A 57671-nucleotide genomic window follows, 5' to 3' on the forward strand; every position below is an offset into this window, starting at 1 on the left:
AAAGGCCGGCTGCCCGCCCCCGGAGGCCGCGGACGACCCGCACCCGGTGCGGCAGGGGGTCACCCGGTGGCGGCAGGACCGGACCGCGATGGAATCCGGCGCGAGCTGGTCGGGTATCGACGGGATCATGCTCGAGGATCTCGCCGTGCAGGAGAGCATGGGGCCGATCTACGACCGCAGCCGGGAACACCTCGGTGCGACCGACCGGGCGGTCGCCCACGTGCGGCGGGTGCTGCTGCGGGCGGCGGACACCGTCGGCCGGGGCGAAGCACCGATCGGGGTGGGTCGCGACGTCGCCCACGAACGGCTCCGCGCCGGCGACCGCCTCATCGACATCGAGCAGCCCTGGCAGAGCGTCGGCGACTTCTCCGCGCCCCCTGCCGGTTGACCCGACCGGCGCATGGCCCACCCGAACCGCCGTGCGGCGCCCGATCCCACCCTTCGAAGGAGGACGATGGGACGCGATTGGACCCCCTACCCGGAATCCACGGCCGCGGACTACCGCCGAGCAGGCCACTGGCAGGGCCGCACGTTGGGGGAGCGGTTCCGCGAGTGCGCGCGACGGTATCCCGACGCCCTGGCCGTCGTCGCCGGTGCCGCCAGGCTGACCTACGCCGAGCTCGACAACCGGTGCGATCGCCTCGCGAACGGACTGGTCGCGCTCGGCGTGACGGCCCGCGACCGGGTCGTCGTCCAGCTCCCGAACGGCGTGGAGTTCGTCGAGGTGCTGTTCGCGTTGATGCGGGTCGGCGCGACGCCCGTGCTCGTCATGCCCGCCTACCGGCGACAGGAACTCCGGGCGCTGATGCAGATCGCCGAGCCGGCGGCCTACGTCGTTCCGGACCACTACGGCGGCTTCGACTTCCGGACCCAGGCGAGGGAGCTGTGCGTGGACGTCGGGACGGTGCGGCACGTGGTGGTCGCCGGGGAACCGGCGGAGTTCACCCCGGTGCGGGAGCTCTACCACGGGCCCGAACCACGCCCGGACGTCGACGCCGACGACCTCGCGCTGTGTGTGATGTCCGGCGGCACGACGGGCGGCCCGAAGCTGGTGCCACGCACCCATGAGAACTACGCCTACCTGCCGAACGCGTGCGCCGCGGCGGGCCTGGACCGTGACGACATCTACCTCGCGGCCCTGCCACTGGCACACAACTTCCCGCTCGCCTGTCCGGGCCTACTGGGCACCCTCACCTCCGGGGGGACGGCTGTCATGTCGCCGACGTCGAGCCCGGACGACGCGTTCCCGCTGATCGAGCGTGCGCGGGTCACCTGGACCACGCTCGTACCCTCCGTCGTGGAGTTCTGGACCGAGGCCACCCGGTGGCACCGGAGCGACCTGTCGAGTCTTCGGCTCGTTCAGGTCGGCGGCTCGGTATTCCGACCGGAGAGCGCGCGGCGCGCCACGCAGCGCCTCGACTGCGGTCTCCAGCAGGTGTACGGCATGGCCGAGGGCCTGCTGACGATGACCGCGCTCGACGACCCGGACGATCTGGTGCTCACCACCCAGGGACGGCCACCGTGCCCGGCCGACGAGGTCCGGCTCGTGGATCCCGACGGGGTCGATGTCGAGGCTGGCGGGGTGGGAGAGCTGTGGACGCGGGGACCGTACACCGTGCGGGGCTACTTTCGCGCGCCGGAGAGCAGCGCCGGGTCGTTCACGCCGGACGGCCTGTACCGCACCGGCGACCTGGCCCGGCGGCTCCCCTCCGGGCACCTGGTGATCGAGGGGCGGCTGAAGGACGTGATCAACCGAGGCGGAGACAAGATCCCGTGTGCGGAGCTGGAAGGCCACCTGGTCGCGCACCCCGCGATCAGCGCCGCCGCCGCGGTGCCCGTCCCCGATTCCGAGCTGGGCGAGCGGGTCTGCGTGTTCCTCGTCTGCGAGCGGCCGCGGTCCCTACGGGAGATCCGGGCCTTCCTCCAGGCGCGCGGGGTGGCGAGCTTCAAGTTTCCGGACCGGATCGAGTACGTGGATCGCCTCCCCCTGACGAAGATCGGGAAGATCGACCGGAAGGCGCTGATGGCGCGGATCGCCGGCCCGGCGGCAGGTTCCTGACCGTGCCTCAGCACAGCCCGAAGTAGCCGGCGAGTTGCCGCGGCAGCTGGGCATCGGGGGCCTTGAGGAAAAAGTGGCCACCGGACAGGGCGACGGGTGGATGGAACCGGGCCGCGTACCGGCGCCACCCGTCGAGTCGATCGGGGGAGACCTCGTGGTCACGATCGCCGTAGCAGACGAGCAGTTCGGCCACCACCGTCGCGGTGGCCGTGTAGGTCTCCAGCAACCGATAGTCCTCCCGGACGGCCGGCAGAAACATCGACCGCACCTCATGGAGCTGCCACAGCGGCGCGGAGCCCGGATCCTGGCGGACCATGTCGGCGACGAGGTCCGCGTCGTCCGCGAGGTGCAGGGTGGTGGTCGGGCGGTCGTCGGGTGGGTTCTGTCCGGAGACCGCCACCCGCACGTCGGTGGTTCCGGCGCGGGTGAGCGCGGCCGCGACCTCGTACGCGACATAGGCGCCCATCGAGTGGCCGACCAGTACCGGCGACGCGATTCCGGCGTGGCCGATCGCGTCGGCGGCGCTACGGGCCAGGCCGACAAGGTCGTCGCCGTAGGGGTTGTCGCCGTACGAGACGTCGACGCGGGTGTCCCGCCCGGGGTAGGTGACGCCGACGAGGGTGGTCGCCGGCAGAGCCGTCCCCCAGTGCTGGAAGAAGCGCGGGCTGCCGCCCGCGTGCGGGAAGACGACCACGGTGGGCGAGCCGGGCACTCCTCGGTGCAGGGCGGTGAGCATGACACCCATTATCGCCATGCTCCAGGTGGGCCCGGGGTGGCCCCGGATGGCGCGTTGTCGCGGCTGATCGCTGGTGCGCTCCGGGGCGAGATTGTCGTGTCCACATCGGACAGCCGAAGATTTCGCGAACCGATGGGTGGCGGACGCCGACAGTCTTTGCAATGATTATCATTACCATCTGGGCTTCTGGTGGCGCGACGACGCCCGCCGGAGGCCCGTCGGACGCGCTGTTGTCCCGACAGATTGGACGTGGTGTGGGCGCTGACTTTCGGCCGAACGGTACGCACGACTGGCACTCGGCAACCTATGTCTCCGAATGGATCGAGGGCGACGCGACCCGCGACGTCGACCGGCGGCCGATGCTGCGTCGCCTGGCCGGGCTGATCCCGGCGACGCACGCCCGACCGATACGCGTCCTCGACGTCGGTGGCGGCTACGGTGCCGTCAGCGCCGAAGTCCTCGAACGGTGGCCGGCGGCACACGTTACCCTGCACGACTACTCGCAGGCCATGGTCAGCGTGGCCGCGGAGCGTCTCGGCCGCTACGGAACCCGCGTCACCTACCGGCTGGCGGACATGAACGAGCGCGGCTGGGCGGACCGTCTCGGCGGCCCCTTCGACGCCGTCGTGTCGGCGCTGGCCATCCACAACGTGGCAGGGCCCGAACTGGTCGAGCGGGTCTACCACGACATCTTCGGTGTGCTCCGCCCCGGCGGCGCCCTGCTGAACATGGATCTTCTTTTCCCCGCCAGCGACGGGCTGGCCGAGCTGTACCGCCGCGACCCCACCCGGCACTACAACTGGGACGTCCGGGTCACCCCGGCGGACGTCGATTCGCACCTGCGTTGGCTGCGCCGAGCCGGTTTCAGCGAGGTGGACTGCGTGTGGAAGGACCTGGAGCTGGGCCTGCTGTGGGCCTCGCGCGCGGCCTGATGCCTGATCCGGGAGGGGGCGAGCACGTGCATCCGACAACCAGTGAACTCGACCCGCACGACGACGTGCGCCACACGGTCGCATCCGTTCTGGAGCTTCCGGTCGAGGACATCGGTGAGGATCTGAACCTCATCGAACTTGGTATGGACTCGATGACGATGATGCGCCTGGCCGGCCAGTGGCAGCAGGCCGGCGCGACGGTGCGCTTCGCCGACCTCATCGCGCAACCGACACTGGCCGCCTGGCGGGAACTCGTCACGCGGCCGCACGGAGACGCTGCCGCGCAGCCGCACGGAGACGCTGCCGCGCAGCCGCACGGAGACGCTGCCGCGCAGCCGCACGGAGACGCTGCCGCGCAGCCGCACGGAGACGCTGCCGCGCAGCCGCACGGAGAAGTTGAGGGCGCGGCCCGCGCCGGCGAGACCGACGAGTGCGCGCCGTTCGAGCTGACCACCATGCAGCACGCCTACTGGGTGGGTCGCGCGCCCGGGCAACGACTCGGTGGGGTCGCGGCTCACTTCTACTTCGAGTTCGACGGCACCGGTGTCGACCCGCAGCGGTTGGCGGCCGCGGTGCGCGCGTTGATCGAGCGGCACGGCATGCTGCGGGTGCAGATCGGCGGCGACGGCTACCAGCGGGTCCTCCCGGACGCCGGGTGGCCCGGCCTGCCCGTCCAGGACCTGCGGGCCATGCCCGCCGACCGTGCCGAGCACGCCCTGACGCGGCTGCGGCGCCTGATGTCCACCCAGCAACTGGAGGTCGCGTCCGGCCGGGTGCTGGATGTCCGGCTCTCGCTGCTGCCGGACGCGATCCGCGCCGGCGGCACCCGGCTGCACCTCGACCTCGACATGATCCCCGCCGACGCCCTCAGCGTGCAGACCCTCTTCGATGACCTGGCCCGGCTGTACGCGCACCCGGATGCGCCGCTTCCCACACTCGACTACAGCTTCCCCCGCTACTGCGCGGACCACCGGGCCACCCGCCCCACCGACCGGGTCGAAGCCGACCGGGACTACTGGCGGGCGCGTCTGGCTGAACTGCCCGCGGCACCCCAACTGCCGGTACGCGCCGATCTTGAGGCGGCCCCGGCGACGCAGGTGGTGCGCCGCAGCCACTGGCTGGCACCGGAGACCACACACCGGTTGCGTGAACTCTCCCGACACCACGGGTTGACCCCGTCGATGACGCTGGCGGCCGCGTTCGCCGAGACCCTCACGGCGTGGAGCACCGAGCCCGACTTCCTGCTCAACCTGCCGCTGTTCGACCGAGAACCGCGGCATCCCCACATCGACGCTGTGGTGGGCGACTTCACCTCGTCGGTGCTGTTGAGCTGGGCCGGGTCGACCCCCGGATCGTTCGCCGAACGGGCCCGCCGGTTGCAGGACCGGTTCCACGCGGATGTGCGGCACAGCCGCTATTCGGGGGTCGAAGTGCTGCGCGACGCATCACGGCTGCTCGGCGAGACCGTGCTCGCGCCCGTCGTCTACACCAGCGCCCTCGGCTTCGGTGACCTGTTTTCCCCGCCGGCCCGCGAATGCTTCGGTGAGCCGGCCTGGATCGTCTCGCAAGGCCCGCAGATCTGGCTGGACGTGCAGGTCAGCGAGTTCGACCAGGGAATCCTGATCAACTGGGACGCCCGCGAGGAGGTCTTCGCCACGGGCGTGCTGGACGCGCTGTTCGAGGCGTACCGCGCGGTGCTGGCGTGGCTGGGGGAGGGGCAGTGGGGACGGCCGGTGCCGGAGCTGCTGCCGGCCGCCCAGCGACGGGTCCGGGCAGCGGCCAACTCCACCGCGCGGGAGTTCGCGGACGTGGCGTTGCACGAGGAGTTCTTCCGCCGCGCCGCCGAGGCTCCGGACCGGGTGGCGCTGCGGTGGGACGAAGGCGGGGAGCTGGGCTACGGCGAACTGGCCGACCGAGCGTTGCGGGTGGCCGGTGCGCTCGCGGGCCGGGGGGTCGGGCCCGGCGAGCCGGTCGTGGTGAGCCTGCCGAGAGGCCCGGACCAGATCGTCGCCGTGCTGGGAGTGCTGGCGGCGGGTGCGGCCTATCTCCCGATCGGGCCGGAGCAGCCCGCGGCGCGACGCGAGCGGATGCAGCGCCTGGCCGGCGCCCGACTGGTGGTCACCGACGAGGCCGGCGCGATCGGGCGCCCCGCGGCCGAGGTGGTGCTGATCGGCGCGACCGCCGCCGTGGCGCCGCTGCCCGGCCCGGCCACGGTCGACACCGACCGGCTCGCCTACGTGATCTTCACCTCCGGCTCCACCGGGGAGCCCAAGGGGGTCGAGATCACTCACCGGGCGGCGTGGAACACCATCGCCGACGTCAACCGCCGGTTCGCCGTGGGCGACGGCGACCGGGTGCTCGCGGTCTCCGCGCTGGAGTTCGACCTCTCGGTGTACGACGTGTTCGGGCTCCTGTCCGTGGGCGGGGCCGTGGTGCTCCTCACCGACGCGGCACGCAGGGACGCCCGGCGGTGGGTGGACCTCGCGCAGCGGCACGGCGTCACCATCTGGAACTCGGTGCCGGTGCTGCTGGAGATGCTGCTGACGGTGCTTGCGGGCGACACCTGCGCCCGGCCGCCGCTGCGTCTGGTGCTGGTCTCCGGGGACTGGGTCGGACTCGACCTGCCGGGGCGGGTGGCCGCGGTCCGACCGCGGTGCCGGTTCGTCGCCCTCGGCGGAGCGACCGAGGCGGCGATCTGGTCGAACTTCACCGACGTCGCGCGGGTCGATCCGAGCTGGACCTCGATCCCCTACGGCCGGCCGCTGGCCAACCAGCGGTTCCGGGTGGTGGACACCGCGGGCAGGGACCGCCCGGACTGGGTGCCGGGCGAACTGTGGATCGGCGGCACCGGAGTGGCCCGCGGCTACCGTGGCGCCCCGCGGCAGACCGCCCGGCAGTTCGTTGGCACCGACGACGGCCGCTGGTACCGCACGGGAGACCTCGGGCGCTACCGACCCGACGGCGTCCTGGAGTTCCTGGGCCGTACCGATCACCAGGTCAAGATCCGTGGCCACCGGATCGAACTCGGCGAGATCGAAGCCGCGTTCCAGAGCCAGCCCGGCGTCGGCCGTGCCGTCGCCGCCGTGACCGACGACCGCCGGCTCGTCGTGGCCGTCGTCGAAACCGGCACCGCCGGTGCCGCGGAGCAGTCACCTGCGACGGAAATAGCTGACTCCACAGTAGATGTCATAGCACCGCAATCCACAGTGGACACAGTTCCGGTCGAGTCATCCATAGTGGACTTTAATGCCACCGGTGACGCTCCCTCCGCCGGATCGGTCGAGGCCGACGAGGTGGACGCCCTCCTGGTGCGGATCCTGGGGCTGGAGACGCTCACCGGCGGCCACCACGAGAGCGTCGCCGACCTCACCGACCGGCTCGAAGTCGCCGAGCAGCACCGGCCGGTCGTCCGGCTCTGGCTGCGGTGGCTGCGATCCCGCGCGGTACTAACCGGCGACGGTGGGACACTGGGCGCCGGCCCCCGGCTCGACGCGGCGTTGCGGCCGGCCACCCGGCCGGGCTCCGACGGCGACGCCGGGTTCGTGGCCCGGGTCCGCGACCGGGTACTGCACCGCCGCGACGACTACCGCCGCATCCTGACCGGAGCCCTCGACCCCGCGGTGCTCCTCGACGACGACCTGCTGGCCCCCGCCGCGCTCGCCGACCACGACCCGAACGGCCACGCCGCGCTGGCCGAGGCGGCCCGCGAGATCGCGGCCCGCTCGGCCGCCCGGGGCCGCCCGATGGAGGTCGTCGAGATCGACGGCCGCGCCGGGCACACGGCCGAGCGGATCCTGTCCTCGCTCACGCCCGAGCAGGTGCGCTACACCCTGCTCGACCGGTCACCGGCGATGGTCGCCGACGCCGCCCGACGACTGGCCACCCACCCGCACGCGGCAGAGTGCCGGACGGTGCCCGATCTGTGGGTGCCCGGAGACCTCCGCCACCGCTTCGACATGGTCCTCGCCGTCAACGCCCTGCACCGCTATCCGGAACCGACGCAGGGGCCGACGCTGGCGCGGTTGCTGGCCCGCCCCGGGGGCCGGCTCGTGGCCGTCGAGCAGGGCGAGCTGCCCCCGCTCGCGCTGCTCACCGCGGCCTTGCTGGAGTACGGCTACCGCGACCTCGACGGCGAACGCCGCACCGCCGCGTCACCGACGCTGTCGGCGCGCCAATGGGGCACCCGCTGCGAGCGCGCCGGTTGGCACGGGATCACCCATCACGCGGTCGGCGCGTCGTCGACCGTGCTGCTCAGCGGTGGGCGGCCGGAGACGCCACCCGACGTCGACCCGGCGGCGCTGCTGACGCCCGCCGCGTCGGCGCTCCCGCGGCACATGCTTCCGGACCGGATCGAGGTCGTCGCATGGTTGCCGCTCGGCCGCAACGGCAAGGTGGACCGGCCGGCCCTGGTCCGGTCGCTGGCCACCGACCGGGGCCCCGAGCAGGTGGAGCCGCCGCACGGGCCCCTGGAAGAGGCGGTTGCCGCCGTCTGGACCGACCTGTTGACCCTGACGGTGGGGCGGAACCAGAACTTCTTCGCCCTCGGCGGTGACAGCCTGCTGGCCACCCGACTCGTGGAACGGCTCCGACACCGGTTCCGCGGCCCCCTGTCCCTGCGGGACTTCTTCGCCGAGCCGACGGTGGCCGCGGTCGCCCGGCAGCTCGCCGGCGGGGACGCCGACATCGACGAGGGCGCCCTGTGATCGGCCTCCTCGGTGCCTCCGGCGCCGTCGGCGCGCACGCCGCCCGGCTGCTGTCCCGGCACGGTGCCGACCTGCGCCTCGGCGGCCGCCGGCCCGAGACCGTGGCGCCGGTCGCCGGCGAGCTGCCGGGCGGTGTCGAGGTGGTACGGGTCGACGCCACGCGGGAGGCGTCGCTCGCCGCGTTCGCCCGCGGCTGTACCGTCGTCGCCAACTGCGCCGGACCGGCACAGCACCTGGCCGAAGCGGCGGCGCGGACCGTGTGGCGGGCCGGTGCGCACTACGTGGATGCCGGCGGCGACGCCGCCACCGCCGAGCGCGTCGCCCAGGGCGGCGCGGCGGGCGACGATCGGCGGGCCGTGTTCGCCGCCGGGGCGTGGCCGGGGCTGTCCGGGCTCTTCCCGCGGTGGCTCGCCGCCCGGGAGTTCGCCACGGTCCACACCCTGACCGCCTACATCGGAGTACGGGACAGGTTCACCGCCACCGCGGCTGCGGACTACCTGGACGGCGCGCTCGATGGCGCGAGCGAACCCCTCGCCGCGTGGCGGCAGGGTCCACGGTCGCGGGTGCTCACCCGACAGATCGACGAGGCGCTGCCGTTCTTCCCCGAGGGCGTGTCCGCTTTCCCGTACCTCGACCACGAAGGGGTACAGGTGGCGCGGGCGCTCGGGTTGACCCGCGCGGACTGGTACAGCGTCCTGCCGGGCACGTGGGGTGTGGCGCTCGACCGCGCACGCACCCGACCGCGTGCCGACGCGGTCGCGGACCTGTGCCGTGCATCCGAAGTGGACGCCGCGGGCCATCCGGCGTCCACGACCCTGCTGACCCAGCTCGACGGCGAGGTCGACGGCGTCGCCCGGACCCGGACCGGACTGGTGCAGGGGCCCGGCGTGTCGGAGTTGACCGGGGCGGTCACCGCGGTGTCCGCGTTGGCCGTTCACGACGGCACGGTGGCACCGGGAACGGCCTGTGCCGCCACCGCGCTCGACCCCCTCGCGACCCTGACGTGGCTGCTCGCGGCCGGCGTGTGCCGGGTGACGGTCCTGGCGACCTCGATAGAGGCGCTTCGCACAGTCGAGGCGGGTGCCCTGTGAGCAGGCAAGGGCGCCGCTTGCGCGTCGTCGTCTGCGGCACCACATTCGGGCAGTTCTACCTGGCCGCCCTCGCGGAACTCCGCGCCGACTTCGAGCTGGTCGGCATCCTCAGCCGCGGCAGCGCCCAGTCCGCGGCCTGCGCCGAACGCGCGGGCGTCCCGCTGTTCACCGACCCCGCCCGGCTGCGTGGCCGGGCCGACGTCGCCTGCGTCGTGATCCGCTCCGGCGTGACCGGCGGTGCCGGCAGCGACCTGGCACGTGAGCTGCTCGCCCTGGGCATCCACGTGCTGCAGGAGCAGCCGGTCCACCACGACGACGTCGCCGGCTGCGTCCAGGCCGCGCGGCGGCACGGCGTGGTCTACCTGCTCGGAGACCTGTACGTGCACCTGCCACCGGTGCGCCGGTTCGTGGCCGCCGCCCGAGAGCTGCTCGCCCGGCGGCCGGCCCGCCATGTCGACGCGCGATGCGCGATCCAGGTGGCCTTTCCCCTGGTCCACATCCTCGGCGAGGCGCTGGGCGCGATCCGACCCTGGGGGCTCACCGCCGCTCCCGAGCCCGCCGGCCCGGCCCGGGTACTGACCGGACACGTCGGGGCCACCCCGTTGACCGCGATCGTGCATCACGAGATCGATCCCGACGACCCGGACAACCACCTTCCGCTGCTGCAGCAGATCTCGATCAGCACGGACGCCGGTCGCCTCTGCCTGACCGACACCCACGGACCCGTGACGTGGGCACCACGACTGCACATCCCGGACCCGGTGACGACCGCCTTCGACTTCGACGACGAGGCGGCCGCGTTCCTCGCCGAACCCAGCCTCGTCCAACTCGACCCGTCGCCGCCCAGCTACCGCGAGATCCTGACCCGGTGGTGGCCCGCGGCGATCGGCGCGGATCTGCTCGCGCTCCGGGACCGGGTCCTCGCCGGCCGGGGCAGCCCCGCGTCCGAGCAGTACCACCTGACGCTGTGCCGGCTCTGGCAGGAGACCACCACCGCCCTGGGCTACCCGGCGTTGCGTCCGGCCCAGACCCATCAACCGCTGCCCGCGACCGAACTCGTCACGGCCACGGCGGCGGCCGCGATCGACCCGAGGTGAACGGAGCGTTCCGTGCTCAGATGCAGCCATGTCATATGCAAGGTCGACGACGTCCGGTCCCTGGTCCGCGACTACGAGGATCTCGGGTTCACCATGGAGTGGGGCTCGGCTCCCGAACGCGCCCGCAACGCCTTCATCCGCTTCGCCGACGGTCCGTTCCTGGAGTTCTTCGAGCTGACGGCGGCCGCCCGGCGGTGGCGCCGACCCGTCGGGCTCCTGTTCGGCGCCGCGGCCGGTGATCGGCTCGCCCACTGGGCGCAACCCGGGCAGGGCTGTCGCGACCTCGCCCTGGAGACCGAGGCCACGAGCCTCGCCGACACGCGGGCCGCACTGCGGTCCGCGGGTGTGGACACCTCGCGGGTGATCAAGGGGAGACGGACCCGACCGGACGGCCGGGCCGTGCGCTACGAGTACCTCGCGACCCGCCCCGCCGGCATGCCCCTGGTGGTGTCGGCCTACGACCCGCCGCAGCGGCCGGCCAGCATCGTGCACCCCAACGGCGCGCGCGGCATCGGCCGGGTGCGCTTCGCGGTGGCCGATGCCGCGCGACCGGCGATGGCTATCCTCATCGACAACGATCCATACCTGACCGTCGTCCCGGCCGCCACCACCGAGGTGCTCGGCGTGGAACTGGCGGGACTTCGGACCGACCTCGACCCGGCGAAACTGCACGGCGCCGTGCTGAGTCCCGCCACCACCTCGAAGCGGGAGGGCACCTCGTGACGAACATCCTCAGCGCGGACGAACTCATCGCCGACCTGCGCCGAACCGGCGTACAGCTGTGGGAGGAGGCGGGCCGGATCCGGTACCGGGCGCCGAAGGGTGTGCTGACCCCGGACCGCCTGGACGCGCTGCGCGCCAACAGGGACGCCGTGATCGCGTCGCTGCGCGACGCGGACCCGCCCGTGGTGCTGCGTCCCGACCCTGACGCCAGGTACGACCCGTTCCCGTTGACCGACGTGCAGGCCGCCTATCTCCTCGGGCGAGGGCAGGTCTTCGAGTACGGCGGGGTGGGGTGCCACGTCTACCTGGAGATCACCTATCCCCGCCTCGATGCCGGCCGGGCGGAGACCGCCTGGAACCGGCTCGTGGAGCGGCACGACATGCTGCGGGTCGTCATCGAACCCGAGGGATACCAACGGGTACTGCCCACCGTCGCTCACCTGGTGCTGCCGGAGCTCGACCTGCGCGGGCTGGACGACGCACGGGCGCGGGCGGAACTGGCCGCGGTCCGGGCCGAGCTGGACCACGCGATGCACGACACCACGACCTGGCCCGTCTTCGCGCTGCGCCTGACCCAGACCGCGGCGCACACCGTGCTGCACCTGTCCATGGACTTCCTGGTCGCCGACTGGACCAGCATCTGGCTGCTGCTGGGCGAGTTCGAGGCGTGCTACGCCGAGCCGGCCCGCGAACTGCCCCCGCTGGAGATCACCTTCCGCGACCACGTGATCGCCGAGCGCGGACTGCGGGAGTCCAGCCGCGGCCAGCGGCACCGGGACTACTGGTGGTCGCGACTGGACGACCTGCCCGCCGCCCCCGAACTGCCGGTGCTCGCACCGCCGTCCCCGGCGCGGTTCGCACGCCGGTCACTGCGGCTGGACACCTCGGCGTGGGAGCGGTTGAAGCGACGCACCGTCGACCACGGCCTCACGCCGTCGGTCGTCGTGCTGGCCGCCTACGCCGCCGTGATCCAGCGCTGGTGCGGGATGCCCCGGTTCACCCTCAACCTCACGGTGCTGAACCGCCAGCCGGTGCACCCCCAGCTCGGCCAGGTGGTCGGCGACTTCACCTCGGTCGACCTGCTGGCCATCGAGTGGGCGCACGCCGATACCTTCGCGGCGCGAGCCGCCGTCATCGGCGCGCAGCTGTTCGAGGATCTCGATCATTCGCTGTGCAGCGGCATCGAGGTGATGCGCGAGCTGGCGCGCCGGCGTGGGCGCGACGCCGCACTGATGCCGATCGTGTTCACCAGCGCGATCGGGCTCGGTGACTCCGCCGAGAGTGAACGGTCGACGCCCCCGCCCGGCGGCGCCAGCGTCACCCAGACTCCCCAGGTGTTCATCGACTGCCAGACCATGGACGACGCCGAGGGTCTCCTCGTGAACTGGGACGTCCGGCAGGGCGTGTTCCCCACGGGGGTTACCGACGACATGTTCGCCGCCTTCGAGGCGCTGCTGCGCGAGCTGGCCGGCAGCGACACGCCCTGGCAGGCCGACGAGGTGGTCGCCCTGCCCCGCTGGCAGAGCGCCGAGCGCCGAGCGGTCAACGACACCGCGGCGCCGCTGCCGTCCACCCTGCTGCACGAGGAGATCTTCGCCCAGGCGGCTCGCACACCGCAGCTCCCGGCCGTGATCGACCCATGGCGAACGGTGGGCTACGGCGAGCTGGCCGGGTGGGCCGCGGGGGTGGCACGGGCACTCCGGGCGGCGGACTGCGGCGCGGGCCACCCGGTCGCGATCGTCATGGACAAGGGCGTCGAACAGGTCGCCGCGGTGCTTGGTGTCCTGCTGGCCGGCGCGGTCTTCGTCCCCGTCGACGCGGTTCAGCCGCCGGTGCGGCGCCGGGCGATGATCGCTGACGCCGGCGCGCGGCACGTCCTCACCCAGTCGTGGCTGTCCACCGGCACCGACTGGCCGGCCGGGGCACGGGTGATCCAGGTGGACACCCTGGAACCCTCGGCGGTGACGCCGGGCCCCCGGCGCGACCCCGACGACCCCGCCTACGTGATCTACACCTCGGGCTCCACCGGCCGCCCGAAAGGCGTGGTGATCAGCCATCGGGCCGCGGCCAACACCGTCGGCGACATCAACCGACGCTTCTCGATCACCGCGGCCGATCGGGTGCTCGGCGTCTCCAACCTCGGCTTCGATCTGTCGATCTACGACATCTTCGGGCCACTGTCGGTCGGCGGCGCCCTGGTCTACCCACAGGCCGCCCGCCGAGCCGACCCGTCGCACTGGGCCGCGCTGATCGCGGAGCACGAGGTGACGGTGTGGAACTCGGTTCCCGCCCTCATGCAGATGCTGACCAGCTACCTGCGGTCCGGCCCGGCCGCCGTGCCGGCGTCGCTGCGCCTGGCGCTGTTGTCCGGGGACTGGATCCCCGTCGCGCTCCCCGACGAGATCGCCATCATCCCCGGCGTGCGGGTCGTCAGCCTCGGGGGCGCCACCGAGGCCGCGATCTGGTCGATCCACCACCCGATCACCGGCCGTGACCCGGCGTGGCCCAGCGTCCCCTACGGCGTACCCCTGGCCAACCAGGGCTTCCGCGTGCTCGATCCGTCGTATCGGGACTGCCCCGTGTGGGTCGCGGGGGAGTTGTTCATCACCGGAGCGGGTCTCGCCCAGGGCTACCTCGGCGACCCGGAGACGACCGCGGCCCGGTTCGTCACCCACCCGCGGGACGGGGAGCGGCTCTACCGCACGGGTGACCGAGGCCGCTACCGACCGGGCGGGGAGATCGAGTTCCTGGGCCGGGAGGACACCCAGGTCAAGATCCGGGGCCACCGCGTCGAACTCGGGGAGGTCGAGGCCGCCCTCTGCGAGCACCCGGCCGTGACGGCCGCCTGCGTGGTCGTCGACGGGCAGCCCGGCGGCCCGCGCGCGCTGTTCGGCGTGGTCGAGCCAGCCCGGCGCGCCCCCGTCGTCGACCGGGGCCGGGCCGGACAGATTGCGTCGCTGGTGCACTTCGCGACCGGGGCCCTCGTCGCCGGTGTCGATCGCGCGGAGGTGGACACCTACGTCGCCCGCCTCGACGACGCCGTCCTGTCGGCCATGACCCTGGCGCTGCGCCGGCTCGGCTTCTTCCCCACCACGGACGCGACCCACGACGGCGACGACATCGCGGCCGCGGTCGACCCGCGCCACCGCTGGTTGCTGGGACGCTGGCTCGCGGTGCTCGCCGACGCCGGCCACCTCACGGCGTCGGACGACGCAAAGCGGTTCGCCCTCAATACGCCCGTCGACGAGGAAACCGTCGCCCGCACCTGGCAGGCCACCGAGGCCGCCGCCACCGGCCTGGGCCTGGCGGGGTTCCTGCGGTACCTGCGGGGCAACACCGAGGTCCTGCCCGCGCTGCTCGTCGGCGAGCAGGATCCGGTCGCCCTGCTCCTGCCCGGCGGGCAGACCGAGGTCGCTGACGCGTTGTACCGGGACAACCTCATGGTCCGCTACCTCAACCGGGGCGTGCGCACCATCGTGGAGCGCATCGCGACCGAGTCGGCCGGGGCCTTCGGTCTGCGGGTGCTCGAGGTGGGCGCGGGTACCGGAGCCACCACGGAGCCCGTGCTCGAGGCGCTGGGTGGCACCGACGTCGACTATCTGTTCACCGACGTGTCACGGTTCTTCCTGCCTGCGGCGCGGGCCCGCTTCGGGGCCCACCCCGGGGTCCGGTTCGGCGTGGTCGACATCGACCTCGACATGCGGGCACAGGGACTGGCGCCGAACTCGTTCGACGTGGTGCTCGCCGCCGGCGTGCTGGAGAATTCCCGCGATCCGGGCGCGGCCCTGCGCCGCCTCGGTGACCTGGTCACGCCCGGCGGCTGGATGGTGCTCACCGAGCCGACCCGCGAGCACCCGTGGATCCTCGCCTCCCAGGCGTTCATGATGACGCCCCCGGAGGACGCCGCACGCCGGTCCGGAGCGTCCTACCTCGACCGCGACCAGTGGCTGGCCCTGCTCGCGGAGGCGGGCGCGGTGGAGACGGTGTGCCTGCCCGACGACGAGCACGTCCTCGCGCCGCACGGACTGCACCTGTTCGCGGCGCGCTTCAAGGCCGATCGGGTGCCGGTGCGGCCCGAGGACCTGCATCGGTTCCTCGTCGACCGCCTGCCCGAGCCGATGATCCCGCGCGGCATCCAGATCGTCGACCGGCTGCCCCTGTCGACCAACGGCAAGGTCGATCGGGCCGTGGTACAGGGCTGGCTGCCCACCGCGAACGCCGCCGAGACCGCCGACCCGGACGACGCGCCGGCCGACGACCTCGAGACCGCCCTCGCCGCCATCTGGTCCGACGCGCTCGCCACCGGGCCGATCGGGCGGGTCGAGAACCTGGTCGACCGAGGGGCGGATTCCCTGATCATGGCGCGGACCGTCGGGCGGCTGCGCGAGGAGATTCCGGCGGCCGCCGACACTCCGTTCGACACGCTGCTACGGCACCTGCTCAACTCGCCCACCATCGCCGACCTCGCCCGCTTCCTGCGCCAACGGGCCCGACCGGCGCCCGATCACGCCGATGCGGGCACCGGGTCACGACTGGACGCCTCCATCGCGAGCCTGGTCCGGTTCCGGGACACCCGTGACGGACCGGTCCGCGTGATGTTCCACGCCGGCATGGGCACCATGGAGTGCTTCCGGCCGTTGGCGGCGAGGCTGACCGCCCAGCACCTCGGCCCCGTGGTCGGGATCGTGATCGAGGATCCGGAGATGTACTGCGCGCTGGAGCCGAGCAACACCATCGAGCGCCTCGCCGACCACTACACCGATCGGCTGCTCGCCGAGGGCTACGAGCGTTTCCAACTGATCGGCTACTGCGTGGGCGGCCTGTATGCCACCGAGGTGGCTCGGCGGCTGTTGGAGCGCGGCATCGACCTCGACGACCTGATCCTGGTGAGCAGCCACCCGGTCCTCGTCGACGTCGAGGAGGATCTCATGCTGGAGGCGCTGTTCATCCCGAATCTGGGACTCAGCATCGATCGGCTCGGGTTCGGCCCGGTCAGCTCCGATGCGGCGGGGCGGGCCTTCGCCCAGGCGATCGAACGGCACCACGGCCGGGTCCCGGTGGGAGCGCTGGGCGAGGTCGGCGGCGACCGGGACCTCGACGCGGTCGCCGCGCTCTTCCGGCGGCTCGGCGCGCATAGCCAGGAGGACCGGTTCACCCTGTACGCGAACGCGGCCTCGCGGCTGTCGGGAGAGTACACACCGCCGGAGATGGTGTCGGGGATGTTCCGGGTGCTGCGGCACAGCTTCCTGTCGACCCGCTTCCGCCCCGCGCCCTACACGGGCGACATCCGCTTCCTCCTTCCGCAGGCCACGTCCGGGTTCGCCCCCGGCATGGAGGACGCGACGATGTCGTTCTGGCGAGAGATCTGCCTCGGCGCCCTCGACGTCGTCGATATCGACGGTGACCACTTCACTTGCATCGAAGAACCCCTGGTCGCCGACGTCGCCGCGCACATCGCCCGACCGTTGCGTACCACCTAACAGGGGCGCGACGACCACCGAACCCGGACCCGAAAACCCGACCCGAACCGGAGGAACCCTTCGATGACCGCGACGCGGCAGACTCCCGAGGAACGGCGACTTGCGGAGATCCTCGCTGCGGACGACGAGGTGCGGGCGCGGCTTCCACTGCCGGCCGTGGCGGACGCGGTCCGGAGGTCCACCGGAGCCCTCAGCGAGATCGTTGAGACGATCATGCTCGGGTACGCCGACCGGCCGGCGCTGGCCGAGCGTCCGGTGGCCTCGCCGCGGTCGGGCTCCGGTGGCTTCGCCGAGCGCCGGGAACCGCGACTGGCCACGGTCTCCTACCGGGAGGTCTGGACGCGCGCCCGGTCGATCAGCACGGCGTGGCAGCACCGTTCGATGGGCATCCTCCGCCCGGGAGACGTCATCTGCTCGCTGGCGTCGCCCAGCGTCGACTACGCGATCCTGGAACTCGCGACCATCGCCGGCGGCGCCGTGTCCGTGCCCGTCGCGCCGTCCGCCCCGGCCGCGGAGTGGGTGTCCATCGTCGCCGCGACCCGACCGCGGGTTCTCGCCGTCGGCATCGACCTCGTGGAGACCGTCCTGAAGGCGTTGCCGCCCGATCTCCGGCCGCCGTCGCTGATCGTGCTGGGGCAGGGCCGATCGTCGGGTCGGGTCGATCAGGCGGTGCGCGATGCCCGCACGGCGGTCGACAAACGCACCGGTGTGCACAGCCTGGAGAGCCTGGACCGGATCGGCCGGGACCTGCCGGCGGCGCCACTGCACGTGCCCGCGGCCAACGCCGAGCAGCTGTCCCAGATCCTCTTCACCTCCGGGACGACCGGCGACCCGAAAGGGGCGATGTTCCCGCGGCACCTGCTGGCCGGCTCCTGGCGTGGCCTGGCACAGGCGCCGTGGCCGGGTATCGTCCCGCACTACGCGCCGATGAGCCACATCGCCGGCCGCATCGCGCTCGCCGGCACGTTGGCCAGGGGCGGCACCTGCTGTTTCGTCGGGTCCGGTGACATGGCGACCCTCCTCGAGGACTTCTCGCTGGTCCGCCCGACCGAGCTCGCCGTGGTCCCGCGGGTGTGCGAGATCCTCCACGAGCGGTTCACCAGTGACGTCGAGGCCAGGATCGCGGGTGGAGCGGCGCGCGAGGACGCGCGGGACCAGGCGGTGATGGAGCTACGTGATCGCGTCCTCGGCGGGCGGGTGACCCGGGCGTCCAACGGCAGCGCGCTGCTGAGCGACGAACTGCGATCGTTCATGACGATGCTCCTCGGGGTCCCCCTGCACGACGGGTTCGGGACCACCGAAGCGGGCGGACCGATCCTTGTCGACAACCGGATCCTGCGACCGCAGGTCATCGACTACAAGCTCGTCGACGTACCCGAGCTGGGCTACTTCGGCACCGACCGGCCCTACCCGCGCGGGGAACTACTGGTCAAGACCACAGCCATGATCCCGGGCTACCACGGCCGGCCGGACCTCACCGCCGCGCTCTTCGACGCCGACGGCTACCTCCGCACCGGGGACGTGATGGCCCAGACCGGGCCGGACGAACTGCGGTTCGTCGACCGCCGCAACAACGTGGTCAAGTTGGCGCAGGCCGAGTTCGTGAGCGTGGCCAGGATCGAGCAGATCCTGGCCGGCAGCCCGCTGATCCACCAGATCTTCGTCCACGGCCAGAACGGCCGGGCGTACCTGGTGGCGGTCGTCGTGCCCAGCCGCCAGGCGGTGGAGACCCACCCTGACCCGGCGGCGCTGAAGTCCGCGCTGGCGCGGGAGATCCGTGCCTGGGGGAGAGCGGCGGACCTGCGGTCCTACGAGATCCCCCGTAGCCTCATCGTCGAGCACGAGCCGTTCAGCGTGGACAACGGACTCCTCACCGGACTCGGAAAGGTGCTCCGCGCGAAGGCAAGGGACCGGTTCGACGAGCGACTGGGTTGCCTCTACCGGGATCTGGCCGCCGCGCAGGAGACCGAACTCGCCGCCGTACGGCACGCGGCCGCCGACCGGACGGTCCTCGACACCGTCGTCCACGCCGTGGGTGCCCTCGTCGGCGACCGCGCGACGCGGCCCGTCCCGGAGATGCGTTTCGTCGATCTCGGTGGCGACTCGCTGTCCGCGCTCGGCCTGTCGACGCTGCTGTGGGACAGCTACGGCGTCGAGGTTCCGGTGAGCGTGCTCGCCGGGCCGACGACCTCCCTCCGCGACGTCGCGGACCACATCGAGGCGGCCAGGGTGGCGGGAACGAGCCGGCCGACCGCCCGCTCGGTGCACGGCGCGGTGTCCACGATCCGCGCCGACGATCTTCGCGCCGACGCCCTGCTCGGCACCGCCACGGCGGCCGCGTGCCCGGCGCCTGCCGACCGCCCGCCTTGCCGGCGCACGGTGCTGTTGACCGGCGGGAACGGGTTTCTCGGTCGGTTCCTCGCGCTGCACCTGCTGGAAAGACCGGACCGCGAGGTCGTCTGCCTGGTTCGCGGCAGAAGCGACGAGGACGCGCGCCGACGACTGGAGCAGGCGTTCGACACCGGCGACCCCGGCCTGCTCGACCGGTACCGCGGGCTGGCCGGACACCGGCTCCACGTCGTCGCCGGAGACGTCGACGACCCGCGGCTCGGGTTGACCGACGAGCGGTGGCCGCGGCTCGCCGAACGGGTGGACACGATCATCCATGCGGCGGCGCAGGTCAACCACGTCCTTCCCTACGAGCAGTTGTTCGGTCCCAACGTGCGGGGCACCGCCGCCGTCATCGACCTGGCCCTGACGTCGCGGCTCAAGGAGGTCGTGTTCCTGTCGACCATCGGGATCGCCGACCAGGTGGACGGTGACCTCGGCGAGCAGGACGACATCCGGGTCACGAACCCGACGCGTGCGCTGTCCTCGGCCTACGCCGCCGGGTACGCCACCAGCAAGTGGGCGGGCGAGGTGCTGCTGCGACACGCCCACGACCGCCATGGTCTCCCGGTCACGGTCTTCCGGTCGGGGCTGATCCTGGCGCACCGGCGCTACGTCGGCCAACTGAACCCGCAGGACATGTTCACCCGGCTGATGCTCAGCATCCTGGTCACCGGAGTGGCGCCGGCGTCCTTCGCCGCGCACCACCGCACCGGGCAGCAAGCCCGATCCGCTGCCTTCGGCGGTGTACCGGTCGACTTCCTGGCGGAGAGCGTGGTGCGGCTGAGCGGCGCGCACTCCGGCTCCGGCCACCGCACCTACAACGCGATCGACCCCGACCCGCGGGGACCCTCCCTCGACGCCGCCGTGGACTGGCTGATCGACAGCGGCGTGCCGGTGACGCGGATCGACGACCACTCGGAATGGCTGCGGCGATTCGAGATCGGATTACGCGCCGTACCCGAGCGGATCGCCGCCTTCACGGCGTTGCCGCTGATCGAGGCATTCCGGCGCCCGACCGCCCCGGCGTCCCCGCCCGCGTCGGCGTCCCGGTTCCGCGCGGCCGTGCAGGACGCCGGAGTGGGTGGCACCGGTGTCATTCCGGGCCTGTCCCCGGACCTCGTGTCGAAGTACGTGACCGACCTGGCGGCCTTGGGCCTGAGCGGGGGATCCAGATGAACGAGGAACTGAGCGGGGAACCGAGCGCCCGGGGTTCGTTCTGGCGGCTCGCCGCCGGGGTGCGCGGACAGCTCGTCCTGTCGGGAGTGCTCATGGCTCTCGGAGCGCTCTCGGGTCTGGTGCCGGTCGCCGCGGCGATGGCGCTCTTCGAAACCCTCGTCCCCGCCCTGGGCGGGAATCCGGGTGCCGCGCACGAGGCGTGGCAGCTGGTCGGAACCCTGATCGCGGCGTTGGTCGCCGCCCAGCTCCTGGGCATGGCCGGCTACGGCGTCAGTCATCGCGCGGATGCGACGTTGGCCGAGGACATCCGGCAGCGCCAGGTCACCCACCTGTTGCGGCTGCCGCTGGTCTGGTTCTCCCGCAACGCGTCCGGTCGGGTCAAGAAAGTGGTACAGGACGACCCGCACAAGATCCACTACCTGATCGCACACGCCATTCCCGACTTCGTCAACGGCACGGTTCGACCGCTGTCGAGCCTGGTCTTCCTCCTCGTGGTCGATTGGCGGCTCGGACTCGTCGCGCTGATCCCGCTCGCGCTGGCGGCGGCGAGCCTCCCGCTGCTCCTGCGCGACGTCACCGCGCGGTACTCCCGCTACAACGCGGGCCTCGCGTCGCTGGGTGCCGCCGTGGTCGAGTACGTGCGCGGCATCGGCCCGATCAAGGTCTTCGAAGTGGCCGGCAAGGGACACCGGCGCTTCGTCGAGCGGGCAGGGTGGCATCACCGCTTCTACCGGGAATGGTCGGAGGCGACGGTGCACGGCGCCGCACTCGTGCACGCCTTCACCTCGCCGGTGTTCGCCGCCGTGGTCGGCTGCGTCGGCGCCACGCTGCTGGTCGTGTTCGCGGGCCTGTCGCCGGTCGTGCTCGTCCCCGCGGTGCTCCTGGCGGGCAACATCGCCGGCCCGCTGGTGCTGCTGGTCGAGATGCGCGAGTTCATGCGGGAGGCCAACGGCGCCGCCCGCGGGATCGAGTCGTTCTTCGCGCTGCCGCCCATGGCCGCCCCCGACGGCCGGGTGCCCGACGGGCACGCGGTCGCGATCGAGCGGGTCGATTTCGCCTACGAGCAGGGCGGCGGGCTCGCGCTCGACGGGGTCACGGCACACCTCGCGCCGGGGACGATGACGGCGCTGGTCGGGGCGTCCGGTTCCGGAAAGTCCACCTTCGCGGCGCTCGTGCCTCGGCTCATCGACGCGGACCGCGGGGCCGTCACGCTGGGCACGGTCGACACCCGGCAGCTTCCGGCGGAGAGCCTCTACTCCGTGGTCGGTTTCGTGTTCCAGCAACCGTATCTGCTGCGGATGTCCATCCGGGACAACATCGCGATGGCGCGACCGGACGCGAGCGACGCCGCCGTTGTCGCCGCGGCGGCGACCGCCCAGATCCACGACCGGATCATGGAGCTGCCGGCGGGCTACGACACGATTGTCGGCGACGGCGCGTGGCTCTCGGGTGGCGAACGCCAGCGGCTCTCGATCGCGCGAGCCGTGCTGATGGACACCCCGCTGCTTGTGCTCGACGAGGCCACGGCGTTTGCCGACCCGGACTCGGAGGTCGCGATCCAGCAGGCGCTCGCCGCGCTGACCCGCGGTCGCACCCTGTTGGTGATCGCGCATCGGCTGCACACCGTGGCGCACGCCGATCGCATTGTCGTGCTCCACCGCGGCCGGGTCGCGGAGTCGGGCACGCACGACGAACTCATCGCCGCCGACGGCGGCTACGCCCGGATGTGGGGCGCCTACCAGGCCGCCCGCACGCTCGCACCGCGGTCGTCGGGCGCTACCCAGGGGAGCAAGGAATGATCAGGTTCCTGATCCGGATCGGTGACGCTCCCGCGCGCCGGATGCTCGTCGCGTACTGCGTCGTCGTGGCCGGTGCGACGCTGCTGACCTCCGCCGCGTTCGTGACGATCCTCCCCCTGACGATCGCGCTGCTCTCCGACGAACCGGCCTCGGCGTTGCCGGCGCTGGGGATGCTCGTGGCGTTCGGGCTGGTCGCCGGCTGTCTGGACGTCACCGGCACGCTGCTCGGTCAGCGGGCGGGCGCCCGGCTCATCCTGCGGATGCACGAACTGATCGCGGAGCGGGTGGCGCGCCTGCCACTGGGCTGGTTCGACGTCGACCGGGCCGGGTCGATCAGCAACGTCACGACGCGAGGTGTCACCTTCGCCGCCAACGCGCCCGAGTCGATGCTCCGGCCGATGCTGTACGGGCTCGTGCCCCCGTCGATCGTCGGCCTGGTGATGTTCGTGGTCGACTGGCGTCTCGGCCTGAGCTTCCTCCTCGGAGGCGGGGTGGTGGTCGTCGTCTACCGCTGGGCACTGGCCCGCGACGGGCGGGTCGAGCAGGCCGCCGACGCGCGCGACGAGGACGGCGCCGCGCGCGTGATCGAGTTCGCCGCCGCTCAGCCGGCGGTCCGCGCGGCCGGACCCGGTTCGCTCGGCGAGCGCAGCGTCCGCGCGGCGCTCGTCGCGCAGCGTGCCGCGACGCGGACCGTGCTGGCCACGCGCGGCCGGGGCGCGCAGGCGCATACGGCCACCGGGTTCGCGGCGCTGCTGCTCATCGTCGTCGTCGCGGTGGCGCTGGTCGCCGCGGGCCGGGTGGATCCCGCCGAGTTCGTCGCGGTGATCACGCTGGCCGTGGCGATGAGTGCGATGGTCAGGAACGTTCTGCCCTTCGGCACCGGGGTCGGCATAGCCAACCGGGCGCTCGCCGCGCTGCGGTCGATCATGGACGCGCCCCTGCCGCCCGAGCCGGAGCATCCCGCGGTCCCCGCCGACTCGTCGATCGAACTCCAGGACGTCCATTTCGGGTACACGCCGGAGCATCCCGTCATCCGCGGGGCGAGTTTCCGCGTCGAGCCGGGCACGACGACCGCGATCGTGGGCCCCTCGGGTTCGGGCAAGACGACGCTCGCGCGGCTGATCGCACGCTTCTGGGACGTCGACTCCGGCGCGATCCGCATCGGCGGGGCCGACGTGCGCGATCTTGGTACCCGCGCCGTCATGGCACAGGTGTCGATGGTGTTCCAGGACGTCTACCTCTTCGAGGACACCCTGATGGAAAACATCCGGCTGGGCCGCCCAGGCGCCACCGACGAGGAGGTTTTCGCCGCCGCCGAGCGGGCCGGGGTCACCGAGATCGCCGAGCGTCTTCCCGACGGGTTCGCCACGCGGGTGGGCGAGAGCGGTGGCACCCTCTCCGGCGGCGAGCGCCAGCGCGTCTCGATCGCCCGGGCACTGCTGAAGAACGCCTCGATCGTGCTGCTCGACGAGGCGACCGCCGCCGTCGACATCGAGAGCGAGCTGCTGATCCAGCGCGGGCTCGCCGCGTTGTCGGGCGACAAGTCGCTGGTCGTGATCGCCCACCGGCTGCAGACCATCCGCCAGGCCGACCAGGTCGTCGTGCTCGACGGGCGCGGCGGTGTCGAAGCGGTCGGCGACCACGACACGCTGCTGCGGGCGAGCCCGACCTACGGCCGGTTCTGGGCCGAGCGCACCGAGACCACCGGCTGGATGATCGAGGCACGTTGATCACCGTGCGGCGTCCCGCCGAACCGGATTCCCACTGAACCAAGGAGGCGCAGCGTGTGTGGAATATGCGGCTGGGTCGACTTCGACCGCGACCCGAACGAGCGCGGCGACCGCGACGAGATCATGGCGGCGATGACCGCCACCCTCGCCGACCGCGGCCCGGACGCGGGCGGGATCTTCACCGACCGGTACGTGGCCCTCGGCCACCGCCGGCTCGCGGTGATCGACGTGCCGGGCGGGGTGCAGCCGATGACGGCGCGGACCCCGGCCGGGCCGGTGGCCCTGGTCTACTCCGGCGAGGTCTACAACTTCGTCGAACTGCGCGACGAACTGGTGTCGCGCGGGCATCACTTCACCACGCGCAGCGACACCGAGGTCGTGCTGCGCGGCTACCAGGAGTGGGGCGACCGGGTCGCCGAACGCCTCAACGGCATGTACGCCTTCGCCGTGTGGGACGCCCCGGCGCAGCGGCTGGTGCTGGTCCGCGACCGGGTCGGGATCAAGCCGCTCTACCTCTGGCGCACCCCCGGCGGCGTGTTGTTCGGCTCGGAGCCCAAGGCGGTGCTCGCCCACCCGGAGGTGCCCCGGGTGGTCGACGTCGACTGCCTGCACGAGCTGATCGGATTCACCAAGACCCCCGGCTGGGCGTTGTGGAAGGACATCCGCGAGGTCCTGCCCGCGACGACGGTCACCATCGACCGGACCGGCATGCGGGAACGGACGTACTGGAGCCTGTCGGCGGCCGAACACCCCGACGACCTCGCCACCACCACCGACCGGATCGGTGCGCTGCTCGACGACATCGTCCGCCGGCAGGTGGTATCCGATGTGGAGCTGTGCTGCCTGCTCTCGGGCGGGTTGGACTCGAGTGCCGTGACCGCGCTGGCCGCGGCGCAGGCCCGCCGCACCGGCTCGCGGCTGCGAACGTTCACCGTGGACTTCATCGGCCTGGAGAACTCGTTCCGGCCCGACGAGATGCGGCAGACGCCGGACGCCCCGTTCGTGCGGGACGTGGTGGCCAGGGTCGGCTCACGCCACCGCGATGTGGTCCTCGACCCGGCGGAGCTGGTGGACCCCGACCTGCGTCGCGCCGTCGTCGCCTGCCGGGACATGCCGATCGGGCTGGGGGACATCGATTCGTCGATGTACCTGCTGTTCCGCCGGATCCGGCAGGCGTGCTCCACCGCGTCGTGCCCACAGTCCGGTCCATGGATGTGGGGATGCGGAACGTGGGCCGCGTGCCTGGCTGCCGTTGTCATCGCTTGCCCCCGCCCGTTCACCGTGGTTTCGTTGCGCGCCCGTCGGCCCAGGTCGGGCCAGCCTGGAGCCATGCTAATCCCACCCAAAGGGGCTATCTGGGCTTTTTTGGGCTACACCATCCGATCCGGTGATCTCCCATGCCGCGGTGTGCCCGCGCGTCCCGGAGCATGCCGTCCCGACCAGTCGGACACCAGGGCGCGGCGGCCGCTGGGGGCCGGAAATTAGTTGGCGGGCTTGCCGAACCAGCGGGAGAGGTGATCGTCCAGGTCCTGCTGGTCGTCGCCGATCCAGGCGACGTGGCCGTCGGGGCGTAGCAGGACGCACGGAACGTCCAGTACCGCGGTGGGATCCCCGAGGTAGTCGACCCGATCCGACCAGCCGCCGACGGTCAGGCGTTCGGTGCGGTCCAGCAGCAGGCCGCGGCCGCGATGCAGCAGACCGTAGAGGTGGCCCTGTCTCACGTCGATGTCGCGCAGCCGGCGGCCGAGCAGGTCGGGGCCCGCGCCGAAGTCGTAGCGGATGCCGATCGCGGTGATCTTCTCGATCAGATAGCGGTTCACCTCGTCGAAGTCCATCAGTTCGGTGAGCAGCCTGCGCACGGCCTGCGGGCCCGGTTCGGTGGACAGCAGTTCCCGTTGGGCACGGGTGTTGTCCAGCACGTCCCGGGCGACCGGATGGCGTTCGGCCTGGTAGGTGTCCAGCAGCGTTTCCGGCGCCCAGCCGCGGATCTGTGCGGCCAGTTTCCAGCCGAGGTTGAATGCGTCCTGAACGCCCAGGTTGAGGCCCTGTCCGCCGATGGGTGGATGGATGTGTGCCGCATCGCCGGCCAGCAGCACCCGCCCGACCCGATAACGTTCGGCTAGCCGGGTGGCATCCCCGAAGCGGGACAACCAGCGCGGGGAGTGAACGCCGAAATCGGTTCCGGCGATGGTGCGCAATTGTTGTTTGAAATCCTCGAGGGTGGGCGGTTCCGCACGATCGCTGGCTCCCGGGGCGGGGACTACGACGCGATAGACCCCTTCGCCGACGGGCCCGAGGCTGAGCCGCTTATCGGCCTCGCGGATGTCGGTCACCTTGGCGGCAACTTCCTCCTGCGGTACCCCCACTGCCATCTCGCCCATCAGGGTCTCGGTCCGCGAGGGCTCGCCGGGGAAGCCGACGCCGAGCAGTTTGCGCACCGTACTGCGCCCGCCGTCGCAGCCGACGAGATAGCGCGAACGCAGCCGTTCCCCGTCGGCCAGCTCGATGGTCACACCGTCATCGTCCTGCTCGAAATCGGCCACCGCGCGGCCGCGCCGGACCTGCGCGCCCAGTTCGATCGCATGCTCTTCGAGCAGGTGAACGATGACTGGCTGCGGGATGCCCAGCAGATAGGCGTGCGCGGAATCCAGGCCCTCGGGCGCGGGTTTGTTGATGGCGGCGAAGAAGCCGCCGGCCGGACGCTGTCTTCCCCGTTCGAGAATCCGCTCCAGCAGCCCGCGCATTGCCATCAGCTCGATACTGCGAATATGCAGACCGACGATGCGCACGAACGACACGGGCTCGGTTTCTTTCTCCAGAACGAGTACCCGTACATCGTGTAGCCGCAGTTCGGCGGCCAGCATCGCACCGGTCGGCCCGCACCCGGCAATGATCACGTCGAACATGAGGGGCGCGCGATCGGTGCCGGAGGCCGGCGAGGGGGGCCCGGGGACGTCGCCCACGGTGGAGTCGCGCTCGGCCGTATCGGTCGACGACGGTTCGGCGGTGAACTGCGGAGAATGCATGGGTGGTGCCTTTCGGGAGTGCCCAGGTGGCGAGGCGCTCCCGGCGACACCTACGTCAACCGCCCGACCGTGACGGGAAGGGGAGCACCCACATCGATACAGCCTTCATGGGTCTCACCTCCTCGCGCGGTGTCACGGTCAGCTGCAAGTTACAAGCCCGGGCATCATCCCGTCCAGTCCTCTCCCAGCCATGTGAGGCGCTTGACCCGCACGTGGCGTCGGGCTGCATAGTCGGTCGGGTGGACGAGCACTGGACCGTAGGACGCGTGGCCGAGCTGGGCGGCGTGAGTGTCCGCACGCCGGCTACGGCACCCTCGACTCCCCGGCGTACTACCTGTGGCATGACAGCAAGTGGTGCGAGATCTTCCAGTACTGGGCCTACAAGGAGGCCGGCCTGACCGTCGACGCGGCTCGCTGGTACGACAAGATGGTGGACAACGGGGTCGACGGGTATCCGGCGCCGACGACGGACTGGTTCTTTCAGTGGTTCTACCCGATCACCACTAACTACAACGGCGCCACCACACTGAGCAACTACTTCCTGCTGCTGTCGCAGCACTACCACCGGTTCAACGGCTGGTACCCCACGACCATGACCATGGGTGAGTTCGTGCACTTCTGGAGCGGCGCGACCGGTGCCAACCAGCTGTCTCGGGCGCAAACCGCCTTCGGGTGGAACTCGACGTGGCAGGCGGAATTCGACCAGGCGAAGATCGATTTCCCTGGCGTTACCTATACACCGTAGCCGTCGGGGATGCCGTCCCCGGGTGTCCGGGGGCGGCATCCCGCTTGGATCCATGGCAGACCGCCGAGCAGGAGCGGGAGTGCGTCTCTGCTGAACTGTCTAGCTGTGCTACCACGTACCGCCGGCCCGGGACGGGATCGCCATGACCCATGCCCTTCGCGATGAGGGGAACGGCGCCGTCGGTCACGCCGGGACGGGTCGGGGAAGCTTCGCCACGGAGATGTCGCCTGCCCGTACGGTTCCGTCAGCCACCAGGTAGAACGTCGGGTAGATGCCGGCGGGGAACACCTTCCCGATCGGCCCGTCGAACGGTTCACGGATCACCGTGGCGACCGACCGCAACTCGTCGACCAGGCGTTGGCTCTCGGCGTTGTCCGGACCAGCGATCACGACCACGGCGGCGGCCGGGGACCGTGTCTCGGCCTCCACAAACCGCCTCAGGTCCGGCAGTTGGGCCGCGCACGCCTCGCAGGTGGTGGAGAGCAGGGCCAGCAGTTGCGGCGGGCTCTCCGCGCTGGTGATCAGCCGGCCGTCGACCGATTCACCGGTGAACGCCGGGAGCGGTGCCCCCACCGGCAGCAACTGTTCGAGGCCGGGACCCGACAGCAGCCTGTTCACCTGCTTGGTCTGCTCGCCGAGCCGGCGGATCACCGCCAGGACGAGCAGCAGATTGAGCAGACCCAGCAGCCCGACGAGTACGACCGCGGTGGTGAGGAGCACGGCGACTCTCTTTTCGTTCAGAAGGACGAGAGGTTGTGCGGGCCGAGGCGGCGCCGCCTCGGCCCGGCGAAATCAGGAGCGAGACGTCACCAGCAGCAGTCGTAGCACACGATCGCGCAGGTCTTGTCGAAATCGCACTTGCGGTACTGGGCGCTGCGGTCAGCGCTCCAGCGGTAGCAGTAGTAGTTGCAGCTGCCGACGCGGTCCCGGTAGTAGGCAGTCGTGCAGAAGTCTGCGGCACTCGCGGTGGCCTTGGGTAGCATCACGCCGAGCAACCGGTCGCCGAGCGCGTTCAGCTTCTTGATCATTCCTGTCCTCCTTATGGGAGACCCGAAGGTGTTTGGGTCTGGCTCTGCCCCCGCTCCCCGGGTCGCGGAACGTTGATCAAGCCTGGCAATCGCGCCCACTGTTTCGCTACTGTTTCGCTCCCATCTCGCTACCGTTCCTTCGGCGTGACATTCGCCCGACGGCCGCCCTGCCGTCCACGGCCGCGACCATCGCGGTGCGCCCTGCGGCGGTGAGCCGGTCCAGCACGGGGGCCGGGACGCAGGTCCCGCCGGCAGAGGACCAAACGCCCTGGGCGCGGATCGGCCGAGCGGAGAGTCTGGACTCAGACGCCCACCGGCGAAGTTGCGGAACCCCGGGCGGCAGGGAAATGGGACGGCGGTCCACGAGATCGCGAGACCCACCATCGCCAGGATGGGAACCCCGCCCGGTGGAGCGCCCGCCGGTGGGCGTCTTCATGCCGCTGCCCAGCAGGGCGACCTGTGCCCCGAGGGCGATCCCCTCGGGACCGGACTTTGGTCCCACCCCACGAGGACCTTTCGGCCCGTGAAGTGGCGGCCCCCGACCGCGACGCTGGAGGCAGTCCAGCGGCTCCGATCGAGGAGGCGGTCACGTGTTCGCAGTGCGGATCCATGGACGCGGTGGGCAGGGCGTGGTCACGGCCGCCGAACTGCTGTCCGTCGCCGCCTTCACCGAGGGCCGGCACGCGCAGGCGTTTCCGAGTTTCGGCTCGGAGCGGACCGGGGCGCCGGTGGTGGCCTTCTGCCGCATCGACACCCGCCCGATCCGCACCCGGGAGCCGATCGCCATCGCCGACTGCGTGATCGTGCAGGATCCCACGTTGCTGCGGCACGTCGACGTCCTGGCGGGACTGCGCCCGGCCGGTTCCGTGCTGGTCAACTGGGCCGGCCCGGTGGATCAACTCGAGCTGCCCCCGGGCGCGGTCGCCGTCGCGGCCACGCAGCTCGCCCTGCGCCACGTCGGCCGGCCGGTGCCCAACGCCGCGCTGCTGGGCGGGTTCGCCGCCCTGACCGGCCAGGTCCGGCTGGAGTCGGTGCTCGACGCGATCCGTGGGCGGTTCCCTGCCTCGCTGGCCGCCGCCAACGTCGCGGCGGCGCAGGAGGCGTACGACCTCGTTCGCGCCGAGTGTGAGGAGCGGCAGGATGCGTAGCCAGATCGAGGGGTCCCGCGCGGTCGCCGAGGCGGTGGCGCTGTGCCGGCCGCAGGTGATTCCCGCGTACCCGATCTCGCCGCAGACCCACATCGTCGAGGCGCTCAGCGAGCGGGTCGCCAGCGGTGCGCTGCACCCCTGCGTGTTCATCAACGCCGAGAGCGAGTTCGGTGCGATGTCGCTGGCGATCGGGGCGTGCGCGACCGGCGGGCGCTCCTACACCGCCACGGCGAGCCAGGGGCTGCTGTTCATGGCCGAAGCGTTGTACAACGCCGCCGGCCTCGGACTGCCGATCGTGATGACGGTCGCCAACCGGGCGATCGGCGCCCCCATCAACATCTGGAACGACCACAGCGACGCGATGAGCCAGCGCGATTCGGGTTGGGTGCAGCTGTACGCCGAGAGCAACCAGGAAGCGGTTGATCTGCACGTGCTGGCGTTCCGGCTGGCCGAGGAGCTGTCCCTGCCGGTGATGGTGTGCATGGACGGGTTCGTGCTCACCCACGCCGTCGAGCCCGTCGACCTGCCCGACCAGGCCGGCGTGGACGCGTTCCTGCCGCCGTTCCGGCCGCGGCAGGTCCTCGACCCGGTCGCACCGGTGTCGATCGGCGCGATGGTCGGCCCGGAGGCGTTCACCGAGGTGCGTTACCTGGCCCACGTGCGGCAGTTGGAGGTGCTCGATCGGCTGCCTGACCTGGCGGGGGAGTTGGCCGCCCTGACCGGCCGCCGGATCAGCGCCGTCACCCCGTACCGGTGCGACGACGCGGACACCGTCGTGGTGGCGCTCGGGTCCGTCCTGGGCACGCTCAAGGACACCGTCGACGAGTTGCGCGACGAGGGCCTGCCGGTCGGTGTCGTCGGCGTCACCGCGTTCCGGCCGTTCCCGGTGCGGGCCGTCGCCGCCGCGCTGGCCGGTGCCCGCCGGGTGGTGGTGCTGGAGCGGGCGCTGGCGGCCGGCGTCGGCGGGATCGTCACCGCCGACGTGCGCGCCGCCCGGCCCGGCGTGGCCTGCCGCACGGTGGTCGCCGGGCTCGGCGGTCGCCCGGTCACCCGCGCGTCCCTGCGCGCCATGCTGCTCGACGCGGTGGCCGACCGGCTGGAACCCCTGACCTTCCTAGACCTGAATCGGGAGGTGGTCGACCGGGAGTTGGCACGGGCGGCGGCCACCCGCCGGTCCGGACCGGCGGCCGAGAACATCCTCCACGACCTGGCAGGGGGCGGGCGATGAACGGGCAGCGCACCTTCTTCTACCAGGTCGGCACGTTCGCCGTCGGCAACCGGCTACTGGACCCCGCGATGCGCGCCGGGCAGGCCGACCCGGACCGGGCCAACGCGCTGACCTCGGGGCACCGGGCGTGCCAGGGCTGCGGTGAGGCGCTCGGCGCCCGGTACGTGCTCGACGCCGCGATGCGGGCCACCGGCGGCAAGCTCGTGGTGGTCAACGCGACCGGCTGCCTGGAGGTGTTCTCCACCCCGTACCCGGAGACCTCGTGGCGGGTACCGTGGCTGCACTCGCTGTTCGGCAACGCTCCCGCGGTCGCCGCCGGCGCGGCGGCCACCCTGCGCGCGCAGGGCCGCGACGACGTGCGGGTCATCGGGCAGGGCGGCGACGGCGGCACCGTCGACATCGGGTTCGGCTGCCTGTCGGGGATGTTCGAACGCAACGACGACGTGCTGTTCGTCTGCTACGACAACGAGGCGTACATGAACACCGGCGTGCAGCGCTCCGGGGCCACCCCGCCGGCCGCGCGCACCGCGACCACCCCGGTCGTCGGCGACCGGTCCGGCAACCGGTTCGGGCAGGGCAAGGACCTACCCGTGATCGCGATGGCGCACCGCATCCCGTACGTGGCGACCGCGACCGTGGCGGACCTGCGTGACCTGGAGGCCAAGGTGGCGCACGCCATGAGCCTGCACGGCGCCCGCTACCTGCACGTGCTGGTGCCGTGCCCGCTGGGCTGGGGCACCGCGTCCGGCGACACCGTCCGGGTGGCCCGGCTGGCCGTCGAGAGCGGGCTGTTCCCGGTCTTCGAAGCCGAGCACGGCGAGGTCACCGCGGTGCGGCCGATCCGCCGCCGGGTGCCCGTGGCGGACTACCTGCGGCTGCAAACCCGCTACCGGCACCTGTTCACACCGACGCGGTGCGACGACGTGCTCGACGCGATCGGTGCGGTGGCCGAGGACAACATCCGGCGGTACGGACTGATCGAGCATCGGGACGTCGAGCATCGGGAGGTGTCGCCATGACCGACAAGCCCTTCGCGATCACGCTCGACATCGGGTCGAGCCTGGCCAACCACACCGGCAGCTGGCGCGTGGAGCGCCCGGTGTACGTGAACCGCCGGCCGCCGTGCGCGGACGCCTGCCCGGCGGGGGAGGACCCGCTGCGGTGGCTGTACCAGGCCGAGGAGCGCGGCTACGAGGCGGCCTGGCGAGAGATCATGGCCGTCAACCCGTTCCCGGCGGTCATCGGCCGGGTCTGCTACCACCCCTGCGAGAGCGCCTGCAACCGCGGCCAGCTCGACGAGGCGGTCGGCATCAACGCGGTGGAACGGTTCCTCGGCGACGAGGCGATCCGGCAGGGGTGGACGGTCACCAGCAGCGCGTTACCGACCGGGCGCCACGTGCTCGTCATCGGCGCCGGACCGGCGGGCCTGTCCGCCGCCTACCACCTGCGGCTACTTGGCCACGACGTGACAGTGCGCGACGGCGGCGACCAGCCGGGCGGGATGATGCGCTACGGCATCCCCGCCTACCGGCTGCCCCGCGACGTCCTCGACACCGAGATCGCCCGCATCGTCAGCCTCGGCGTGCGCCTGGAACGCCAGCACACCGTGAGCGACCTGCGTGCCGAGGCGGCCGGCTTCGACGCGGTGTTCGTCGCGGTCGGCGCGCAGCTGGGCCGGCGCATCGACATCCCGGCCGGCGACGGCGCCCGGGTGCTGGACGCCGTCACGATGCTGCACGACGTGGCCGACGGGCAGCCGCCGCTGCTCGGCCGCCGGGTGGTGGTCTACGGCGGCGGCAACACCGCCATGGACGCCGCCCGCTCGGCCCGCCGGATCGGGGCCACCGACGCGCTCGTGGTCTACCGGCGCACCCGCGACCGGATGCCCGCCCACGAGGTGGACCTGACCCAGGCCCTCGACGAAGGCATCACCGTGCACTGGCTGTCCACGCTCACCCGCATCGACGGCGACCGGGTCCGGGTGGAGCGGATGCGCCTGGACGACACCGGCTTCCCGCAGCCCACCGGCGAGTACGAAGACCTGTCCGCCGACGCGGTCGTGCTCGCGGTCGGGCAGGAGGCCGACCTGTCCCTGCTGGCCGCGCTCGACGGCGTCGAACTGGACGGCGGCAACGTGCGCGTCGGGCCGGACCTGATGACGGGCCAGCCGGGCATCTTCGCCGGCGGGGACATCGTCGGGGCCGAGCAGACCGTCACCAACGCGATCGGCCAGGGCCGCCGCGCCGCGCAGGCCATCGACGCGTACCTGGCCGGCAGCCCGGCTCCGGCGACGCCGCCGGCCGCACCGGCCACCTTCGAGCGGCTTAACACCTGGTACTACTGCGACGCGCCGGCCACCGTCGCGCCGCGGCTGGCCGCCGCCCGGCGGGTGTCGACCTTCGACGAGGTGGTCGGCGGGCTGGACGAGTCGACCGCGCTGTTCGAGGCCCGCCGGTGCCTGTCGTGCGGCAACTGCTTCGAGTGCGACAACTGCTACGGCGTCTGCCCGGACAACGCGATCCGCAAGCTCGGGCCGGGCCTCGGCTTCGAGATCGACTACGACTACTGCAAGGGCTGCGGACTGTGCGCGGCGGAGTGCCCGGCCGGTGCCATCGACCTGGTACCGGAGCAGGCCCGGCAGTGAGGACACCGGCGGCAGCACACCGCTGAGGGCGGGCGTTCGCTCGCTGTCGGTACGGTGACCAGCGACGAGTGCGGAGGTGAGCCACTGAGTTCGCGTCTACGCCAGCACCGCCTACGTCTGCCGCCGGCCCCCCATCGGCGTTCCCATTCGTCCAGCATTCCCGACCCGCTGAACGCGCTTCACAGCCAGCACCTCAAAGCCCCCGCAAAGTCGCCGTCGCGAACGAGCCCGGCGAATGAAGCCGTCATTGGTATGTCACACCAAATGGTCACCGACAGTAGACGCTCGGATGATCTGGCGAGCGGATAGACCGGCTAACTTGTCGCTGACGGAGGTAAGCCGGGGGAGATGGTTCGATGGGCCGTTATCGGCGTCGTGGGCACTGGTGCCGTGGACGCAACGGGACGCGACACTGGGTTTCGGCGCACTACGTAAACCACGGCGGCTCTTCTAGATCGAAGCGCACAACTTCGTTCTCTGCTTTGTTCTCAAGCGTTTCTCCTCGAACGCCGCCGCAGCCACCGACCATCTGGCATACTCTGCAGCGCCGGGTAACCCCCAATGTGCGATGTCCGGTATGTGGCGCGCTCACATATTTCTATGCGAACGAGCACGGCAGTAGGGTCTATTTCGACGAGTTGGGGCCTCCATGGCCCAAGCATCCATGCCTGGTTGCGTCAGATGTCGCCGGAGGTCGCCGTTCCTATTCTGCCGCTCAGCCATCCGCTCCGCCCGCGGTGCGCACAAGCAGCTTGAGTTACCGCGGTAGCTCGATGCACCGCGCCCAGGCGGCTGGCGCCTCGGACGGCAGGCCTCGTCCGTGGCCGTGGCCAGAGCCGTGGACAGTACTCGGACGATGGGCGGTCGACGGGCGAATAGTTCTCCACATGCATCCGCTGCTCAAAGAGAATCTGTCTCGGCCTGGCACACTCCGTATTCGGTGAACCTCAATCCCGGTGACCTCGTTTTCATCCAGGGCGGCTGGATCTCATTTTTCGATCTGGGTCGGTTCGAGGTGGTGACGTCACCGGTTGCATTCATCGCGATGGTGTCTCGACCGGAGTCTCCGCTGCGACGGTTCTTCCGCCTCATGACGGGCGGACGGTGAAGACGACGGCCAGCGCCGCGAGATGATCGTTCGACCCGGGGCCGGGCCGGTCGAAGGGGCGCGCCGGTCGAACTCTCCCTCGTGCGGTTCCACATACACTGGCTTGACCGTCCGCTCGGCACCTGGGGAGAGACATGAAGTCCGTTGACGTTCTCCTGTGGACGGTCGCGGCCATGTGCGCGATCGCGGCCCTGGTCGTCGCATTCCGGGACAACGCGGGCGCCGCGACCGGGTCGGCGCCGCCGCGCTGGTCTTCGCCGTGATCGCGTTCGCGCGGCGGGCACGGGCGGGCGGCGACTGACCGGGGCCAGGCAACGGCGTCGACCGGTGCCCGGCCACCCTGACGAGGGGGTTCAGGCGTTGGGGCGGCGTACCTGTTTCACCTCGCGGGCGACTGCCCACGCGTCCGCCACCGGACCCAGGTGCCCGAGCTTGTCGGGGTTGACCACCAAGCGGATCGTCTGGATCCGCCCGCCGAGCACGTCGATCGTCAACGTGCCGCCCACCTTGCCGTCCCGATCGCGGAAGATCGCGCCCGGCTGGCCGTTCACGTCGCGCGGCTCCAATCTCGCGTCGATGCGGGGGAACAGGGGGAAGATCGCGGCGAGGACGCGGGCCACGTTGTCGGCGCCGATCAGGCTCCTGGCGAACGCGGGTGCCTTGCCTCCGCCGTCGCCGGTCATCTGGGCGTCGGCCGCGAGCAGCTCCCGCAGCCCGTCGACGTCGCCGTCCCGGAGCGCGTCGAAGAACCGCGCCGCCAGTTCCGCGCGCTCCCGGCGGTCCGCCTCGAATCGGGGGCGCCCGAGGTCCATGTGGCGGCGCGCCCGGACGGCGAGCTGCCGGCAGGCCGTCTCCGACCGTCCGACGGCCGAGGCGACCTCCGGGTAGCCGAACCCGAACACCTCCCGCAGCACGAAGACCGCCCGTTCGAGCGGGGTCAGCCGCTCGAGCAGCAGCAGGGCCGCCATCGACACCGAGTCCGCCAGCTCCGCGGACCGCTCCGGGTCCTGGTAGGGGTCGGCGAGCAGCGGCTCGGGGAACCACGGGCCGACGTACGCCTCCCGCCGCACGCGCGCCGAGCGCAGCACGTCGATCGATATCCGCGTGACCACGGCCGAGAGGAACGCTTTGGTCGACGTGGGCGAGGTGGCCGAGGATTCGTAGCGCAACCAGGTCTCCTGGACCGCGTCCTCCGCCTCGACCACGCTGCCGAGGATCCGGTAGGCGATCGCGAACAGCAGCGGCCGCAGCCGCTCGAACTCCTCGCTGCGGCTCATGCCAGCCCTTCCCGGAAACCCTGCCGCCAGGACGGGTCCAGCGCCTTCTGTTCCATCGCCAACACGGTAGCGTTCGCCGCGTCGTCGACACGCACCCACGAGGGGTGGCCGGTGCCGCCGCGGGTCCTCCCCGGCCTTGACCCACCCGCCGTCGCGGAGCCCGTTCCTGCTGGTACGGCCCTTGGCGACCAGGTGGGGGAGCAGATGGCTACGAAGACTCGCACGATGCCGTCCCTCTCATCCGTACCGCTCTCTTGCCATCGAGACGAGGCGGCCCGGCCGCCTGTGACCTGAGTGGCGGCCGTGTAGTTGGCGCGAGGATTCCGGCGATTGCCGTATGCGTTCCGTTAGGGCCGCTGGCGCCGCGGCCCGCGGGGTGTTCGATCAAGGCTGCGGACCCCGCGGGGCGCGGTCGCAGGAACGGAGTCTCTCGTGCTCGATGTCGCCTACCTCGATGTCGCCTACGTGCTCGGGGCGGTCGCTCTGCTGGCGGTGGTTGGTTTCCTGGGAAGGGCGCTAGAGCGGCTGTGATCGTCTTCGGGCTGGCCGCCGCGATGCTGGGCGTCGCGGCGGTTGTCTATCTCGTGTTCGCCCTGGTCCATCCCGAGCGATTCTGATGGGTTGGCTGCTGGCGGCCGCCGCGTTGGTGACGGTGGCGGCCCTGCTCGGTGTGGTGTACCGCCCGTTGGGGGAGTACATGGCGTGGGTCTACACGTCACCGAGGGACTGGGCGGTCGAGCGGGTCCTGTACCGGCTCGTCGGCGTGGACCCGCGGGGCGGGCAGAGTTGGCGGGCGTACCTGCGTGCGGTGCTTGCCTTCTCCGCCGTCGGGCTGGTCGCGCTCTACCTGCTGCAGCGGTTGCAGCACCGGCTGCCGTACTCGCTCGGCCTCGCCGCGCCGTCCCCGGATCTGTCGTTCAACACCGCCGCGTCGTTCGTGGCCAACACGAACTGGCAGTCGTACGCGCCGGAGCGGACGGTCGGCTACCCGGTGCAGATGGCCGGACTGGGCGTGCAGAACTTCTTGTCCGCGGCCGTCGGAATGGCGGTGGCGATCGCGCTGGTTCGGGGCTTCGCACACCGCCGCAGCGGCACCATCGGGAACTTCTGGACGGATCTGGTGCGCGGCACGGTACGCATTCTGCTGCCGGCGGCCGCGCTCTGCTCGGTCGTCCTGCTGGCCGGCGGCGTGGTGCAGAACTTCGCCGGCTTTACCCACGTCACCGACCTGGCCGGTGGCGGCCAGAGCATCCCGGGCGGACCGGTCGCCTCGCAGGAAGCGATCAAGATGCTGGGCACCAACGGGGGCGGTTTCTTCAACGCGAACTCCGCGCACCCGTTCGAGAACCCGAGTCCGTGGACCAACCTGTTCGAGATATTCCTGCTCCTGGTGATCCCGTTCGCGTTGCCGCGGACGTTCGGCAGCATCGTGCGCGACCACCGGCTGGGTTACGCGATCCTCGCGGCGATGGCGGTTCTGTTCGTGCTGTCCTTCACGCTGATGACGGCGTTCGAGTTCGCCGGTGGTGGCACGGCGCCCACGCTCGCCGGTGGTGCGATGGAGGGGAAGGAGCAACGGTTCGGCGTGGTCGGCTCGACCCTGTTCGCCACGGCGACCACGGGAACGTCCGGCGGCGCGGCCAATTCCACGCACGGCTCGTACACCGCCCTGGGCGGGCTGGTGGCGATGCTGAACATGCTGCTCGGTGAGGTGTCGCCGGGTGGTGTCGGCGCCGGCCTGTACACCATCCTCGTCATGGCGATCATCGCCGTGTTCCTGACCGGCCTGCTCCTGGGCCGTGCCCCGACGGTGCTCGGCAAGCGGGTCGGCGTCCGCGAGATCAAGCTCGCCAGCCTGTTCATCCTGGTGATGCCCACCCTGGCGCTGGTCGGGATGGCGGTGAGCCTCGCGGTTCCGGCCGTACACGAACAGATCGTCAACGACTCGATGGGGAATCCGGGCGCGCACGGTGTTTCGGAGGTGATGTACGCCTTCATTTCGGCCGCGATCAACAACGGCTCCAGCTTCGCCGGGCTGAACGCGGACACCCCGTGGCTGAACACCACGCTGGGCGTCACGATCCTGCTCGGCAGATTCGTTCCGATCGCGTTGGTGTTGGCACTGGCCGGTTCGCTGGCCGCGCAGGACCGGATCCCCGCCACGTCGCTCGCCCTTCCGGTCCACCGCCCCCAGTTCGTCGGGCTGCTGGTCGGCATCATCATCTTCGTCTCGCTGCCGACCTTCTTCCCCATTCTCACGCTCGGCCCGCTCGCGGAAGGACTGCGATAAGCCGTGACGATAAGCGTCCGGCGGCTCCGGCGCGGCGCTGGGCACGGCCGGCTCCCTGAGCTCTGGCGCCCGGTGCTCGTGCTGCTCGCGGCCGCGTTGCGCAAGCTCGACCCGCGGGTTCAGTTGACCAACCCGGTGCTTCTGCTGGTGTGGTGCGGCGCGGCGTTGACCACGGCCGTGGCGATCGCGGAGCCCTTCGTCGGCGGTCCGACCATGTCCGGCGGGGGGCGACTGCCGTCGAGTTTCAGTTGGGCGGTCGCCTCCTGGCTGTGGCTGACCGTGTTGTTCGCCAACGTCGCCGAATCGGCCGCGGAAGCCCGCGGACGGACCCAGACCGCGACGCTGCGGCGGATGCCGGACGGCACGATGACCCGCCGGGTCGAGAACTACGACCCGAAAACCGACGCGGCCGCGACGCACGCCGCCCCGACCGACGTGAGCTCGGCCGAGCTGAGACCGGGCGATGTCGTCATCGTGGCGGCGGGCGAGGTCGTGCCGGGGGACGGGGAGATCGTCTGGGGCATCGCCTCGGTGGACGAGTCGGCCATCACCGGGGAGTCGGCGCCGGTGATCCGGGCCGCGGGCGGGGACCGCTCCGCGCTCACGGGTGGCACCAGGGTCGTCTCGGATCGCATCGTGGTGCGGATCACCGCACCGCGCGGCCGCACCCTCGTCGACCACATGATCGACCTCGCGGAAGGCGCTCGGCGCCAGAAGACACCGAACGAACTGGCCCTGAGCACCCTGCTCGCCTCGCTGTCCCTCTCGTTCGTGATCATGGCCCTGACGCTCAACGCGATCGCCTCACCGGTGACCCACGCCGTCCCGATCACGGTCCTGGTCGCGCTGCTGACCTGCCTGCTGCCCACCACCATCGCCGCCCTGTTGTCGGTGACCGGGATAGCCGCCATGTACGGGCTGCTGCGCCGGAACGTGTTGCTCACCTCGGCCCGGGCGCTCGAACCCGCCGGGGAGGTCACCACGGTGCTGCTGGACAAGACCGGCACGATCACGCGCGGCAACCGGCGCGCCACCCGATTCATCAGCCTGGCCGGTGCGACGGACGACGAGTTCAGGCACGCCGCCGTCCTGGCGTCGCTGGGCGACCCGACGCCGGAGGGCGTATCCACCATCGAACTCGCCCGGCGCGAGGGGATCGACGCGCCGGCCGTCCCGGCCGACCCGGGGCAGGCCGTGCCGTTCAGCGCGAAGACCCGGATGTCCGGTCGGAACATGCCCGACGGTACCCGGCTGCGCAAGGGCGCCCAGTCCGCCGTCCTCGCCTGGCTCAAGGAGACCGGCACCCAGCAGACCCGCCGGGTCGTGACCCAGCTGACGGAGCAGACCTCCGCGATCGCGCGGTCCGGCGGAACGCCCCTGGTGGTCGCGGTCAAGCCCGCCGCCGGGCCGGGCCGGATCCTGGGCGTGATCCACCTGAAGGACGTGGTCAAGGACGGGGTGCCCGCCCGCCTGGCCCGCCTGCGGGCGCTGGGCATCCGCACCGTGATGGTCACCGGGGACAATCCGCTCACCGCGGCGGCGATCGCGCAGGAAGCCGGCGTCGATGACTACCTCGGCGACGCGACGCCCGAGGACAAGCTCGCGCTCATCCGGCGCGAGCAGGCCGCGGGGCATTTCGTGGCGATGAGCGGCGACGGCATCAACGACGCGCCCGCGCTCGCGCAGGCGGACGTCGGGGTGGCGATGAACACGGCTACCATGGCCGCGAAGGAGGCGGCCACGATGGTCGTCCTCGACGACGATCCGACCAGGCTCATCGAGATCGTTCAGATCGGCCGGAAACAGATGGCGACCCGCGGCGCGTTGACGACCTTCTCCATCGCCAACGATCTCGTCAAGTACATCGCGATCGTCCCGGCGCTCTTCGTGGGGGTGTTTCCCGGGCTGGCGGCGCTGAACCTCATGCGCCTGCACTCGCCCGCCTCGGCCGTGCTGTCGACCGTCATCTTCAACGCCGTGGTGATCGGCGTGCTGATCCCGCTGGCCATGCTCGGCGTGCCCTACCGGATGGCGAACCTTTCCGCGGCGTTGAGCCGCAACCTGCTGATATATGGTTTCGGCGGCATCGCCGTACCCTTGGTGGGAATTAAAATTATCGATGTACTCGTCGGGCTGCTGCCCGGGTACTGAGAGGAAGCCACCGCCCATGAACATCGTCAGCCGCGCTTCGGGCCGCGCGGTGTGGGTGGCGATCCGCGCCATGGCCGTCCTCACCGTGCTGCTGGGCGTCGGGTACCCACTCGCGATCACCGGCATCGGGCAGCTCGCCTTCCCGTCGCAGGCGAACGGATCCGGCCGGTACGGCCCGGACGGCAGGCTGGTCGGTTCGGCGCTGCTTGGTCAGGCATTCGCCGACGCGGAGGGCAATCCGCTGCCGGAGTACTTCCAGCCGCGCCCCTCGGCCGCCGGCGGCGGCTACGACGCGGCCGCCTCGTCCGGGTCGAACCACGGTCCCGAGAACGAGGAACTCATCGCCGCCATCCAGCGGCGCCGGGCGCAGGTCGCCGCGTTCAACGGCGTCCCCGGCGACGCGGTCCCCGCCGACGCGGTCACCGCCTCCGGCTCCGGCCTGGACCCGCACATCAGCCCCGCCTACGCGCGGCTGCAGGTCGACCGGGTCGCCGCCGCCCGCCACCTGCGCGCCGAGGACGTCCGTGCCCTCGTCGAGTCGCGCATCCAGCCGCGGGACCTCGGATACCTCGGCGAACCCCGGGTCAACGTCGTCGAGCTGAACCTCGCCCTGGACGACCTGGACCGGCGGTCGTGACCGGGCGCGGCCGGCTACGGGTCCTGCTCGGCGCGGCCCCCGGCGTCGGCAAGACCTACGCCATGCTCGAGGAGGGCAAGCGGCTGCTCGACGAGGGCAAGGACGTGGTGGTCGCGGTGGTGGCGACCCGCGGTCGAAGCGCCACCGCGGCCGCGGCCCAGGTGATCCCGGCCCTGCCCGGCCGGACGGTGTGCCACCCGGACGCCACCTTCACCGAGATGGACATCGACGCGGTTCTGGCCCGCAAGCCCGCCGTCGCCCTGGTGGACGAGCTGGCCCACACCAACGGGCCCGGTTCGCGCAACGAGCGGCGCTGGGCGGACATCCAGGAGTTGCTGAACGCGGGAATCGACGTCATCTCCACCCTCAACATCCAGCACATCGAATCGCTGAACGACATCGTCGAGCAGATCACCGGGGTGCCCCATCGCGAGACCATCCCGGACGAGGTCCTGCGGGACGCCGACCAGATCGAGGTCATCGACCTGGATCCGAAGGCGCTGCGCGATCGGCTCGCCGGCGGGCTGATCTACCCGGCCGAACAGGTCACCGCCGCGATGTCGAACTACTTCCGGCTCGACAACCTCACCGCGCTGCGGGAGCTGGCCCTGCTGTGGCTGGCCGACGAGGTCGACCAGACGCTACAGAACTACCGCGCCGAACACGGCATCGACAGCGCCTGGGAGGCGCGGGAACGGGTGGTGGTGACCCTCGCCGGTGGCCCGGAAGGCGAGACGCTGGTGCGCCGCGGGGCCCGCATCGCGGCCCGGTCGGGCGGTGGCGAACTGCTCGCCGTGCACGTGACCAGCCCGGGCGGGCGGCGCGCCGCGAGCCCGGCCGCGCTGAGCCAGCAACGCGCACTCGTCGAGAAGCTCGGCGGTACCTACCATCAGGTCGTCGGCGTCGACGTGCCGACCACCCTCGTGGAGTTCGCCAAGTCCGTCAACGCCACCCAACTGGTCATCGGGGTGAGCCGCCGCAGCCGGATCGCCGCGGCCCTGACCGGACCGGGCATCGGGGCCACCATCATCCGCGAGGCGGGCAACGTCGACGTGCACATCGTCAACCATGCCGCGGCCGGTGGCGGCCGGTTCACGTTGCCGCGCATCGGCGGCGCGCTGACGATCCAACGCCGCGCCGGCGGCTTCGGCGTCGCCCTGCTGGGCGGCCCGCTGCTCACCTGGCTGCTGACCGCGCTGCAAACCGACGAGTCGATCACCAGCGAGGTGCTCAGCTACCAGTTGCTCGTGGTGGTCGTCGCGCTCGTCGGCGGCATCTGGCCGGCGCTGTTCGCCGCGGTCATGTCCGGGATCAGCCTGGACTACTTCTTCATCACGCCCTTCCACACCGTTACCGTCTCCGCACCGCTGCACCTGCTGGCCCTGGTTCTCTACGTCGTCATCGGCGTCCTCGTCAGCTACGTCGTCGACCGCGCCGCACGGCAGGCCCGGGTGGCGCACCGCGCGGCGGCCGAGTCGGAGCTGCTGGCCACGGTGGCCGGCAGCGTGTTGCGGGGGCAGGGCGCGGTCCAGGCGCTCGTCGACCGGACCAGGGAGGCCTTCGGGCTGGCCGGGGTCCGCCTCATCGACGACGGCGCCGTGCTCGCCGCGTCCGGGCAACCGCTGCCCGACGGCCGGTTCACCCAGGCGCCCGTCGGGAACCGGGCCGTGCTGGAACTGCACGGCGCCGACCTCGAAGTGTCCGAACGGCGGCTACTCACCGTGGTGGTGGCCCAGCTCGACGCCGCCCTCGAACACTCCGACCTGGCCGAGACCGCCAGCGAGGTCGGTCCGCTGGCCGCGTCGGACCGGGTGCGCAGCGCGCTGCTGTCGGCGGTCAGTCACGACCTGCGCCGGCCACTTGCCGCGGCCACGGCGGCGGTCAGCGGGCTCCGCGCGACCCGCCGTTCGCTGAGCGACGCGGACACCGCGGAGCTGCTGGAGACCGCGGACGAGAGCCTGAAGACGCTCGCCGCGCTGGTCACCGATCTGCTCGACGCGAGCCGGCTCCAGGCCGGGGTCCTCGCGATCTCTCCCGGCCCGGTGGAGCCGGCGGACGTCATCCTGCCCGCGCTGGAGGAACTCGGCCTCGGACCGGACAGCGTGCAACTGGAACTGGATCCCGATGGCCCGCCGGTGACGGCGGACGCCGTCCTGCTGCAACGGGTGGTGGTGAACCTGCTCTCGAACGCGTCGCGGCACTCCCCGCGGGGTTCGCGGGTGCGGGTGACCACGAGTGCGTTCGCGGGTCGGGTGGAAATCCGAATCATCGATAACGGCCCGGGAATCCCGCCCGAGCGGCGCGACGATGTGTTTCTCCCCTTCCAGCGCCGCGGCGACACGGACAACACCACCGGTCTCGGTCTCGGCCTGGCGCTGTCCCGCGGATTCGTCGAAGGCATGGGCGGCGTGCTCACCCCCGAGGAAACGCCGGGCGGAGGGATAACCATGGTCGTCTCGCTGCCCGCCATCGGCGCAGCTACCATGCGGTAAGGACAGGAACGGTGCGCCAGATGAAAATCCTGATCGCCGATGACGACCCGCAGATCCTTCGTGCCCTGCGCATCACGCTCGGCGCGGAGGGGTACGAGATCGTCACGGCCGCGGACGGCGAGCAGGCGATCAGCGGCGCGATCCGGCACCGCCCCGACATCTTCATGATCGACCTCGGTATGCCCAAGCTGAACGGGATCGAGGTGATCACCGGAGTCCGCGGGTGGTCCACCGCCCCGATCCTCGTCATCTCGGGCCGAAGCGGCGCGGCCGACAAGGTCGAAGCCCTCGACGCCGGCGCCGACGACTACGTCACCAAGCCGTTCTCCATCGATGAGTTGCTGGCCCGTATCCGGGCCATGACGCGGCGCCTCGCCCGCAACGACGCCGATCCGGTCGTGTCGTTCGGCAACGTAACCGTGGACCTGTCGGCCCGTAGCGTCACCAAACGCATCGACGCGCAGCCGCAGCCCGTGCGGCTCACCCCGACCGAATGGCAGGTTCTCGAACTGCTTATCCGCAACCCCGGCAAGCTGGTCACCCGGCAGACCCTCCTGACCGAGATCTGGGGCTCCGAGCACATCAGCGACACCGGGTACCTGCGGCTGTACATCGCGCAGTTGCGCAAGAAGCTGGAACCGAATCCGGGCGTCCCGAAGTACATCATGACGGAGGCGGGAATGGGATACCGGCTGCACCTTCCCGCAAAGGGATGAGCAGCCGCCGGGCGGGGCAGTTCGCGCCGGTCTGATCCCTCGGGTTGATGCGCCAACCCGCAAGATTGTATGATCATCCTACGATCACCCGGCCGGCCTTCGGTCCGACGAAAGCGCATGACGCCGCGCCGGCGCCACCCGTGGGGAGACGATGTCATGGAGATGACCGCTGTCGTGACCGGTGCCGCCGGGGGTATCGGCCGCTGCGTGGTGAACCGGCTGCGGACCGCGAACTACCGGGTGATCGCGGTCGACGTCTCACCCGCGGTGTCCGACCTGGCCGAGGACGGCCGGGTGGTGCCCGTGGCGGCCGACCTGACCGCCGCCGCGACGCCGGATGCCGTGATCGGGCGGGCGGTGGCCGAGTTCGGCCGGCTCGATCTGCTGGTGAACAACGCCGGGCGGTTCCTGCGCCGGCCGATCCTGGACACGACCGACGACGACTTCGACGCGCTGTTCGCCGTCAACGTCCGGTCGGCGTTCCGGTTGACCCGCGCCGCCCTGCCACGGTTGACCGGCACCCGCGGCTGCGTCGTCAACACGGCCTCGATCTCAGGACTGGTCGGCATCGGGAACCAGAGCGTCTACGCGATGACCAAGGGCGCGATCGTGCAGCTGACCCGGCAACTCGCGATCGAGTACGCCAGCGCCGGTGTGCGGGTCAACGCCGTGGCGCCGGGGGCGGTGGACACCGAGTTCACCGCCGAGGCCCGCATGGCGGACCCGGATCCCGCGGCGAGCCAGGCGATTACCCTGGCCAACCACCCGATCGGGCGGGTGTCCACACCGGACGAGGTGGCCCGCGCGATCGTCTTCCTGGCCGCCCCGGAGTCGGCCGGCATCACCGGCACGATCCTGAGCGTGGACGGTGGCTACCTCGCCCGCTGACGCACCCGCCGGCCACGGTGACCGGGACCGGCCGTCCGGTGGACGCCGGCCCCGGACCGGCGGTCATCCCTCGCCCTGGGCGGCGTTCTCCATCTCCTCCAACAGGATCGGCACGGCCGCGGTCACGCCGTGGATGCCGAGCACCGACGCGATTTCCATGACCTCCAGGATCTCCTGCGGGGTGGCGCCGTGGCCGAGAGCGTTCTCGATATGCAGCTTGAGCCCCTTGGCGTACAGGTGCGTGGCGGCCGTGTCGAACGCGATGTAGACGAATTCCTTGACCTTCGGTTCGAGGGTGCCGGAACGCCACGGCACGGAGGAGAAGTCGGTGTAGGCGGCGAACATCTCCGGATCGAGTTCGAGCATCTCGTCCCAGAAGGCGTGCCAGTACCCGCGGGTCCGGGTGAACTCGGCCTTCAGTCGCTCCTGCTCCTCGGTCAGCGGCGCCGGACCGGTTCGCAGGCCCTTCTCCGTCAGCACCTCGACGAGGATCGGCACACCGACGTTCATCGCGTGGATGCCCAGGGTCGCCGAGAGTTCGAGGACCTCCATGATTTCCTGCGGGGTGGCGCCCAGCTTGAGCGCGGCCCGGACGTGCTGGCGCACGCCCGGCAGGTACATGTGGGTGGCGTTCGCGTCGATCGCGATGTAGATGAACTCCTTGACCTTGTCGTCGAGGTGGTTCTTGCGCCAGGGCACGGCGGAGAGGTCGAGGTAGGCCCGGAGAAACTCGGGGTCGAGCCGGAGCACGCCCTCCCAGAGGTCGCTCCAGGTTCCGCGGACCCGGATGAACTCCTGCTTGATCTCTTCCTGCCGTGCGGTCAGCGCCATCAGGATCGGTCCTTTCGCAGCCAGGTGACGATTTCGGTGTGGTCGGCGGCGTCCTCGAGCGCCTCGGCGGCCCGGGCCCACAGCTCGGTGGCCGCGTGTCCGAGCGGGTCGGGCGCGCCGACCTGGTCGGCCAGGCCGGTGGCGATGCGCATGTCCTTGAGCATCAGCCGCAGCCCGAAGCCGGAGTCGTAGGTGCCGGGGAGGATGAAGTTGGGCCACTTGTTCTCGGTCGACCCGCTGCGGCCGCTGGAACTGTTGAAGATGGACAGCATGGTCCGCGGGTCGAGGCCGAACCGTTCACCGGCCAGGATCGCCTCGGAGGTGACCAGCAGGTGGGTGGCGGAAACCAGGTTGTTCAGCGCCTTGACGGCGTGGCCGCTGCCGACCGCGCCGGCCCGCGTGGTGGTGCCCAGGTGGGCGAGGAGCGGTTCGACCCGCGCCAGGTCGGCCGGTTCGCCGCCGGTCATGATGGTCAGCTCGCCGCTGCGGGCGCGGGACACCCCGCCGGAGACCGGGGCGTCCACCAGCGTCACGCCGCGGTCGGCCAGTTCGGCGGCCAGCGCGCGGGTGCGCAGCGGCTCCGAGGAGCTCATGTCGACGACGATCGTGCCGGGCTCCACGACGAACTGTCCGTCGTGGACGGTGGCGGCCACGACGGCGGAGTTGGGCAGCATCAGCACGACCACGGACGCCCCGCGGACCGCGTCGGCCAGGTCCCGGGCGGCCGTTCCCCCGGCGTCGGCCAGCGCCTGCCGGGCGTCGGGGGAGAGGTCGAAGCCCCGCACCCGGTACCCGGCGCGGACCAGCCGGGCCGACATGGGAGCGCCCATGTTGCCCAGCCCGATGAAGGCAACCGGTTCAGCCATCGCTGACGACCTCCTCCGCCCAGTGGGTGGTGCCGAGGGAGATCGCGGTGTGCGTCATGAACGAGTCCGTTGCGGCGCCGTGCCAGTGCCGCTCGCCCGGTGGCACCCACACGGTGTCGCCGGCGCTGATGGTCCGGGGCTGCTCGCCGTCGGTGCAGATCAGGCCGCGTCCGGCGAGTACCTGGAGGACCTGGCCGTTCTCGTGGCGGTGCCAGTACGTGCGCGCCCCGGGGGCGAAGAACACGGTGGCGATGGTGGTTCCGTCGGTGGCGGGCAGGACGGGGTCGAACCACGCCTCACCGGTGACCGTGGCACGCTGCTCGGACGGGATCCCCTCGGCGCGGCCGTGGACGATCTTCATGGGGCAGGCTCCTCCTTCGTGTGTAGCCGGACACCGCCGGACAGGTCGCCGAGGGCGTCGACGACGGTGTTGCTGATCTCGTCGGCGTAGCCGAGCGCGCGGGCCAGGCCGAAGCTGGCCAGCGGGCCGGCGGAGTTGGGGCTGACCACGCCGAGGCGGGCCACGAGTTCGACGTAGAGGTTCACGTCCTTGAGCATCAGCGTGTTGGTGAGCCCGCCCTTGAGGTAGTCGCCCTGGATGATTTTGGGGAAGCGGTTCAGGGTGGCGAAGTTGACGCCCGAGCTGGCGTTCAGCACGGCGAGCAGGGTCTCCAGGTCCAGCCCGGACTTCTTCCCGGCGACCATCACCTCGGCGGTGGCCGACAGTGCGATCGCGTTGAGGAAGTTGTTCAGCAGCTTGACGGTGTGCCCGGCCCCACTCGGTCCACAGTGGAAGATGTTGGCGGAGAACAGATCCAGGGCCGGGCGTGCCCGGTCGAGCGCGGTCGCGTCACCGCCGACCATCAGGGTCAGCGCCGCCTTCTCGGCCGCGGCGGCGCCGCCGGAGATGCCCGCGTCGAGATACGCCGCACCCCGCTCGGCGAGCAGCCGGTGCAGACCGGTGGTCGACTCCGGCGCCGCGGTGGACAGGTCGACGACGATCTGCTCCGGGCGGGCGTGCGCGAGTACCCCGTCGTCGCCGAGGACGACCGCCTCGACGACGCGGCTGTCCGGCAGCGACAGCAGCAGCAGGTCGCTGCCGTCGGTCACCTCGCCGACCGACCTGGCGGCCCGCGCGCCGGCGGCGGCGATGTTCTCCGGGCGCACGTCGTAGCCCAGCACCTCCCGCCCGGCGCGCACGATGCAGGCGGCGATGCGGCCGCCCATGTTGCCGAGTCCGACGAAGCCGATTCTCATCGAGGTTCCTCTCCGATCGTGGCCGCGAGGCCGGCCAGGTCCCCGGTCACCGGGGTGAACCGGGCGAGCGTGTCCGGGTCGTGGCCGGGGACCAGGTGCTGGATCTGTCCGTCGCGGAGCATGGCGCGGATGCGCTCGAAGCCGGCGTACATGTCGATCAGGTTGGCCACCTGGGTGAACGGCATGCTGCGCTGGTACTCCTCGTAGTAGTGCACCGAGTCGGAGGCGAGCAGGACGACCCCGGCGTCGGTGTTCACGGTGACCACGCTCTGCCCCGGCGTATGCCCGCCGATCCGGACGACCCGCACGCCCGGCGCCAGCTCCACCTCGTCGGCGAAGGTCCGCAGCCGGCCCGCCCGCTCGGCCTGCCGCAGGTGGTCCAGTTCGGTGTCCTCGACGGAGTGGTGCAGCAGCGTCCGGTCCGCGTACGGGCCGGTCCAGAACTCGTACTCGGCGGCGGCGATGGTCAGCGGCGAGGCAGGGAACAGGTCGAGGTTGCCGATGTGGTCGTAGTGGGCATGCGTGACCACGACGGGGGGTCCGGCGGCCCGGTCCACCCCGAGGGCGTCGAACGCGGCCGCCGGGTCGAGCAGGGTGGTGCGCCGGCGGCGGGCGCCACCGGCCGCCGAGAATCCGGTGTCCACGACGATGGTCCGGTCGGCGTTGCGGATGACCCAGAAGAAGTAGTCCATCCCGATCGGGCCGTCCGGCTCGCCGTAGAGGTGGTGGTTGAGGTAGACGTCGCTGCGGACGGTCTGGCGGGTGCCGTACTTGACGATCGTGACCTGATACCGGTCGGGGGCGGCTGTGGTCATGGCAGCAGCAGGTTCCCGGCGTTGGTCCCGACCAGCCGCCGGATGTCCGCCGCCGCGACGCCGGCGTCCAGCAGCCCGCGGACGGCCCGGCGGTAGAGGGTCACCGGCAGCGGATTGGTCTTCTGCCCCGAGTCCGAGGACAGCACGGTCTGCCCCACGCCGACCTCCTTGATGAAGGTCAGCAGTTCGTTGAGGTCGCGCCGGCGCTCCGGGCGGCCGAAGTACATGATGGCGCAGTGTTCGATGGTGACGCCCTGCCGGGCCCAGGCCGCCGCCTGGTCGATGGAGGCGCCGACCACGAAGCAGGGGTGGTTGACCACGATGCGTCCGACGCCGGCCTCGATGGCGGCGTCGATCAGCGCCTGCGACTCCGCGACGCCGAGGTGGCCGCAGGTCAGCACGGCGTCCTCGGCCGCGATGACGGCCAGGATGTCCCGGACCTCGGGCAGTATCGCGCCCCGCTCGTCGAGAATCGTGATGATCTCGTTCGGGCGCAGCTCCACCTCCGGAGTGGGGAAGCCCGTGTCGTGGTGCTCGTGGTGCCGGACGTGGGCGGTGGAGGACAGGGTCGGGAACCACACCATCCGCCCGCCCATCCGCAGGGCGAGTTCGACCGCGTACGGGTTGAGGCCGCCGACCGTCCGGTTGAGCGCGATCCCGCCGTACACCTCGGTCGACACGTCGGCCAGGCCGGCGGTGCGCAGCGCCAGGATGTCGGTGACCATGCTGTGGTGGTGGGACTTGGCCACGATCGCGCGGAACCCGAACGCGGCGGCGTCCCGGGCGGCGTCGAGGATGCTCATCCGCCGGGGGAACGGGCTCGGCCCGGGGTGCTGGTGGAGGTCGACCGCGCCGGCGAGCAGGGCGTCGGCCTCCGGGTCGGGTACCTTCCGGTCCTCGTCCGCGTCGGGGTTGAACGGGTAATCGACTGCCATCATGCTGGCTCCTTCGTTGGGCGTCACTCGGCCACGAGGACCTGGTTCTCGGGTCGCCAGTGGGCGACGACCGGGGTGCCCGGATCGACGGCGGCGGGGGCGCCGACGGGCAGCACCGCGCAGCCGACCGAGTCGTCGGCGAAGGCGAGTTCGAGGCGGTAGTAGGTGCCGTAGAAGGAGACATCGGTGACGGTGGCCGGAGCGGTGTTGCTACCGGCCGGCACCGACTCCTCGTCGAAGGCGACGTTCAAGCGTTCCGGCCGGACGACCACCGCCCGCTCCCCGGCGCCGGCGGCGGTCGGCCCGCCAAGTGTCCACTTGCGACCGCGCCACTCGTAGCCGTCCCCCACCCGCCGGCCGGCGAAGACGTTGGACTCGCCGAGGAACCGCGCGACGAACTGGGTCGTGGGCCGGTGGTACAGCTCGGCGGGGGTGCCGACCGCGACGATCCGGCCGCGGTTGAAGATGGCGATCCGGTCCGACAGGGTCATCGCCTCGTCCTGGTCGTGCGTGACGAAGACGAAGGTCAGCCCCAGTTCGTTGTGCAGGCGCTTGATCTCCCGCTGCAGCGACTGGCGCAGCTTGCGGTCGAGCGCGCTGAGCGGCTCGTCCAGCAGCAGCACGCTGGGGGAGAAGACCACGGCGCGGGCCAGCGCGACCCGCTGCTGCTGCCCGCCGGACAGCTCGTGCGGGCGGCGGTCCGCCATGCCGTCCAGGTCGACCAGGCGCAGCGTCTCGCCGACCAGCCGGGCCGTCTCGGCGGCGGGCACCTTGCGCTCGCGCAGCGGGAAGGCCACGTTCTGGGCCACCGTCAGGTGCGGGAACAGCGCGTAGTTCTGGAAGACCATGCCGAAGTTGCGCTTGTGCGCCGGGGTCCGGGAGATGTCCCGGCCGTTGAGCGCGATGCGCCCCGACGTGGGCTCGGTGAAGCCGACGATCATATTGAGCGTCGTCGTCTTCCCCGAGCCGCTGGGCCCCAGCAGGGTGATGAACTCGCCCGGCTGGATGTCGAGGGTGACATGATCCACGGCGGGTGGCTCGGCGGCGCCGTACCGCTTGCACAGGTCCACCAGTTCGACCCGGCCGCCGGCGCGGGGCGCCGTGGTGCGCGGGACCGTCCGCTGATCCGTGGGTGACCTCATCGGGTGCCTCTCTTTCCGCGTCGGGCGCCGGCGACCTGTGCGAACAGGATGGGGACGCTGACCAGGAGGACCATCAGGCTCGACGCGGCGGAGATGGTCGGGTCGATCTGGACGGTGACGCTGTTGAACATCTGCACCGGCAGGGTGATCGCGCCGGGCGCCTGGAGGAACAGGGCGATGACCACCTCGTCCAGCGAGGTCACGAAGGCCAGCACGGCGCCGGACAGGATGCCGGGCAGCACCAGCGGGAGGGTCACCCGCCGGAACGCCGACACCGGGCTCGCGCCGAGGCTCGCCGCCACGCTGGGCAGCCGGGTGTCCATGCCCTGCAACCGCGCGGTCACGGCGATCACCACGAACGGCAGGGCCAGCGCCGTGTGGGCCAGGATGATGCCGATGAGCGTGCCGTTGAGGCCCAGGCGCAGGAACGAGGCGAAGACCACGAGGGCGACCAGGATGTGCGGCACGATCATCGGCGAGAGCAGGAAGCCGTGGAGCGCGCCGCGCCACCGCGGTCGCAGCCGCATCAGGCCGAAGGCCGCGGTGGTGCCCAGCACCGTCGCGATCAGGGCGGTGAAGATGCCGACCTGAAGGGTGTTGAGAATCGCGGCGGTCCACTCCGGCGAGGTGAACAGCCGCTCGTACCAGCGCGTCGACCACTGCCGGGGCGGGAACTGGAAGGTCTGGGCCGACGAGAAGCTCATCGGGATCACCACCAGGGTGGGCGCCACGAGGATGATCGCGACGAGGGTGATGTGCGCCCGGAGCCAGGGCCGCACGGGCGCCGACCGGTCCCGGCCGGTGCGCGCCAGCTGGCCACCGGCCGCGGCGACCGCGATGTTCTGCCCGGCCAGCCGCCGGCTGAGCCCGAGCACGACCAGCGTGACGACGAGCAGGAACACGCCCATCGCCCCGGCGCCGCCGAAGTCGAGCAGTTCCTTGGTGCGGATGTTGATCACCTGGGCGATCATCGCGTTGCGGCTGGAGCCGAGCAGGGCCGGAGTGACGTAGAAACCCAGCGCCAGCACGAACACCAGGGACATGCCGGCGATCACCCCCGGAGTGGACAGGGGCAGGTAGATCCGGCGGAAGGCGCGCCTGCGGGGCGCGCCCAGGCTCTCCCCGGCCGCCACCAGGCGCCCGTCGATCTGCGACATCGCGCTGTACATCGGCAGCACGAGGAAGGGCAGGAGCACCTGGGTCATCGAGATGCCGACCGCCAGCGTGGTGCCCAGCAGGGTGACGTGGCCCAGCCCGAACGGTCCCAGCATCCGCTGGATCACGCCGCCGTCCTGCATCAGCACCATCCAGGCGAAGTTGCGGGCCAGCATGCTGGTCCAGAACGGAACCAGCACGACGGTCACCAGCACGGCGCGCATGACGGGTCCGACCAGGGTCATCGCGTACGCGTACGGGAAGGCCAGCAGCACGCCGATGACGGCGACCACCAGCGCGACGAGCAGGGTCCTGCCCAGCACCCGGAGCGTGTAGCCGTCGGTGAACAGCGAGGCGTAGTTACCCAGGCCGGTGGTCGGCTCGGTGAAGCTTTCCACCACGACGTTCAGCAGCGGAACGACGAAGAGGATCACCAGGGCGATCAGGGACGGCAGCAGGAGCAGCCACCCGGCGGCGGGTGCCCTGCCGATCCGGGCCGGGCCGAGGCGCCGCACGGGCGCCTCGGCCGTGACGGTCGGCGTGACCATGTGCGTCAGCCAACCTTCCAACTGGTCCAGCGCTTCGTCAGCGCGTCGGTGTTCTCGATCCACCACTGCTTGTCCTGCTCCAGGGTGGTGCCACGGTCGGGCAGGAAGGCGTTGAACGACTTCTGCTCGTCGGTGTAGCCGACCGAGTTGAGGTCGACGTCGAGCCGGGCGGGGGCGGTGCCGGTCAGCTTGGCGTAGGCGGCGGCCTGCTCGGGCTCGGTGACGAACGCGAGCATCTGCTGGGCCAGGGCCTTGTGCGGGGCGTTCTTCGGGATGACCAGCGCGCCGATGTCGGTGGTGTTGAAGTCCCAGACCGGCACGAGGTTGGCGCCGCTCTGCGCCGAGACGATCGTGCGCGCGGTCACCGTGAGGACCATGCTGGCCTGCTTGTCCACCAGCATCTGCTGGATCGCGCCGTAGCTGGGCGCGAAGACGATGGAACTCTTGATGGTGTCGATCTTCTTGAAGGCCCGGTCGACGTCGAGCGGGTAGACCTGCTCCGCCGGCACCCCGTCGGCGACCAGGGCCGCTTCGAGCAGGCCGGCCTTCGGGTAGTCGAAGACGACCCGCTTGCCGGGGAACTTCTTGGTGTCGAAGAAGTCCCGGACGCTGGTCGGCTTCTCGTCGGGGTACATGTCGGCGTTGTAGCTGAAGATGTTCGCGTACCGGTAGGTGGGCACGAAGCAGTCGCTGGTGGTCCCCGGCGGGAACTTGCCGCGGTCCAGGGCCGGATCGTCCAGCTTCTCGAACAGTTCGCCGCAGTACGCGCCGGCGTAGATCCAGCTCATGTTCGCCAGGTCCCAGATGGTCTTGCCCGAGGTCACCATCGTGCGCACCTGGGCCTGCTCGGCCGGGCTGATATTGACGAACTTGGTGCCGGTCTTGGCGGTGAAGGGCTCCTGCAGGGCCGTCTTCTCGTCCTCCTGGAACTGCCCACCGGTGCTGGCCCAGGTCAGGCTCTGCTCGTCCGCGCCCGCGGAGTCGCCGCCCACGCCGCAGGCGGATACCAGGAGAACGCAGGCCGCAAGGGCGGTGACAGTACGTAATGCCTTCATGCTCGTCGCCTCTTCTTGATCGGGAGTCGTCGCCTGGCTCCCGCACGGTGAAGGTGGGACGGCGCTGTCCGTCAGTGCCGTCGGGTGGGCCCGCTCCGGCCGCAGCCGGAGCGCTCAGTGATGGTCCGGTCCGCTGTCGAGCGGGTTGACCATCCGCCGGTTGATGGTTTCGGCGCCCCGCAGCAGGGCCCGTGCCACCGGGCTGTCGATCTCCTCGGGGACGAATTGCGCGATGTCGACGGCGGCCAGGGTCGCGACGACCTGGCCGGCCGGGTCTCGGATCGGGGTGGCCACGGCGCTGACGCCGTCGCGGGGGCTCTTGCGGAAGGCGATGCCGGTGCGGCGTACCTCCGCCAGTTCGTCGTCGGTCGCGTTGACCGGTGGTGCTCCGTCCCGGAAGCGGTAGAAGGACTCGGTGCGGAAGGCCCAGAAGACGACCGTCTGCGCGGCGTTCGGCCCGAGGTGGCTGCCGACCGTGATCGAGACGTGCGCCGTGCGGCTGCGGTCCTCCCGCACCTGCGCCACGACCGGGCAGGTGCCGTTCCACACGCTCAGGGCGATCGTGTGCCGCACCCGGGCGCTGATGTCCGCCATCACCGGGCCGGCCAGGTCGAGGACCCCCAGCCGGGACAGGGCCATGGTGCCCAGTTCGGCCAGCAGCACCCCGAACTCGTAGTGGTTGCGGTCCCGGCGCTGGAGCAGGCCGTGGTTCTCCATCGATGCCAGGTACCGGTGGGCGGTGGATCTACCGACCCCCAGCGCCTCGGCGGCCGACACCAGGTCGATGGTCTGGTTGCCGGCGAGCAGGCGGAGCAGGTGGACGACCCGGGCCACCACCTGGAGGTCACCGCTGGCGATCTCCAGTCCGTCCGCGCCGGGGCGCGGACCCCGCGAGGTGCTGGTCATGCGCGCCTCCCTTGCGTTCCCGGGCTGCGTTCCGGCAGCGTCCCGCATTGCGGGTTGAGCATCCGGCTATCCGGTACCGAGGAATCTAGGTGATCCATCCCCGACGGTGTCAAGATCCGGCGAGGTTTCGGTGCGACTTCCGGAAGGTTAAATTCGGTAGGGTGACAGCATTGTATGATCGTTCTACAATCACGGCTAGTACCGATCGGGCTAGCCGGAGGTGGACATGCGTGGACTCGCGGGCAAGGTCGCGGTGGTGACCGGCGCGGCCGGCGGCATCGGCGCGGCCACCGTCCGGCGGCTCGCCGAGGAGGGGGCGCACGTCGTCGCCGTGGACCTCGACGATGACGGCCTGCGCGCGACCATCGACGGACTGCCCACCGAGGCGATCCGGGTCCGGGCCGACGTGTCCACCGAGGACGGTGTGGCGGCGTACCTGGAGGCCGCCATCGAGCGGTTCGGCCGGGTCGACCTGCACCACCTCAACGCGGGCATCCCCGGGTCGTTCGCCACCCTGCCCGACCTGACCGCGGCCGAGTTCGACCGGGTCATGGCGGTGAACGTGCGCGGCGTCTTCCTGGGCGCCCGCGCCGCCTTCCAGCGGTACGCCGCGCAGGGCGGGGGCGGCAGCATCGTGATCACCGGCTCGATCGGGAGCCTGCGCGGCAGCGCGGACCTGCTGGCCTACCAGACTTCCAAGCACGCGGTGCTCGGGATCCTGCGCGGCGCGGCCATGTACGGCGGGCCGCTGGGGGTGCGGGTCAACGCGGTGGCCCCGGGCATCGTGCCCACCGAGCTGTTCGCCGGTTCGCCGGACGTCGCCGGCGGCCGCGACGACATGAGCCGCCGGGCCAGCAGCACGCCGCTGCGCCGGGCCGGCACCGGCGACGAGGTGGCCGGTGTGGTGGCCTTCCTGTTCAGCGACGACGCCGCGTACATGACCGGGGAGGTGGTCTCGGTGGACGGTGGCGCCAGCATCGTGAGCACGGTGCGGCCGTCCGGCGGCGCCGGCGCCTGGGACTTCCCCGCGTACGACCGCGCGCTCTACGGCGAACGTCCGGGCGTACCGCCGGCCGGCTGACCTATCGCCGGCCGGCCGGCGCCGGTCAGCTGACCGGCAGGGGTGCGACGACCTCGATGTCGGTGTGCACGTCGACCACCACCGGGCGGCCCGCGGCCAGCGCCCGCTCCAGTGCCGGCGCCAGGTCACCCGGCCGGTCCACCCGGATGCCCAGCGCGCCCATCTCCGCGGCGATCCGGGCGAAGTCCACGTCGCGGTAGGTCCACAGCTCCCGGGACCGTTCGGTGGCCCGGCCGCCGTAGGCCCGGTCGAAGCCGCGCCTGCTCTGGTTGCCGCCGTGATTGTTGTTCACCACGGTGACCAGGCCGACCCCGCGGCGGACCGCGGTCTCGATCTCGCCGAGGTGGTAGTAGAGGCCGGCGTCGCCGGTGAAGACCACCACCGGTCGGTCCGGGGCGGCGCACTTGGCGCCCACGCCCGCGCAGAACGCCCACCCCAGGTGGCCGGCGCTGCGCAGGTAGCTCTGCCGCGGCGTGGTGACGTCGTGGAACTGGGCCATCCACATCCCGGCGTGCCCGGTGTCCACCACCAGCACGGCGTCGCCGGGCAGGGCGGCGGTCAGGTCGCCGGCGATGCGTTCGGGCCGGACGGGCACGGCGTCGCTGGTCAGTACCTCGCGGTAGCGCGCCCGCCAGGCCGCCCGCAGCTCGTCCACTTCGGATAGCCAGGCCGAGCGGTCGGGTTGCCGGTGGTGGGGGGCCAGGGCGAGCAGCCGGGTGAGGGCCGCCTTCGCGTCGGCGACCAGCGACGCCCGCGGCGGGTAGTTGCGCCCGAGGCGGGACGGCTCGATGTCGATCTGGACGGCCGGGGTGCCCTCGGGCGGCACGGTCCAGAAGTGCGTGGTCATGCTGCCGGTGCCGGTGCCGATGAAACACACTAGGTCCGCCCGGGCGACTACCTGGTTGGCGCACTCCCGCGAGTAGGTGCCGACCACGCCCACCGAGCGCGGGTGGGTGCCCGGGATGGTGTCCTTGCCGTTCGCGGAGGTGGCCACCGGGATGCCCAGCGCGTCGGCGAGCGCCACGAGTTCGGCGCCGGCGCCGGAGGACCGCACGCCACCGCCGGCGACGATGACCGGCCGCCGCGCCGCCGCCAGCAGTCGCAGCACCGCCGAGACGCTCTCGTCGTCCGGTGCCGGGCGTACCGCGGGTGCCCGGGCGAAGGTCGGCTCCACGATCGGCTCGGCGTCGGTCGGCTCCGTGTCGAGTTGCCCCTCGTTGCCCTGGATCTGTAGGTGCACCGGGCCGGGGGCACCCGTGGTGGCGACCCGGAACGCGTGCCGCAGCATGTCCGGGAACCGGTCGGCGTCCTCGACGGTGGCGTTGAGTTTCGTCACCGGATCGAACGCGGGCAGGTCGTCGACCTCCTGGTAGACGTGCCGGAACTTGGTGGCCGGCGAGCGGCCACCGGTCAGGGCGATCACCGGGGATCCGGCCAGGAACGGCTCGCGCAGACCGGCGGCGAGGTTCAGGGCCCCGACCACCTGTGCCGCCGCGACGCCGGGGCGGCCGGACACCCGCGCGTACCCGTCCGCCATGTAGGCGGCCGACTTCTCGCCGTGGGTGACGACCCGGTCGATCCGCGGGTGGTGCCGCTCCAGTTCGGCCATGGTGCGGCGCAGGATCGCCGGAACCAGGAAGACATGGGTCACGCCGTAGCCGTCGAGCATGTCCGCGACCACCCGGGCGCCGGTCCGTCGGGTCATCCGGCGACGACCCCGGCCGCCGTGGCCTCCTGCCGAACCTCGCCGATGACCCGCTCGGCGAGCCGGAACGATTCCAGCGC

The 57671-nt window shown here is 71.5% G+C and carries 43 protein-coding genes and 2 pseudogenes (1 of these 45 running past the window's edge); 27 read left to right on the forward strand and 18 right to left on the reverse strand.

Annotation, left to right across the window (positions count from 1 at the left end):
* Together KJS59_RS08585 and KJS59_RS08590 are read left to right on the forward strand one after the other, a co-directional pair.
* Window positions 1-388 (forward strand): annotated as a pseudogene (locus KJS59_RS08585) (hypothetical protein); the annotation flags it as partial.
* A gap of 66 nt (window positions 389-454) precedes the next feature.
* Window positions 455-2059, forward strand: coding sequence for a (2,3-dihydroxybenzoyl)adenylate synthase (locus tag KJS59_RS08590; protein WP_213451836.1), 1605 nt, complete (start codon window positions 455-457; stop codon window positions 2057-2059).
* A gap of 7 nt (window positions 2060-2066) precedes the next feature.
* Here the strand turns inward: KJS59_RS08590 and KJS59_RS08595 are convergent, their stop codons facing one another.
* Window positions 2067-2795: a thioesterase II family protein gene (locus KJS59_RS08595; RefSeq protein WP_213451837.1), complete on the reverse strand. Its 729-nt coding sequence runs from the start codon at window positions 2793-2795 to the stop codon at window positions 2067-2069.
* 254 nt (window positions 2796-3049) lie between these two features.
* Here KJS59_RS08595 and KJS59_RS08600 point away from each other — a divergent pair, with 254 nt between their 5' ends.
* The 10 genes from KJS59_RS08600 (at window position 3050) to asnB (ending at window position 25402) form a co-directional block, all read left to right on the forward strand.
* The gene (locus tag KJS59_RS08600) at window positions 3050-3727 is read left to right on the forward strand and encodes a class I SAM-dependent methyltransferase (protein ID WP_213451838.1); all 678 of its coding nucleotides are present in this window, start codon (window positions 3050-3052) and stop codon (window positions 3725-3727) included.
* 26 nt (window positions 3728-3753) lie between these two features.
* Window positions 3754-8430, forward strand: a complete 4677-nt coding sequence (locus KJS59_RS08605) for a non-ribosomal peptide synthetase (protein WP_213451839.1) — start codon at window positions 3754-3756, stop codon at window positions 8428-8430.
* Entirely contained in the window at window positions 8427-9521 is a 1095-nt protein-coding gene (locus KJS59_RS08610) for a saccharopine dehydrogenase NADP-binding domain-containing protein (protein ID WP_213451840.1), read from the forward strand. The genes KJS59_RS08605 and KJS59_RS08610 overlap by 4 nt, the downstream gene beginning before the upstream one ends.
* Window positions 9522-9538: 17 nt before the next feature.
* Complete coding sequence (locus tag KJS59_RS08615) at window positions 9539-10618, forward strand: Gfo/Idh/MocA family oxidoreductase (RefSeq protein ID WP_213451841.1); 1080 nt, start codon at window positions 9539-9541, stop codon at window positions 10616-10618.
* Between the two features lie 12 nt (window positions 10619-10630).
* A complete protein-coding gene (locus KJS59_RS08620; protein ID WP_213451842.1) occupies window positions 10631-11341 on the forward strand; it encodes a VOC family protein in 711 nt (236 codons plus the stop codon).
* Window positions 11338-16821, forward strand: a complete 5484-nt coding sequence (locus tag KJS59_RS08625) for an amino acid adenylation domain-containing protein (RefSeq protein ID WP_213451843.1) — start codon at window positions 11338-11340, stop codon at window positions 16819-16821. The genes KJS59_RS08620 and KJS59_RS08625 overlap by 4 nt, the downstream gene beginning before the upstream one ends.
* Before the next feature lie 63 nt (window positions 16822-16884).
* Window positions 16885-20388 carry a carboxylic acid reductase gene (car, locus tag KJS59_RS08630; RefSeq protein WP_213451844.1) on the forward strand — a complete coding sequence of 1168 codons (3504 nt, stop codon included), beginning with the start codon at window positions 16885-16887 and terminating at the stop codon, window positions 20386-20388.
* Complete coding sequence (locus tag KJS59_RS08635; protein WP_213451846.1) at window positions 20385-22187, forward strand: ABC transporter ATP-binding protein; 1803 nt, start codon at window positions 20385-20387, stop codon at window positions 22185-22187. Before car ends, KJS59_RS08635 begins: the two co-directional genes overlap by 4 nt.
* Window positions 22184-23917 (forward strand): ABC transporter ATP-binding protein, encoded by a 1734-nt coding sequence (locus KJS59_RS08640; protein WP_213451848.1) that lies wholly within the window; start codon window positions 22184-22186, stop codon window positions 23915-23917. The genes KJS59_RS08635 and KJS59_RS08640 overlap by 4 nt, the downstream gene beginning before the upstream one ends.
* 54 nt (window positions 23918-23971) lie before the next feature.
* Complete coding sequence (gene asnB, locus KJS59_RS08645) at window positions 23972-25402, forward strand: asparagine synthase (glutamine-hydrolyzing) (RefSeq protein WP_213451850.1); 1431 nt, start codon at window positions 23972-23974, stop codon at window positions 25400-25402.
* Here the strand turns inward: asnB and rox are convergent.
* Window positions 25399-26823, reverse strand: a complete 1425-nt coding sequence (gene rox, locus KJS59_RS08650) for a rifampin monooxygenase (RefSeq protein ID WP_213452112.1) — start codon at window positions 26821-26823, stop codon at window positions 25399-25401. The genes asnB and rox overlap by 4 nt on opposite strands.
* Before the next feature lie 550 nt (window positions 26824-27373).
* On the opposite strand from rox, the gene KJS59_RS08655 reads away from it, so the two are divergent.
* Window positions 27374-27688, forward strand: a complete 315-nt coding sequence (locus tag KJS59_RS08655; protein WP_213451852.1) for a hypothetical protein — start codon at window positions 27374-27376, stop codon at window positions 27686-27688.
* 183 nt (window positions 27689-27871) lie between these two features.
* Here the strand turns inward: KJS59_RS08655 and KJS59_RS08660 are convergent, their stop codons facing one another.
* Both KJS59_RS08660 and KJS59_RS08665 read right to left on the reverse strand, forming a co-directional pair.
* On the reverse strand, window positions 27872-28408 hold the full coding sequence (locus KJS59_RS08660) for a TlpA family protein disulfide reductase (RefSeq protein WP_213451854.1): 537 nt from the start codon (window positions 28406-28408) through the stop codon (window positions 27872-27874).
* Between the two features lie 86 nt (window positions 28409-28494).
* Window positions 28495-28716, reverse strand: a complete 222-nt coding sequence (locus tag KJS59_RS08665) for a hypothetical protein (RefSeq protein ID WP_213451856.1) — start codon at window positions 28714-28716, stop codon at window positions 28495-28497.
* Window positions 28717-29306: 590 nt separating this feature from the next.
* On the opposite strand from KJS59_RS08665, the gene KJS59_RS08670 reads away from it, so the two are divergent.
* The 6 genes from KJS59_RS08670 to KJS59_RS31720 all read left to right on the forward strand — a co-directional run bounded on the left by KJS59_RS08670 (window position 29307) and on the right by KJS59_RS31720 (window position 35107).
* Complete coding sequence (locus KJS59_RS08670; RefSeq protein WP_213451858.1) at window positions 29307-29864, forward strand: 2-oxoacid:acceptor oxidoreductase family protein; 558 nt, start codon at window positions 29307-29309, stop codon at window positions 29862-29864.
* Window positions 29857-31092, forward strand: a complete 1236-nt coding sequence (locus KJS59_RS08675) for a transketolase C-terminal domain-containing protein (protein ID WP_213451860.1) — start codon at window positions 29857-29859, stop codon at window positions 31090-31092. The genes KJS59_RS08670 and KJS59_RS08675 overlap by 8 nt, the downstream gene beginning before the upstream one ends.
* On the forward strand, window positions 31089-32111 hold the full coding sequence (locus tag KJS59_RS08680) for a thiamine pyrophosphate-dependent enzyme (RefSeq protein WP_213451862.1): 1023 nt from the start codon (window positions 31089-31091) through the stop codon (window positions 32109-32111). Before KJS59_RS08675 ends, KJS59_RS08680 begins: the two co-directional genes overlap by 4 nt.
* Window positions 32108-33736, forward strand: coding sequence for an NAD(P)-binding protein (locus KJS59_RS08685; RefSeq protein ID WP_213451864.1), 1629 nt, complete (start codon window positions 32108-32110; stop codon window positions 33734-33736). The genes KJS59_RS08680 and KJS59_RS08685 overlap by 4 nt, the downstream gene beginning before the upstream one ends.
* Before the next feature lie 940 nt (window positions 33737-34676).
* Window positions 34677-34844 (forward strand): hypothetical protein, encoded by a 168-nt coding sequence (locus KJS59_RS08690; protein ID WP_213451866.1) that lies wholly within the window; start codon window positions 34677-34679, stop codon window positions 34842-34844.
* A gap of 134 nt (window positions 34845-34978) precedes the next feature.
* On the forward strand, window positions 34979-35107 hold the full coding sequence (locus KJS59_RS31720; RefSeq protein ID WP_283775757.1) for a hypothetical protein: 129 nt from the start codon (window positions 34979-34981) through the stop codon (window positions 35105-35107).
* Between the two features lie 90 nt (window positions 35108-35197).
* On the opposite strand, the gene KJS59_RS08695 is transcribed toward KJS59_RS31720, so the two are convergent.
* Window positions 35198-36121 carry an RNA polymerase sigma-70 factor gene (locus KJS59_RS08695; protein ID WP_213451868.1) on the reverse strand — a complete coding sequence of 308 codons (924 nt, stop codon included), beginning with the start codon at window positions 36119-36121 and terminating at the stop codon, window positions 35198-35200.
* Window positions 36122-36648: 527 nt separating this feature from the next.
* On the opposite strand from KJS59_RS08695, the gene KJS59_RS08700 reads away from it, so the two are divergent.
* The 7 genes from KJS59_RS08700 to KJS59_RS08730 all read left to right on the forward strand — a co-directional run bounded on the left by KJS59_RS08700 (window position 36649) and on the right by KJS59_RS08730 (window position 45295).
* Entirely contained in the window at window positions 36649-36738 is a 90-nt protein-coding gene (locus KJS59_RS08700; RefSeq protein WP_213451870.1) for a potassium-transporting ATPase subunit F, read from the forward strand.
* Window positions 36738-38411 carry a potassium-transporting ATPase subunit KdpA gene (gene kdpA, locus KJS59_RS08705; protein ID WP_213451872.1) on the forward strand — a complete coding sequence of 558 codons (1674 nt, stop codon included), beginning with the start codon at window positions 36738-36740 and terminating at the stop codon, window positions 38409-38411. Before KJS59_RS08700 ends, kdpA begins: the two co-directional genes overlap by 1 nt.
* A 3-nt stretch (window positions 38412-38414) precedes the next feature.
* Window positions 38415-40562 (forward strand): potassium-transporting ATPase subunit KdpB, encoded by a 2148-nt coding sequence (kdpB, locus tag KJS59_RS08710; RefSeq protein ID WP_213451874.1) that lies wholly within the window; start codon window positions 38415-38417, stop codon window positions 40560-40562.
* Window positions 40563-40578: 16 nt separating this feature from the next.
* Window positions 40579-41199 carry a potassium-transporting ATPase subunit KdpC gene (gene kdpC / locus KJS59_RS08715; protein ID WP_213451876.1) on the forward strand — a complete coding sequence of 207 codons (621 nt, stop codon included), beginning with the start codon at window positions 40579-40581 and terminating at the stop codon, window positions 41197-41199.
* On the forward strand, window positions 41196-43691 hold the full coding sequence (locus KJS59_RS08720; RefSeq protein WP_249713989.1) for an ATP-binding protein: 2496 nt from the start codon (window positions 41196-41198) through the stop codon (window positions 43689-43691). The genes kdpC and KJS59_RS08720 overlap by 4 nt, the downstream gene beginning before the upstream one ends.
* 20 nt (window positions 43692-43711) lie before the next feature.
* The gene (locus tag KJS59_RS08725; RefSeq protein ID WP_213451878.1) at window positions 43712-44407 is read left to right on the forward strand and encodes a response regulator transcription factor; all 696 of its coding nucleotides are present in this window, start codon (window positions 43712-43714) and stop codon (window positions 44405-44407) included.
* Between the two features lie 156 nt (window positions 44408-44563).
* Window positions 44564-45295: an SDR family NAD(P)-dependent oxidoreductase gene (locus KJS59_RS08730; protein WP_213451880.1), complete on the forward strand. Its 732-nt coding sequence runs from the start codon at window positions 44564-44566 to the stop codon at window positions 45293-45295.
* 63 nt (window positions 45296-45358) lie between these two features.
* Here KJS59_RS08730 and KJS59_RS08735 read toward each other — a convergent pair whose 3' ends face one another.
* The 11 genes and pseudogenes from KJS59_RS08735 to KJS59_RS08780 all read right to left on the reverse strand — a co-directional run bounded on the left by KJS59_RS08735 (window position 45359) and on the right by KJS59_RS08780 (window position 54805).
* Complete coding sequence (locus KJS59_RS08735; RefSeq protein WP_213451882.1) at window positions 45359-46126, reverse strand: carboxymuconolactone decarboxylase family protein; 768 nt, start codon at window positions 46124-46126, stop codon at window positions 45359-45361.
* Entirely contained in the window at window positions 46126-46992 is an 867-nt protein-coding gene (locus KJS59_RS08740; RefSeq protein ID WP_213451884.1) for an NAD(P)-dependent oxidoreductase, read from the reverse strand. The genes KJS59_RS08735 and KJS59_RS08740 overlap by 1 nt, the downstream gene beginning before the upstream one ends.
* Window positions 46985-47353 carry a cupin domain-containing protein gene (locus tag KJS59_RS08745; RefSeq protein ID WP_213451886.1) on the reverse strand — a complete coding sequence of 123 codons (369 nt, stop codon included), beginning with the start codon at window positions 47351-47353 and terminating at the stop codon, window positions 46985-46987. Before KJS59_RS08745 ends, KJS59_RS08740 begins: the two co-directional genes overlap by 8 nt.
* A complete protein-coding gene (locus tag KJS59_RS08750) occupies window positions 47350-48249 on the reverse strand; it encodes an NAD(P)-dependent oxidoreductase (protein WP_213451888.1) in 900 nt (299 codons plus the stop codon). The genes KJS59_RS08745 and KJS59_RS08750 overlap by 4 nt, the downstream gene beginning before the upstream one ends.
* Window positions 48246-49064: an N-acyl homoserine lactonase family protein gene (locus tag KJS59_RS08755; protein ID WP_213451890.1), complete on the reverse strand. Its 819-nt coding sequence runs from the start codon at window positions 49062-49064 to the stop codon at window positions 48246-48248. Before KJS59_RS08755 ends, KJS59_RS08750 begins: the two co-directional genes overlap by 4 nt.
* Entirely contained in the window at window positions 49061-50002 is a 942-nt protein-coding gene (locus tag KJS59_RS08760) for a DUF6282 family protein (RefSeq protein ID WP_213451892.1), read from the reverse strand. The genes KJS59_RS08755 and KJS59_RS08760 overlap by 4 nt, the downstream gene beginning before the upstream one ends.
* Window positions 50003-50022: 20 nt before the next feature.
* Entirely contained in the window at window positions 50023-51141 is a 1119-nt protein-coding gene (locus KJS59_RS08765) for an ABC transporter ATP-binding protein (protein ID WP_213451894.1), read from the reverse strand.
* A complete protein-coding gene (locus tag KJS59_RS32150) occupies window positions 51138-51845 on the reverse strand; it encodes an ABC transporter permease (protein WP_376771143.1) in 708 nt (235 codons plus the stop codon). Before KJS59_RS32150 ends, KJS59_RS08765 begins: the two co-directional genes overlap by 4 nt.
* Before the next feature lie 162 nt (window positions 51846-52007).
* Window positions 52008-52844, reverse strand: a pseudogene (locus tag KJS59_RS32155) (ABC transporter permease); the annotation flags it as partial.
* Between the two features lie 5 nt (window positions 52845-52849).
* Complete coding sequence (locus KJS59_RS08775) at window positions 52850-53836, reverse strand: extracellular solute-binding protein (protein WP_213451898.1); 987 nt, start codon at window positions 53834-53836, stop codon at window positions 52850-52852.
* 177 nt (window positions 53837-54013) lie between these two features.
* Complete coding sequence (locus KJS59_RS08780) at window positions 54014-54805, reverse strand: IclR family transcriptional regulator (protein ID WP_213451900.1); 792 nt, start codon at window positions 54803-54805, stop codon at window positions 54014-54016.
* Between the two features lie 226 nt (window positions 54806-55031).
* On the opposite strand from KJS59_RS08780, the gene KJS59_RS08785 reads away from it, so the two are divergent.
* Window positions 55032-55886, forward strand: a complete 855-nt coding sequence (locus tag KJS59_RS08785) for an SDR family NAD(P)-dependent oxidoreductase (protein WP_213451902.1) — start codon at window positions 55032-55034, stop codon at window positions 55884-55886.
* 25 nt (window positions 55887-55911) lie between these two features.
* On the opposite strand, the gene KJS59_RS08790 is transcribed toward KJS59_RS08785, so the two are convergent.
* Complete coding sequence (locus KJS59_RS08790; RefSeq protein ID WP_213451904.1) at window positions 55912-57591, reverse strand: thiamine pyrophosphate-binding protein; 1680 nt, start codon at window positions 57589-57591, stop codon at window positions 55912-55914.
* A protein-coding gene (locus KJS59_RS08795; RefSeq protein WP_213451906.1) for a carboxymuconolactone decarboxylase family protein crosses the window boundary here: on the reverse strand, window positions 57588-57671 show its 3' end. Its footprint extends 330 nt past the window's final position; the window shows 84 of its 414 coding nt (coding positions 331-414); the start codon falls outside the window, past its right edge; its stop codon occupies window positions 57588-57590. Before KJS59_RS08795 ends, KJS59_RS08790 begins: the two co-directional genes overlap by 4 nt.

This window comes from Rhizomonospora bruguierae, from assembly GCF_018397995.1.
Taxonomy (GTDB): Bacteria; Actinomycetota; Actinomycetes; order Mycobacteriales; family Micromonosporaceae; genus Rhizomonospora; species Rhizomonospora bruguierae.

Bases quoted from the DNA above. Each gene is read 5' to 3' on its own strand.
- KJS59_RS08590 (WP_213451836.1), top strand. From the start codon at position 455: ATGGGACGCGATTGGACCCCCTACCCGGAATCCACGGCCGCGGACTAC.
- KJS59_RS08595 (WP_213451837.1), bottom strand. From the start codon at position 2,795: ATGCTCACCGCCCTGCACCGAGGAGTGCCCGGCTCGCCCACCGTGGTC.
- car (WP_213451844.1), top strand. From the start codon at position 16,885: ATGACCGCGACGCGGCAGACTCCCGAGGAACGGCGACTTGCGGAGATC.
- KJS59_RS08635 (WP_213451846.1), top strand. From the start codon at position 20,385: ATGAACGAGGAACTGAGCGGGGAACCGAGCGCCCGGGGTTCGTTCTGG.
- KJS59_RS08640 (WP_213451848.1), top strand. From the start codon at position 22,184: ATGATCAGGTTCCTGATCCGGATCGGTGACGCTCCCGCGCGCCGGATG.
- rox (WP_213452112.1), bottom strand. From the start codon at position 26,823: ATGTTCGACGTGATCATTGCCGGGTGCGGGCCGACCGGTGCGATGCTG.
- KJS59_RS08665 (WP_213451856.1), bottom strand. From the start codon at position 28,716: ATGATCAAGAAGCTGAACGCGCTCGGCGACCGGTTGCTCGGCGTGATG.
- KJS59_RS08675 (WP_213451860.1), top strand. From the start codon at position 29,857: ATGCGTAGCCAGATCGAGGGGTCCCGCGCGGTCGCCGAGGCGGTGGCG.
- KJS59_RS08680 (WP_213451862.1), top strand. From the start codon at position 31,089: ATGAACGGGCAGCGCACCTTCTTCTACCAGGTCGGCACGTTCGCCGTC.
- KJS59_RS08685 (WP_213451864.1), top strand. From the start codon at position 32,108: ATGACCGACAAGCCCTTCGCGATCACGCTCGACATCGGGTCGAGCCTG.
- KJS59_RS31720 (WP_283775757.1), top strand. From the start codon at position 34,979: ATGAAGTCCGTTGACGTTCTCCTGTGGACGGTCGCGGCCATGTGCGCG.
- KJS59_RS08695 (WP_213451868.1), bottom strand. From the start codon at position 36,121: ATGAGCCGCAGCGAGGAGTTCGAGCGGCTGCGGCCGCTGCTGTTCGCG.
- kdpA (WP_213451872.1), top strand. From the start codon at position 36,738: ATGGGTTGGCTGCTGGCGGCCGCCGCGTTGGTGACGGTGGCGGCCCTG.
- kdpC (WP_213451876.1), top strand. From the start codon at position 40,579: ATGAACATCGTCAGCCGCGCTTCGGGCCGCGCGGTGTGGGTGGCGATC.
- KJS59_RS08725 (WP_213451878.1), top strand. From the start codon at position 43,712: ATGAAAATCCTGATCGCCGATGACGACCCGCAGATCCTTCGTGCCCTG.
- KJS59_RS08730 (WP_213451880.1), top strand. From the start codon at position 44,564: ATGGAGATGACCGCTGTCGTGACCGGTGCCGCCGGGGGTATCGGCCGC.
- KJS59_RS08735 (WP_213451882.1), bottom strand. From the start codon at position 46,126: ATGGCGCTGACCGCACGGCAGGAAGAGATCAAGCAGGAGTTCATCCGG.
- KJS59_RS08740 (WP_213451884.1), bottom strand. From the start codon at position 46,992: ATGGCTGAACCGGTTGCCTTCATCGGGCTGGGCAACATGGGCGCTCCC.
- KJS59_RS08745 (WP_213451886.1), bottom strand. From the start codon at position 47,353: ATGAAGATCGTCCACGGCCGCGCCGAGGGGATCCCGTCCGAGCAGCGT.
- KJS59_RS08750 (WP_213451888.1), bottom strand. From the start codon at position 48,249: ATGAGAATCGGCTTCGTCGGACTCGGCAACATGGGCGGCCGCATCGCC.
- KJS59_RS08755 (WP_213451890.1), bottom strand. From the start codon at position 49,064: ATGACCACAGCCGCCCCCGACCGGTATCAGGTCACGATCGTCAAGTAC.
- KJS59_RS08760 (WP_213451892.1), bottom strand. From the start codon at position 50,002: ATGATGGCAGTCGATTACCCGTTCAACCCCGACGCGGACGAGGACCGG.
- KJS59_RS08765 (WP_213451894.1), bottom strand. From the start codon at position 51,141: ATGAGGTCACCCACGGATCAGCGGACGGTCCCGCGCACCACGGCGCCC.
- KJS59_RS32150 (WP_376771143.1), bottom strand. From the start codon at position 51,845: ATGAGCTTCTCGTCGGCCCAGACCTTCCAGTTCCCGCCCCGGCAGTGG.
- KJS59_RS08780 (WP_213451900.1), bottom strand. From the start codon at position 54,805: ATGACCAGCACCTCGCGGGGTCCGCGCCCCGGCGCGGACGGACTGGAG.
- KJS59_RS08785 (WP_213451902.1), top strand. From the start codon at position 55,032: ATGCGTGGACTCGCGGGCAAGGTCGCGGTGGTGACCGGCGCGGCCGGC.
- KJS59_RS08790 (WP_213451904.1), bottom strand. From the start codon at position 57,591: ATGACCCGACGGACCGGCGCCCGGGTGGTCGCGGACATGCTCGACGGC.